Below are 57,671 nucleotides of genomic sequence, written 5' to 3'. Positions count from 1 at the left end.
CTGCCGACGGTCCTCCGATTCCTGTCGATGTCACACTGACTTTCTCACCATCCAGCATTCCCGTATAAGTCGTAAACTCCCGGTTACTTGCAACCAGAACCGGATTTTCCAAATATTCCGCTATCTTTTCACATCTTCCCGGGTCTCCCGGCATGATCACATAGCGTCCGACTTCACCTTTGGCAACCTGAATATGATACTGTCTGCTTATATCTTCTGAATAATTTTTCATACCGATCCTTCCTTTCGAGCCAGTGGGGACGGGGTTTCCCAGCCTTTTTTCTGTCCCCTCTGGTCTTTAATCTTACCTTTATTTTATCACAATTCAGGCCAAAATAATTTTATTTTCTGACTTTTTCAAAATAGCTTCCAAATAACACCACAAAAAAAGCCAGCGGGGACGGGGAAAAAAACATTTTCCCCGTTCCCATTGGCTTCCGGCATATTGCCGATATTATCTGTTCTTCACATTAAATGCTGCTTTTCCAGGATATACAGCACTTGCTCCGAGCTCTTCCTCGATTCTCAGTAACTGATTGTATTTTGCAACTCGTTCTGATCTTGAAGGTGCTCCTGTCTTGATCTGGCAGGTGTTCAGTGCTACTGCAAGGTCTGCAATTGTTGTATCTTCTGTCTCTCCGGAACGGTGAGATGAGATAGCTGTGTAGCCGGCTTTATGAGCCATCTTGATTGCTTCCAGTGTCTCTGATACAGACCCGATCTGGTTTAACTTGATAAGGATTGAGTTACCGCATCCAAGTTTGATACCTTTGGAAAGTCTTTCTGTATTCGTTACGAACAGATCGTCTCCGACTAACTGTACTTTGTCTCCAAGTTCAGCTGTCAGTTTCTGCCATCCTTCCCAGTCTTCTTCGTCTAATGCATCTTCAATAGAGATGATCGGATACTTGTCTACCAGTTTCTTCCAGTGCTCGATGAGTTCTTCGGAAGTAAATTTTGTACCTGCCTTTGGAAGTACATATTCACCCTTCCTCTCACCTTTCCACTCAGAAGATGCTGCATCCATAGCAATCATAAAGTCTTTTCCAGGCTCATATCCAGCATCTTTTACTGCGTCTAAGATGTACTGAATTGCTTCTTCATCGGATGCAAGGTCGGGTGCGAATCCACCTTCATCACCTACGGATGTTGCAAGACCTTTTGATTTTAATAATGCTGCCAGTGCGTGGAATACTTCTGCACACCAGCGGAGTGCTTCTTTAAAGCTTGGTGCTCCTACAGGCATGATCATGAATTCCTGTACATCTACGGTGTTGGCTGCATGTGCACCGCCATTTAATATATTCATCATAGGTACCGGAAGTCTGTTACCATTTACGCCGCCGAGGAAACGGTAAAGTGGAATCTCCAGTGCATTTGCTGCTGCACGTGCACTCGCAATCGATACTGCAAGGATTGCATTTGCACCTAAGTTTGATTTATCTTTTGTTCCGTCTGCTGCGATCATTGCTGCATCTACTGCATAAATGTCTGATGCATCTACACCTTTCAGTGCATCGTTAATCACTGTATTAATATTCTCTACGGCTTTGGTTACACCTTTTCCGCCGAAACGAGATTTATCTCCGTCACGCAGTTCCAGTGCTTCGAATTCCCCTGTGGATGCGCCGCTTGGTGCCGCACCTCTTCCTACCGTTCCATCCAGAAGATATACTTCTGCCTCTACCGTCGGATTACCTCTCGAATCAATAATCTCTCTTCCAATAACCTTCTCAATTGCTAAAAAATTCTCCATGTCAAGATCCTTTCCCATGGAACCACTTCTGTCTCTCTTGCTCAGGGACGAGACAGAAGGAGTCTGCCATGATTTATTCACACACTAGTTAGGTATTCCTAACTGATATTAGCATATCATAACATTTTTGGGTAAATCAAGGAATTTTTTTAATTAAAAATGAGAAAATTAACCGATAGAACATTGACCGAAGACATTTTCTGCTTTCGAATGCATGGAAAAAAGCGGCAACCAGAACCTCTTCTGATTACCGCCCAAAGGATATATCTGTATGTCGGATGTTTCATTTCTGAAACCAAGCCACCTGTGACAGACAAAAAGCCACTTTTCACGTCCCCCCCTGGCTAGCAAAGTGCCTTTCCAAGTGCCTGACAAGCTGCCACCGCATCATCATCCGGTGCTTCGTTTGCAAGTACACTCTCACACGCAAGAACAGCTCCGTCACCTTTGCATGTCTCTTCCCATGTACGCATCCATTCTCCGTCTCCCCATCCGTAAGATCCGAAGAGTGCGATCTTCTTTCCACCAAGCTTTCCTTCGCAGTCCGAGAACATCGGCTCGAATTCGCTATCTTCCAGTTCTTCTGCTCCCATAGCCGGGCATCCGAATGCTACCGCATCGTAAGCATCCATCTTATCTGCACCGAATTCGGAAGCTGTTAATACATCTACTTCTGCTCCGGCAGCCTTTGCTCCTTCTGCTACTTCGTTTGCCATAGCCTCTGTGTTACCTGTTCCGCTCCAATATACTACTGCAATTTTACTCATTGTTTTCTACCTCTTTCATTGATAATTTTATATGTCAGGCAGCTACTGTGAGCTGCAAAACACTTCTTCCCTGCTGCCAGAGGCGTACATAGACATCTCTGCATTTTTTATATTTTGCAAATGTTTTCCGACATGCGCACTCATCACAATATACCTTCCAGCATCCCACGCACTTGAAGTTGCGCCCTTCATTTAAAATAAAGCCGATCACATCTCCCAGTGGATAATCGAGAAAAATTCCGATTTCATGTGGAAATTCATTGTTTTCGCCGATTCTTGATTTCAACCTGTCCAGTGCATATTCCACATCCGTGCTTCCATATCCGTATTGTTTTAGGAACTTCGCCACTCCCGGCCGGTTCAGACTGACCTCGAGCTGTTTTTTACGATAGACATAAACCAATACGCGGTTCTCCTGTCTCCGTAATATATAGAGACGGATACCTTTTTCTTTCATGCACTGATTCCAAAACTCAATCTGTTCTTCTATATCCGTATCATCAACAAATGTCATATTGAATAAATTTGCTGATTTCATTGATGCAAGTGTTGCCGAGCAATGCTCCACCAGACATTTTTCGATCAGATATCTGTTCGCCATCTTAGTTCCTCCTAACGAATGTTAGTGCTATCTAACAATCTATATTTGAATACTATATCATTCTTTCCAGACTGTCAAGAATTATGTGTAAAAAAGAAGCTTGATGAAAATTTATTTCATCAAGCTTCTTTTTATTTTCTTATCTGTTATTTTATTTTTATTTATAAAGATATTTTTTTACTCATCTAAAAGATTCTGCATACTCTTAAGTCCGATCAGCAGCGTCGATGTATTATGTAACAATGCTGAAGTCGTCGGCATGATCACACCACATACACCAAGTGCGATCAGTCCCGCATTGAATCCAACAATCGTGTGATAATTATGGCTGATCCGCTTGATCAGGCCATTACTGATCTTCTTTAAAGTTACCAGTTCTCTTAAATTATCTGCACCAACGGTAATATCTGCGATCTCTCTTGCAAGTTCTGCACCATCACTGATCGCGATTCCTACATTTGCTGCGGAAAGAGCCGGTGAATCATTGATACCGTCACCGATCATAATAACCTTACGCCCTGCTGCTTTTTCTTTATCACAAAAACTTGCCTTATCTTCCGGCAGTACTTCCGCATAGTATTCATCCACGCCTACGCGTTTTGCAATTGCTTTTGCGGTACGTTCACTGTCACCGGTCATCATAACAATCTTACTTAATCCCGCTTCACGAAGTTCCTTTATTACTTCTGCTGCTTCTTCACGTAACGGATCTTCGATGCAGATCACTGCTGCAAGTTTTCCTTCAATCGCCATATACAAATGCGAATATTCTTCCGGCAGATTATCAAACTGTTCTTTCTTACCATCTGGAATGATTACCTTTTCATCTTCGAATACAAAATGATAGCTTCCGATAACAGCTTTCTTTCCTTCGATCTGTGTGGAAATTCCATGGGCTACGATGTATTCCACTTTTGAATGCATCTCCTCATGATCCAGATGTTTTGCCTTTGCTGCGCTGACAACTGCTTTTGCCATAGAATGCGGGAAATGTTCCTCCAGGCATGCAGCAATACGGAGCAGTTCATCTTCATTCATTTCATTGAATGATACCACTTTTGCCACTGTCGGTTTTGCTTTTGTCAGTGTTCCCGTCTTATCAAATACGATGGTATCTGCTTCGGCAACTGCTTCCAGATATTTTCCACCTTTTACTGTAATCTTATACATACCTGCTTCGCGGATCGCAGAGAGTACGGAGATTGGCATCGCAAGTTTTAAAGCACAGGAGAAATCTACCATCAGAATAGACAATGCTTTTGTCGTATTTCTTGTAAGCAGCCAGGTAAGTGCTGTTCCTCCAAGAGAATACGGAACCAGTTTGTCTGCCAGATGTTCTGCCCTGCTTTCCAGACCTGATTTCAATTTTTCAGAATCTTCTATCATAGCCGCAATCTTTTCGTAACGACTGGATCCACCGACAGCCTTTACATTAATTGTGACCTCTCCTTCTTCCACAACAGTTCCTGCATATACATAATTTCCAATTGTTCTTCTTACCGGCACAGATTCTCCTGTCAGAGAAGCCTGATTGATCATTGCTTCTCCGTCCACAACTTCACCGTCAAATGGAATTACATTTCCCATATGGACTACTACCTGATCACCTGCTTTAATCTTACTTGACGGAACAAGGACGGCCTGGTCTTCTGTCTTCAGCCATACTTTTCCGACGTTCAGTGACATGGTTCTTGCCAGATCATCAACTGATTTCTTATGTGTCCACTCTTCCAGAAGTTCTCCGATTCCAAGTAAGAACATCACAGATCCCGCAGTATCAAAGTCACTTCTTAAGATAGAGACACCGATTGCCGTAGCGTCCAGTACAGGGACTTCCAGTTTTCTTTCCATCAGTGTCTTAATACCTTTCCAGATATATTTTGCAGACATAATGGTTGTATATGCTGCTGAGATCGGATATGGCAGTAAGAATTTTCTTCCATAATGGAACAGAATCTTATCCACCAGTTTCTCCTGATACTCTGCATTCATTGCTCTTCCGGATGTCTCTAACAGGCCATTCGGCACTTCTACTTCCTCATAACGGAATCTGCGAAGTCCTTCGATGATTGTTTCTCTGTTTCCCTTATAATGAATCGTTGCGTCCGCCGTTCTGTCATAGACATCTGCGCGGAATACGCCGTCTATATTCTGCAGATAAAAGAGAAGAATGTCCGCCTGTTCATGAGTCATGCGTTTCTGCTCCATGTGGATACGGATTCTTCCTCTTATCTCATGCTTAACCTTAAATTTCACTCTTGTCACCTCTTGCTAGTCTTACAAAAGCACCTGCAGATGTTCCGCAGGTGCCTGTGTCTATGTATTTCCGGCAACTTTTCTTTATCTTCTGTGCCAGATTTTTATTCTTCTGTTGCTTCAGCAGTATCTTCTGTTGCTTCAGCAGTATCTTCTGCTGTCTCTTCTGTCTCGCAAAAATCATCTACAACTTCTGCTTCTGCCTCTGCTGCTCTGTCTTCATTGATCTGCTTTGCTTCTGCTAAAATATCTCCTGCATTCTCCTGAACGCTTGTTGCAGTCTTCATCACACAAGATTTTGCTCTTAATACGGCTGCTGTACAGTTTGTATATAATTTCTTTGCATCATCACTTGTCAGGATCTTGATTCCTGCTGTTCCGAAAGCTACTCCTGCTGCAAAAAGTCCTGGTTTTTTCCAATTAATGTCTTTTAAATTTAACATATGTATTCCCTCCATTGTATATTTATTAATTAAACACTATAACAAAAAGGACATCCCTTCATTTGTGTCCGGCAGTCATTTTTGTTTCTGCAAATTATAACACCAAAGAATGTCCTTTTCAAATATTTTCAAGCTATTGATAAATTTTTTCAACAACATATTTATGACTGCACTGTTATGTTCCGTACTTTCTGATCTTCTACATAACCACATGCTTTCAGTCCTGCCTGTATCACAGCATTCCAGTTCTTTGCAGACAGATGCTTGATCGTATCATCGTCCAGTTCAACCGTACATGCATTCTGCAGGTCACAGTCCGGATCACATGCTACTTTATACATATTTCTTCGATTGATTGCTCCGATTTCCTCCAGCTTGTTGATCATCCGGTATACGGTTGCTGTTCCGATGCTTGGATCGATCCGAGATGCGCGGTAATAGATTTCTTTGCAACAGGAACAGTTTTCTTCCAGTATAATATCCAGAAGCATCAGTCTCTGCTTGGTGATCCTGCATCCACTGGCTTTTAGTTTCTGTACAATCGCTTCTTTTGCCTTATCCACCTGTCATCCTCCTATCGTATCTACTCTGTTATAGAAACAACCTGAAATCCTGCTTTTTCAACTGTTTTTTTCAAAACATCATTTTCAATCTCACGGTCATAAGACACCACTGCTTCTTTCTTCTGTAAGTCCACTCTTGCCGAAACACCTTCTATCTCATTTAACGCTTTCTTTACTGACTGTACGCAGTGCTCACAGGTCATACCTTCGATATGAACTGTCTTCTTTCCGATCACCGGATTCTTCAGTTCTTTATCGTCAGTTTTGATGATACCGGTTCCGCCGCCACAGCAGGGACTGTCACCTTTAAAATGCCTGATTGCTCCTCTTAATGCAAATCCAAGAAGAACGATCACGATTAATACAACTATAATATCTGCCATATCTCTATCCCTCTATTCTTTGTTCTCCTCATTATCCATGCTGAACTTTTCGTCTCTTTTTTTCTCCTGCCATTTCCTGAACCAGAGAAATGCCTGATAGATAGAAGCACCGACAATGTAAAGGACGATCACGATCACGAACAGGTAGAACATAGAGCCTGTCGAATTGCCCATGACTGCCAACTCCTTTATTTACCATACATATTTTCGATCATTTTTTTCACTTCATCAGGATCTGAACTGCAGCATCCACCACCGCATCCACTGCATCCGGCACAGCTGCCGCCGCATCCCTGGATGACTCCATTTTTAAATCTCTTCACAATTCCGTATACCAGGTATGCGCAATACCCTAATATTAATGCTAAAATAATGATATCTGCTAAAATGGCTACCATGAAAACTGCCTCCTTCAAAGGGAAATCCGGACGTAAATGAGTTACGTCCGGTCCGCTCTACTTATGCATTTACAGAACGTTTGGAATAAACTTTCTGATCTTTATACGGATCAGGTCTGAACAACAGGAACAGCATGACAGCTACTACCACAAATGCCACTGCTGTACCAACTCCAAATCCGCCGCCGGTTACTAATGTACCGATCTGGTATACACAAAGTGTTACAAGATAAGCAAATACATTCTGGAACAGGATTGCAAACCAGAACCATTTTCTAGACTGCATCTGCTGTGCCATCGTTGCGATAGCTGCCAGACAAGGTGAATCTAACAGGTTGAATAACAGGAATGAAAATGCTGCTACTGCACTCGGGAACCATGACTGGATTGCCTGAGCTACTGTTACCGTATCTTCTGATTTACTCTCTGCTACATTAGCAAGTACACCCATTGTTGAAACGATCGCTTCTTTTGCTGTGAATCCGGAAAGAGAAGCTGCTACCGGCTGCCACTCTCCAAATCCAAGTGGTGCAAAGATTGGTGCAATAAATCCGCCGATTACTGCAAGTAAACTGTCTGCACTGTCATCTACAAGTCCGAATCCACCGTTCGTAAATCCGAATCCGCCAAGGAACCACATAACTACACATGCAAGGAACAGGATCGTTCCGGCTTTGATGATAAAGCCTTTCAGTCTTTCCCATACATGAAGAAGAACTGTCTTAGCCTGTGGAACATGATACTGTGGAAGCTCCATAACGAATGGTGCCGGTTTTCCTGAGAATGGTTTTGTCTTCTTCAGGATGATTGCTGCTACTAATACTGCTACGATACCTACAAAATACATGATTGGCGCCATAAGTCCGCCTGCTGTATAGCTTCCGGTTGCGTAACTTGCCATAACTCCACCCATTAATGCGATAACCGGTAACTTCGCTCCGCATGGGATGAATGTTGCTGTCATGATTGTCAGACGTCTGTCATTGTCCTGCTCAATGGTCTTAGAAGCCATAATTCCAGGAATACCACAACCGGATGAAATCAGAAGTGGAATGAAGCTCTTACCAGACAGTCCGAAGTGTCTGAATACACGGTCCATAACGAATGCGATACGTACCATATATCCACAGTCTTCCAGGATAGAAAGGAAGAGGAACAGAATTGCCATCTGTGGTACGAATCCGAGTACGGCTCCGATACCGCCGATGATGCCATCAACTACCAATCCTTCGATTACGCTGCTTACGCCGGCTGCTTCAAGTCCTTTTGAAGCGATATCCTGAATTGCACCTACGAATGTATCATTCGTCCAGTCTGTAACAATTGTACCGATTGTTGTTACGGAAATGTAGTAAACAATAAACATAACTGCGATAAAGATCGGAATACCAAGAATACGGTTTGTAACGATCCGGTCGATCTTATCGGATGTTGTTAATTTGTCTTTTCCTTTTTTAACTGTTGTCTCAACGATCTTCTGGATGAATTTGTAACGTTCATCTGTTACGATACTTTCCATATCATCGTCATGTTTTGTCTCAAGTTCTTTTCTGTCTTTATCAACTGCTGCTTTTGCTGCTGCAGAAAGATTCATGCTTTCTACAACCTTGCTGTCGTTCTCAAGGAATTTCACTGCATACCATCTCTTCTTGTCTTCTGAGATTGTATCCGGGAGAACCCCTTTTACGTCTGCAACTGCTGCTTCCATTTCTTTAGAGAAGATTTCTCTTGGAAGATCAACTTCTTTTTTATTAGCCACTTTGATTGCTGTCTCAACCAGCGCATCCAGTCCTGTCTGTTTCAGGGCAGAAGTCTCAACGATCGGGCAATCTAACAACATAGAAAGTCTCTTTGTATCGATCTTGATTCCTCTCTTCTCCAGAAGGTCTGTCATGTTCAGTGCAATAACCACCGGAACACCTGTCTCGATCAGCTGTGTAGTAAGATACAGGTTACGTTCAATATTCGTTGCATCTACAAGATCAATAATAACATCCGGATTATCGTTTAAGATATAATCACGGCTGACTACTTCTTCCAATGTGTACGGCGAAAGAGAATAGATACCCGGAAGGTCTGTTACGATGATGTCATCGTTCTTTCTCTTTCCTTTTAATTTTCCTTCTTTTTTCTCTACTGTAACACCTGGCCAGTTACCAACATACTGGTTGGCACCCGTTAAAGCGTTAAACATTGTGGTTTTACCACAGTTTGGGTTTCCCGCAAGTGCGATCTTGATTCCCATTCCTATTTACCTCCTTGAACGTGTAAATTCTAATGCGACAATATGTATCTGTCAGTTCCTTCGGTAAGTCTTATTTTACCTGAACACACTGGGCATCGTCTTTTCTTACTGAAAGCTCATAGCCTCTTACTGTAATCTCTACAGGATCTCCAAGTGGAGCTACCTTTCTGATATACAGCTCGCTTCCTTTTGTAATGCCCATGTCCATAATACGGCGCTTGTATGCGCTGTCCCCTTCAATCTTCGTTACAACAACTGTACTTCCAACTTTTGCATCACCTAAAGTCATTGCTGTTTCTCCTTTCCTTAGATTGTTAGTATCTATAATACAGCAGACACCCCGGTACTAAACCATGATGTGCCGCGCCATATCCTCATTTACTGCCACTCTGGAGTCTTTGACATTTACGATCACATTGCCTCCGATCTTCGACAGTACAACAACTTCTGTTCCTGCGACAAATCCAAGATTCGCCAGGAAACGTCTTGTCTCTTCATTTCCGCCTATACGCGAGATTGTGTTTGTTTCACCGATACCGGCCATTGTAAGCGGCATAATAACACCTCATTTTCTTTATGTAGTATTTTTTACATCTTTCCATGTAATTTCCCAAGGATTTTGATAATGATAAATGTTTTCATTATCCCTTGTAATAGTTAGTATATGCTAACGTTTGTTAGCTGTCAACCACTTTTTTTTATTTTATTGATTATTTTTTCTCAATAAGTTTTTTCTTCCGTTTGCCAGTCGTAACTAACTATGTTATACTAAACTCAATGTTAACGTATAAAGGAAGGAATGACTTATTATGAGCAATGTATTAAATGAATCTGCCGAGAACTATCTTGAAACAATTCTGATTTTAAGCCAGAAACTGCCCGTAGTGCGTTCCGTAGACATTGCCAATGAGCTTGGTTTTAAGAAATCCAGTGTCAGTGTTGCTATGAAGAATCTTCGCGAAAAGGAACATATTAAAGTAGATGAACAGGGATTTATCCATTTGACACCATCCGGTCTGGAGATTGCAAATATGATTTACGAACGCCATACCCTTTTATCATCCTGGCTGATACATCTCGGCGTACCTGCGGATGTTGCTGCTGCCGATGCATGTAAGATGGAGCATGTGATCAGTAAAGAAAGTTTCGAAGCGATCAAGAGACATGTATACGAGAACAAAGAAGTGTAAATCATCCGTTTCGTTTTATTTTCTTTTTATATTATGAGATTTTATTTTTTCACTGTATTCTAAAGGAGTCTTGATTTATGAACGAAAGTATTAAAAACATGATCGAACGCCGCAGTGTACGCGGCTACAAACCGGACATGATCCCGAAAGAAGATCTGGATCTGATTCTTGAAGCAGGCACTTATGCCGCAACCGGCATGGGAATGCAATCACCGATTATTGTTGCTGTTACCGACAAGGCAACCCGTGATCAGCTTTCCAAAATGAATGCGGATGTCATGGGAACTGATACAGATCCGTTCTACGGAGCACCGGTTGTCCTGGTTGTATTAGCTGATAAGAACAGACCGACATATATCTATGACGGAAGCCTTGTTATGGGGAATCTGATGAACGCCGCTGCTTCTCTTGGAATCGGAAGCTGCTGGATCCACCGTGCGAAAGAAGTCTTCGCATCGGAAGAGGGAAAAGTACTTCTTAAGAAATGGGGCGTGGAAGGTGACTATGAAGGTATCGGGCATTGTGTGCTCGGATATCCTGCTGCGGATATTCCTAAAGCGAAGCCTCGCAAAGAGAATTATGTGTATTATGTAGATTAAATTAATAATGAGAACAAAAAAGAGGAATCCCGGATCAATATAATCTTCGGAATTCCTCTTTTTTATGCCGGTTTCCTATTATATAAAAAATACAGTACCCATATCAGATACTGTATCATTCAATCGGAGTGACGTGATTCGAACACGCGACCTCTACGTCCCGAACGTAGCGCTCTACCAAGCTGAGCCACACTCCGATATATACAATTTTTAAAAGTAACCGGACACCTTCTAAAAAGTATCCGGCGCCCCTGCCAAGGAACTACGGATAGAGGACTCGAACCTCTACTAACAGAGTCAGAGTCTGCTGTGCTGCCATTACACCAATCCGCATCAGTGTGATGTTCTGCATTGTTCAGCGAACAAATATTATTATACCAATTTTTTCAAAAAAGTCAATAGGTATTTTTGATTTTTTTCTATAACAAAAAACCGGATACTTCTTAATGAAGTACCCGGCATCATAACTACGGATAGAGGACTCGAACCTCTACTAACAGAGTCAGAGTCTGCTGTGCTGCCATTACACCAATCCGCATCAATAAGACTTTTCTCTGCTGTCCTTAAGTTGTCCAGCGAATATTAATTATACTCGTTTACAGAGAAAAGTCAATAGATATTTTTAAAAAAATTATTTTTTTCTGTACCACTGATATAACCCGGCTGATAACACCAGACAGCAGCTCTCCGCGATCAGCGGTGCCCACCAGATAGCTTCTCCTCCAAACACAGCTGTCAGAAATACCAGACTGATCACCAGTGCGATCAGACTTCTGGTAAGTGAGATCATCGTTGCGAATCCAGCCTTTTCCACAGAGGTAAAATATCCTCCCAGAACCACATTGAGTCCCGCAAGCAGAAATGACAGGATAAAGATACGGAGCACCCGCACCGAATATACACTCAGAGATGCTTCACTCTCTTTTAAGAACAATCCCACAATACTTTCTGCTCCAACATAACATATGAGCACAGCCGCCACGGAACCTGCCGCAGCTGCCACCATTCCATACTTCAGAAGCTTCTTATTTTTTTCCGATTCGTTTTTTCCATAGTAGTAACTGATCAGTGGCTGGGTTCCCTGCGCAATGCCTGCCATGGACATGACAACGATCGTATTCACATATGAGATGATCGTATAACTTACCAATGCATATTCTCCTATATATTTCAGGATTGCCTGGTTAAAAAAGAAGATGATAATCCCACTTGAGAATTCTGTTATCCCGGAAGACATGCCGTTACGGATCTGCCTCCCGATTTCCGATGGCATCAGATGGAACTTCGAGAATCTTATTGTTCCTTTCGGTCCCAGAAAATGCCACAGATACAAGAGGATCACTGCTGCCTGCGAAATCCCGGTAGCAAATGCCGCACCCCAGACGCCTTTATGCAGCACCATGACCAGAATATAATCCAGGATACAGTTCAGCACGGCCCCGGATGTCACATAGATTGTCGCAAGCTTTGGATAGCCATCTGTCTTGATCAGCGTCTCAAATGAATAAGATAGGATATATACTACAGAAAATGGTGCGATCGTTCCAATATATGTTCTCGCATATGGAAGAATATGATCCGTTGCTCCAAGGAATCTTGCAAATGGATCCAGAAATATCATAACCAGTATTGTAATCAACACCGACAGGATACATAATAAGACCACATTCTGCGTAAAGACTTCGTTCGCCTTCTGTTTTTCCCCCTGTCCTAGAAAGATTGCCACAATCGTCGAATTTCCGACTGCAAACAGGATGGAGACAGAAAACAGTCCTGTTGTAAACGGCATGGAGATATTCACCGCTGTCAGTGCCACTTCCGATACCCCTCTTGCCACAAAGATACCATCTACCATGGTATAAAGCGAGAATACCCACTGGGCGATAATTGACGGGATGATAAAACGCAAAAAATCACTCTTCAAAGACTTTCCTTCGAGTCTCATATTAAAACCTCATTTCTTTTACCTGTTTTTCTTTCATTCATAGTCTAAACCCTGGTATAATACTAAGGTCAAGTATTATGTATCAACAGAATTTTGTTTTCAACAGGTGAATATATGAAACAGTTTTTTAAGATCAACGAAATATCCAAACTATACAACATCGGACCGGATTCTCTCCGCTATTATGAGAAGCTGGGACTTCTGGCTCCAAAACGCGGAAAAAATAATTACCGGCTCTATACGCTTGATGATCTGTGGCGTCTGAATATCATACGTGATCTGAGACGTCTGGGATTTCCTATGGAAAAAATCCGGGAATACATGGACAATCGAAGCGTTGAGAACACGCGTAAGCTGCTCACAGAAGAACTGGATGTCATCCATCAGCAGATTCAGGAATTAAACCGTCTTCAGAAAAATGTAGAAGAACGGCTTCTGACATTATCCGGTGCAGAAGACCAGGCACTGCTTAAAATCCGTCTGCAGACGTTTCCCGACCGTTATTGCCATACCTTGCATATTCCCTACCACACAGACGAAGAAATGGATCTTCTGGTAAAACAGTTGTTGAATAAAAATACAGAAAATCTTTATATTATCAGCAACCATAACATCGGATCTTTTCTTCCGTTAGAAGAAATAAAGAAAGGACAGTATGAAAATTATTCTGGAGTGTTTATCATTGATAATTCGGGAGAGTATTGTCTCCGCGGCGGTACTTATCTTACCTTCACCTATGCAGGTGATTACCGTCAGAACACCACTTATATTCCAGAACTTCTCAACTATGCAAATGGTCATGGTCTTGTTCCTGATGGACCTATTCTGGAACTGATCTGGGTAGACAATCATCAATCAGCAGATATCCGCGAACATATTACAGAACTTCAGCTAAGAATATATTCGAAATTCTGATCCGCCTCTCTCTGCATTTGTTGTGGCGCCATCTGCGGAACACATAACGTTAAAAAAACCGGTATCCCGTACTTTTTTCAGCATAGGAATACCGGCCGTTTTTTTATTACATCTTCTTAATTCTCTCAATCGCTGCAACTGTACTCTCATAGGTTCCAAATGCAGTCAGGCGGAAATATCCTTCTCCACTTGGTCCGAATCCTGATCCAGGAGTACCTACTACATTAGCCTTATCAAGCAGATAATCGAAGAAATCCCATGATGTCATTCCCTTTGGTGTCTCAAGCCAGATATATGGTGCATTGACACCGCCTGATACATTGTATCCGGCATCTTTGAGTCCTTCTTTGATTACTTTGGCATTGTTCATGTAATAAGCAACCTGTGCACTCAACTGTTCTTTTCCCGCATCAGAGTATACAGCCTCTCCTGCTTTCTGAATGATATAAGAAGTTCCATTGAACTTTGTTCCGTGACGTCTTGCCCACAGAGAATGTAACATAACATCTCCTGACTTGATATCTTTTGGAATTACTGTTGCACTCAGACGTACTCCTGTAAATCCAGCATTCTTAGAAAAACTTCTGATCTCGATCGCACATGTTCTTGCGCCCTCGCACTCATAGATAGAATGCGGCACTTCTTTTTCTGAAATATATGCTTCGTAAGCAGCATCATAGATGATCACTGCGCCTGTTTTATTTGCATAATCAACCCATGTCTGAAGCTGTTCTTTTGTTACCGTAGATCCTGTTGGGTTGTTCGGGAAACACAGATAAATGATGTCCGGTGTCTCTTTTGGAAGCTCCGGTGCAAAGTTCGTCTCTTTTGTACAAGGCATATAGATGACATTGCTCCATGTTCCTGCTGCAGCATCATATGTACCTGTACGTCCTGCCATAACGTTTGTATCTACATAAACCGGATATACTGGGTCGCACACAGCGATCTTGCTGTCTTTCGAGAAAATCTCCTGAATATTACCGCAGTCTTCTTTTGCCCCGTCGGAAATGAAGATCTCATCCGCTTTGATGTCGCATCCTTTTGCCTGATAATCATTCTTCGCCATTGCGCTTCTTAAGAACTCATATCCAAGATCCGGTGCATATCCATGAAATGTCTCTGCATGTGCCATCTCATCAACTGCCCCGTGAAGAGCCTCAACAATTGCAGGTGCCAGAGGCTGTGTTACATCGCCGATACTCAGCTTAATGATCTCGGCTTCCGGATGTGCTGCCTGATATTCACGCTGTTTTCTTGCTACTGTTGAGAACAGATAACTTCCTGGTAACTTCAAATAATCCTGGTTTACTTTAAACATCTTCTTACTCCTTTATCTCTGTAATGTCTATCACGCCGTCGAATACAACTGTTGCAGGTCCTGTCATAAATACACGATCCTCTTCTCTGTCCCATTCGATCTGCAAGTCTCCACCTAATAATTTTACCGTAACTTGTGTATCTGTCAAGTTATTTAATATACTGGAGACAGCTACGGCACATGCTCCGGTTCCACATGCAAGGGTTTCACCCGAGCCGCGTTCCCACACACGCATCTCTACCGTCTGTCTGTCGATACAGTGCACAAACTCTGTATTGATACGCTTCGGAAATCTTTCATGATTCTCGAACTTTGGTCCGATTTTTTCCAGATCCAGTCCCTTTACATCATCCACATAGATAACTGCATGCGGATTTCCCATAGATACTCCTGTCATATGGTACTCTTTCCCATCCACCTCAATTGGTTCGTCGATCACCTGTTCCCGCTCTGATATGATTGGAATCAGATCAGCCTCAAGTTCCGGTTTTCCCATGTCTACTTTTACCAGTGACACTTTCCCGTCTTCTACGGTAAGATCCAGATATTTTATTCCTCCAAGTGTTTCCACGGAAATCTGTGTCTTATCGGTCAGCCCGTAATCATAGACATATTTCGCCACACAACGGATTCCGTTGCCGCACATCTCGCCTCGTGAACCATCTGCATTGTACATCTCCATCTCGAAATCAGCTGTTTTTGACGGATTGATCATAATCAGTCCGTCAGAACCAATACCGAAATGTCTGTCACTGACGAATCTTGCCACCGCCGGCGGATTGTCAATCTTTTCTTCAAAACAGTTGACGTAGACATAATCATTGCCAAGTCCATGCATCTTTGTAAATTTCATCTGTTCTTTCTTCCTGCCTTTCCTGCATCCGTTTTCTCTATAATATGTTTACTCTTTCATCTCTTACTCTGCCATAATGCTCAGTACCATCTCTGCTGTCTCTACCATATTCGTTCCACTGTCCATACTGCTCTTCTGAAGATAGCGGTGTGCTTCTCCTTCAGACATATTATTACGTTCCATCAGGAGTTCCTTTGCCCTGCGGATCGTCTCTTGCTGCTTTGGATCACGATTCTTTGATTCTTTCTTCCGTTTTTTTCGTTTTCTGTCCATGGACTGAAGCATCATGTTCATGGTATTCATAAGGTCGTATACCTTGATTGGGGTAGAAAGCCCTACAATTCCTTCTACATCCCCGCTGCTCCATTTATCCTGCGATGCGATCAGGAGCATTTCAAACGAATCCGGTAAATATTCCCGCAGCTGTGTATACATCATATCTTTCATGCGGTAACCGCAGACCACGATCCCGTTATCCACGGTATCTGCATAGTGCATAGCCTGTGCACCGGTGGAACACACGCCAATTACATCCATACCGCCCCTGGCAAGCAGATTTCTGATATTTGTTGCATTATCTTTATTCGGGAATACAACAATAATCCCTGTCACTCTGCCACCTCCTGTCAGATACTCTTTTGCGCGTTTCTGTTAAGTGCAAAATCGTATTACAGTAAGTGCAGATATTTTTCAAGCTCCCAGTCTGTAATCTGAATTCTATACTCATAATACTCTCTGGTCTTTGCTTCGATGTATTTTTTGGAAAGATCTTCCCCTAATATCTCCTGGATAAAGGTATCCTTCTGGAATTCTATTGCTGCCTCTCTCAGACTTCCCGGCAGTTTCTCAATTCCAAAGATCTTACGTTCTTCATCCGTCATCTCATATACATTGCGGTTGACTGCTTTCGGAGGCATCAAGCCCTGTTTGATCCCGTCAAGACCCGCCGCAAGACATACCGCCAACGCCAAATAAGGATTCGCTGAAGGATCCGGATTACGAAGTTCTACTCTTGTATACTCTCCGCGGCTTCCCGGAATCCGGATCAATGGTGTACGGTTCTTTGCAGACCATGCGATGTATACCGGTGCCTCATATCCCGGAATCAGACGTTTGTAGGAATTGATACTTGGATTCGTGATAAATGTCAGCGCTTTCATATGTTTCATGATTCCGCCGATAAAGCAATATGCTTCTTTACTGAGTCCATACTCATCCTTCGCATCCTGGAATACATTGATTCCATCCCTGCTGATCGACATATTCAGATGCATGCCAGAACCATTGATACCGAACTTCGGCTTTGGCATAAATGTCGCATGTAATCCATGACGCTTGGCAATCGTCTTTACAACCAGCTTGAATGTCATAATATTATCTGCAGTTGTCAGCGCCTCATCATAACGGAAATCTATTTCGTGCTGTGCCGGTGCCGCCTCGTGATGTGAAGATTCGATCTCGAATCCCATATCCTCCAGCGTCAGAACCATATCACGTCTTGCATTCTCGCCCAGATCTAAAGGCCCAAGGTCAAAGTATCCGGCACTTTCATGAGAAAGCGTAGTCGGAAGTCCGTCGTCATCTGTATGGAATAAAAAGAACTCCAGCTCCGGTCCCACATTGAATTCATACCCCATCTCTTTTGCTTCGGCCATGACCTTTTTCAGAATATATCTCGGATCACTTTCATATGGCGTTCCATCCGGTTTATAGACATCACAGATCAGTCTTGCAACCTTTCCCTGCTGCGGTCTCCACGGAAATATCTCAAATGTATTCAGATTCGGATACAGATACATATCGGACTCTTCCACTCTTGCAAATCCTTCAATAGACGAACCGTCAAACATAATTTCATTATTCAGGGCTTTGTCTAACTGACTTGTGGTAATTGCAATGTTTTTCATGGTTCCGAAAATGTCGGTAAACTGCAGACGGATAAATCCTACATCCTCTTCTTCTACCATTCTTAATATATCTTCTCTTGTATAATTATTCATTCTACTGACCTCCACTCGATATACATCTTTTATGTGTCATGACTTCTTACATTGCATCAATAATCTGCTGTGCAAATGCATCCAGGTTTTCTTCCTGATCTGCTTTTAATGTCGATTTAACAGATAACTTCTGATCGAGTACTGTCATATTTTTCATCTCTTCTAACTGTTTTACGATCTGCTTCCCTGCTGTGGCAGCCCAGGTTCCGTTATCCATAACCGCAACTGTTCTGTTCTGCACCGCCAGTGCTTTCATATGTGCAAGCAGATTTTCAATCGGTGGGTAGATACCTCCATTGTATGTCGGGCATGCAATTACCAGATGGCTTACCCGGAAGATTTCTGCGATCAGTTCCGACACATCTGTTTTTGATGCATCGTAAACTGCAATATTTTTCACGCCTTTTGCACCAAGCTTTGCTGCCAGCGCATCAGCTGCCTGCTCTGTATTGCCGTAAATCGAGCCATAGATAATGGCAACTGCCTGCTCTTCCGGCTCATACTTACTCCACTTGTCATGTTTCTCGATAAAATAATTCAGATTGCTTCTCCATACCGGTCCATGAAGCGAACAAATCATCTGGATATCCAGCCCAGCTGCTTTCTTCAGAAGTGTCTGTACCTGCATACCGTATTTTCCGACGATATTGGTAAAATATCTTCTTGCATCATCGATCCAGTCTTTTTCAAAGTCCACGTCATCATTGAACAGGTTACCGTTCAGAGCCCCGAATGTTCCGAATGCATCCGCAGAAAACAGTATCTTCTCCGAAGCTTCGTAAGAGACCATAACCTCCGGCCAGTGTACCATCGGTGCCATTACAAAATGAAGCGTATGGCTTCCAAGTTCCAGTGTATCTCCTTCTTTTACTACAATCTTCCTGTCTTCCAGATCTACATCGAAAAACTGTCCGATCATCTGCATGGTCTTCGCATTTCCGACTACTTTTGCTTCCGGATATAATTCCAGGATTTTCTGGATATTGGCACAGTGATCTGGTTCCATGTGCTGTACAACCAGATAATCTAAGCTTTCTCCGTTTAATGCATAAGCCACATTTTCGATAAACTGCCTGGATGCAGATGCATCTACAGTATCCATCAGAGTATTCTTCTCATCTTTAATTAGATAAGCATTATAAGATACCCCTCTCGGAATCGGAAATAAATTCTCGAATAAATTTAATCTTCTGTCATTTGCTCCTACCCAGATGATATGATTTGTTACATTTCTTGTACATTGCATGATTGATTCCTCCTGTCAGTTTCCTGTTTTTATTTTTTTAATGATTCAGGTTTTCTTTTTCCTGATGATAGATTACATAGGTATTCCGTCCCTGTCTCTTAGCCTCATATAACGCCTCATCCGCATAATGATACAATTCATCAAAATTCATTCCATGATCCGGATAATATGCGGCTCCTATACTACAATGGATTGCTCCACACGGAATACTTTCTATTTTAAGATTTTCAAATTTGCGGCATAATTCCAGCATCTGACGTTCTATGACTTTATCCCATCTGACATTTTTCATCAGAACCATAAATTCATCCCCGCCTGCACGGCCTACAATGTCACTGGATCTGAATGTATCCTTCAGTACTTTTGCCGCAGCCTTAATAACTTCATCCCCCAGTGCATGACCATATGTATCATTAATATTTTTAAATTGATCCAGATCCAGCATGAGGAGTGCCTGGATACCTTCTTTTTCTCCATGTTGCAGCCAGTCATTGATCTGATACTGGATACTGCTTTTGTTCAGTATATTGGTCATCGAGTCCATCTGTGCACGATTTATCAGATCTGTTTGTTTCTTCTGATTCAGCTTCCACAAAACCAGCAGCATGATCAGCACACCAACGATCACAGCACCGAGCAGTCTATACTCATAAACCGTGATAAAAGAATACTCCTCCGACGCAACAGACACAGGCACCGTATAACACAACATCCACTGATTATACCCTAATGATTCATATGCGATATAATAAGCCTGCTTCTTATATTTTACTTTTATACAGTTTTTTCTGTGAAATTTGAAATCTTGTCTTGCCGATTCCAGTCTTTCTCTGTTTCTGCCGAATTTTCCCTGATATATCTCAAATAAATTCTCATCCTGCAAATCTTTGATTTCATCGGATTCTACTGCTATTATTTTGCCCTCCCAGGTTGTGATCATCGGATAGCCTTTTCCCTGGTATACATCTTCAAACAATATCTGGCTTAACTTTACCATATCAAAAGAACCTGCCACAGCACCAATAATCTCACCATTCTTTTTGATTGGGACTGATAACACGACTCTTCGTTTTCCATCCAGCGAACTGTATAAGGGATCACTTAACACTTCTTCACCTTTCATGGTTCTTTTAAAGTAATCTCTATCTGCAACTTTCTGTTCTTTTCCATCATTCGTAACTCCATTTCCATCTGTGTCAATAATAGAAATAGCATGGAATAATGTATCCTGCGTCATGCAGGACAGAAGTTCCTGATTTTTCTCACACATCAGACTGTCTTCTTTTGCCACATAATCTGCTATATTACCCAAATATATAAACTGCGTGTTCAGCATGAATTTCAACTGGCTTTGTTGATGATCTATATTGTAGTCCAGCAATTCTTCCACATTCTGTTCGGTTCTCACCTGCACATTATAAGAAAACACCAACAAACTCACAGCAAGCCCTGCAATGAATACGAGCAGCACACGCATATACTCCCAAAAAGAATACTGCTTTAACCTCTTCATCCGTTTACTCCTTTTATCTATACGCTTCCCGTCACATAATATCATATTTTTCAGCACATTAACGCACAAACTTTTAAAGTTTACGCATTAAATTTCATACAATATTATAATACATTCATTTCTGATTACAATTTCAGTATAGCATAGTTCTAATAACGTTTTCCACTTATTATATTCTTTCTGATGTCTCCGTTTTGTATTTTTATGGTACAATGAACATATTATATCTTATATTTTATATCGCAGACATTTGCAGAAAGGAGTTCTTTTGAAACATACCGCACCGCCAACTACACTTGAGTCCAGGACATTATGGCACAATATCGTATCTACCATAATCATACTAGCCATTGCAACCATACTGGCATTTTCTTTTTTTCATATCACGCAAAGTGACCCTGCCAATATCGCATTGATCTATATTCTTGCACTGATCATAATCGCAAGGATCACTACCGGCTATTTTTTCGGAATTATTTCTGCTTTTTTTTGCGTGATATTTATCAACTGGTGTTTTACCTACCCATATTTTAAAGTAAGTTTTGCAATCAGCGGATACCCTGTAACATTTGTATTTCTTCTTACCATCTCCATGATCGTCTCTACCCTGACTACACGATTAAAAAAGCAGGATAAAATGATCCTTGACCGGGAGCGTGCGATCAATGAAGCCGACAAAGAACGTATCCGTGCCAATCTTCTGCGGGCTATTTCACATGATCTGCGCACACCCCTTACATCCATCATCGGATCTTCTGATTCTTTTACTGAGAATTATGCAGCCCTTTCCGATCAGGAAAAGTTAGATCTCGTCTCCTCCATTAACGAGGATTCACACTGGCTTTTGAACATGGTAGAAAATCTGTTGTCCATTACCCGGATCCAGGGAGATACCGGAAGAGTCCGAAAAGAAGATGAACTGGTAGAAGAAGTAGTAGCTGAAGCGATCACCCGTATAAAAAAGCGGATTCCGGATATTGAGATTCACGTAACTGCGCCCGATAACATACTGATCATTCCAATGGATCCTCTGCTGATTGAGCAGGTGCTTATGAACCTTATGGAAAATGCTTTTGTCCATTCCGAAACTAACCGGCCGGTTGAGTTGCAAATATCAGAAGAATCTGATACCATTACATTCCATGTCATCGATTACGGAAAGGGAATTGATGAACAGACCATTCCTCTTATATTAAAGGGGGAATACCATGTTCCAAAAACATCGGATACACATCGTGGTATGGGAATCGGTCTCTCCATCTGTAATACGATCGTCCAGGCTCATGGCGGACAGATTTCCGCTCATAACCATGCACATGGTGCGGAATTTTTATTCACACTACCGAAAGGGGATATTTAATTATGACTGACAGTTATTCCATTCTGATTATAGAAGATGAAAAAAACATACTGGATTTTATGGCAAGAACTTTAAGATCCAATGGTTACAAAACCATCACCTCCGAAACCGGACAATCCGGACTTTCTATCATCAACTCCCACTGCCCGGATCTTATCCTTCTGGATCTCGGTCTCCCGGATATGGATGGCAATGACATCATTTCATCCGTCCGGAAATGGACAAGCTGTCCGATCATCGTAATCTCTGCAAGAGCCGGAGAACAGGATAAAGTTGCCGCTTTGGATCTCGGTGCCGATGATTACATTACAAAACCTTTCGGTACGTCCGAACTACTGGCACGTATCCGTACTTCTCTGCGTCACAGTAACCGTATGGCTTCCAATTCTCCTCTTTTTATCCGGCCATACAAATGTCAGGGACTGATGCTGGATTTTGAAAAACGTATGGTTACTCTGGATGGGAAAGAAATACATCTGACTCCGGTCGAATACAAGATTGTAGCCTATCTTTCAAAGAACTCCGGAAAGGTTATGACCTATGCTTCTGTCATGGAAAATGTATGGGGACCGTTCACGGATAGCAACAATCGTATCCTGCGCGTAAACATGGCGAATATCCGGCGGAAGATTGAACGCAATCCATCCCAGCCACAGTTCTTATTCACCGAGGTCGGTGTCGGCTACCGGATGTGTGAAGATGAAAATGAGATGTAAGCTGCGGACTCTGCACCGTTAAGAAGGTGTTAAAGAATCTTCACATATCTGTACATTCAGATCAGATATGTTATTATAGAAGTGAAGTGGCATATCGTAAAAGAAAAGCCTCATTCATTATTCTCTCAAAAAAAGGATGCACGTGCATGCATCCTTTTTTGTTACTTTTTTCTTCTGTTTTAATTTGAATGAAGCTTCTGAAAGAATCTTACATTTTACACATGCCAGATATCTCTGTTGTACTCTGCGATCGTACGGTCTGATGAGAAGAATCCTGCTTTGGCAATGTTCACGATCATCTTCTTCGCCCATGACATACGGTCTTCGTAATCTGCAAATACTCTTTCTTTTGTCTGAACATAATCCTTTACATCCAAAAGTGTCATAAACCAGTCTTTCTGAATCAGTTCTGCATGAATCTCAAGAAGTGTACGTACATCACCGATCTTCATCATCTCAGGGCTGATGATGAAATCTACCCACTTGCGGATATCTGCATCATTGATATAGTAATCTGCTGCCACATAGTCTGATTTTGCATAGTGCTCAATTACCTGATCACTGCTCTCACCAAAGATATAGATATTCTCATCTCCGACAAGCTGATGGATCTCTACGTTTGCACCGTCTTCTGTTCCGAGTGTTACTGCACCGTTCAACATAAACTTCATGTTACCTGTTCCACTTGCTTCCTTTGATGCCAGTGAAATCTGTTCAGATACTTCACATGCAGGAATCAATTTTTCTGCCATTGTTACGTTGTAGTTCTCTACCATTACAACCTGCAGATATGGTGCCACTTCCGGATCATTCTTGATCAGTTCCTGCAGACACAGGATTACATGAATGATGTCTTTTGCAATAATGTATGCAGGCGCTGCCTTGGCACCGAAGATCATTGTGATCGGTCTCTTTGGTTTATTTCCGGCTTTAATATCCAGATATTTGTAAATAATATACAGGACGTTCATCTGCTGTCTCTTGTACTCGTGAAGACGTTTGATCTGAATATCAAAGATTGCATTGTCATTTAATACCACTCCGGATTCTTTTTCCAGATATTCTTTTAATGCAGTCTTATTCTGCTGTTTAACATCCAGAAGTGCGTTCAGAGCTTCTTCATTGTCAATCTGTGCAAGAAGTCCTTCCAGCTTTGAAGCATCTTTACGGAATTCCCCGACTCCATATTTATCCATCCATTCTACCAATTTCTTATCACAGTGCATCAGCCATCTTCTAAATGTGATACCATTTGTCTTATTATTGAATTTCTCCGGATAAATATCATAGAACGGCTTTAATTCTACGTCTTTCAATATTTCTGTATGCAGTGCCGCAACACCGTTAACACTGAATCCATAATGCATATCCATTCTCGCCATATGCACGCGGTTCCACTCGTCGATGATCTGTACATCTTTGTTATTATATTTTGCCGCTACTCTTGCCGCCAGTTCACGGATGATCGGCATTAAGTGTGGAACAACTGCCTCCAGATAATCAACCGGCCATTTCTCCAGTGCTTCTGCAAGGATGGTATGGTTGGTATATGCACAGGTGTTTGTCACAATCTCAATTGCCTTATCCATAGAGATTCCTCTTGCTGTCAGAAGACGGATCAACTCCGGAATTACCATAGAAGGATGTGTATCATTAATTTGGATCACTACATGTTTGTCGAGTTCTTCCAGTGCATATCCTTTTTCTTCACATTCCTTCAATATGAACTGTGCTCCATTACTAACCATGAAGTACTGCTGATAGATTCTGAGCAGTTCTCCCTGTTTGTCACTGTCATCCGGATAGAGGAACAGTGTCAGATTCTCACGGATATCATTTTTGTCAAATGCGATTCCATCTCCTACGATATTCTCATTTACAGATTCAATGTCGAATAAATGGAGCTTATTTGTTCCATTTTCATATCCGGTTACATCAATGTCATATAATTTAGAATGCAGGCTGAAATCTTTGAACGGTACATCGAATCCGATTTCTGTATCAGTAAGCCAGCTTGTATTCTGGATCCATGGGTTTGGAGTCTCTTTCTGTTTGTGATTTTCAAATACCTGTTTGAACAGTCCCAGATGATAGTTAAGCCCGATTCCGTCTCCTTCCAGACCAAGTGTTGCAATGGAATCCAGGAAGCAGGCTGCCAGTCTTCCAAGTCCTCCGTTACCCAGTGACGGTTCCGGCTCTACTTCTTCAATCTCACAGATATCCTTTCCATTTGCTGCGAGAAGTTCTCTTACTTCATCGTATACCCCAAGGTTGATCAGGTTATTGGATAACAGTTTTCCGATCAGGAATTCTGCTGATATATAATATACTTTCCTTCCGATTGCCGAAATATTTCTTCCTTTATCTGCCGCAGCTTCTTTTACTGTTGAAAGAAGTGCTGCGTAGATCTCTTCATTTGCCGCATCTTTGATTGATTTACCAAGTGTCTGCTGTAATTTTTCTGAGAAATTCATAATTAACCTCCTGAATCTGCGCTGCCGCATCATTATCCCGAATCTGTGTCTGATTCATTTCTATAAATTCTTTGTTTATCAGTTTCCGTTTGCTTTACACTGATATTATAATCAGATTATAACCATAATCTCTTGCATCATAGTAGTAAAAAGTAATACAATACTATCAAATAAACAACTTTTTGACAGTAGAAAGGACTCCAGTATCTGATTATGAACACACTCACCTACGAAAACCTCCACGAAGTAAAAAAACACGTCAGCACCCAGTTTCCATACAACACCTATCTATGCTCCATTCCATTGGACTTCACACAGGTTCCGCTTCACTGGCATAATGACGTGGAGATCATTGTAATAAAAAAAGGCTGTGGTATCATTTCCGTTGATACCGAGCCCAGAGCTGTGAAAGCCGGCGACATCATCCTGGTCCGCCCGGGGCAGCTTCACTCCATTTCCCAGCATGAAAAAGACAGTATGGAATATGAAAATATCCTGTTTCAGAGCAGTCTTTTATATTCTGCTGATTCCGATCCCCGGACAGTCGGATATTTCCAGCCGTATTTTACACTGGAATATAAACTTCCATGGCTCTTTGACGATACCTGTTCCTCTCATGAAGAACTTTCTTCCTGTATTGATGCAATCGATGACCTCTGCGCTAAGCGTCCGGACTATTATGAATTATCAGTAAAAGGACATCTCTTTCACTTCTTTTACCTGTTATTCTCCTCCCAGGGATCACCTGTCACTTTCAACCGCAGCAAATCTCTGGATAAGGTAAAACAGATTGTTTCCTACATTGAATCACATTATACAGAACCGATTACCGTTCAAAGCGCAGCAGACTATATGGGATTCTCCGAATCACATTTTATGAAATTCTTTAAGCAGCACCTGCACACAACGTTCACCAGTTATCTGAATAGCTACCGTCTTACCATTGCCGCCAGACTTCTGCTCACGGAAGATGACAGTATTCTGTCCATCTCGGAACGCACAGGATTCAATAACCTGTCTTATTTTAACCGTTTATTCAAAAAAGAATATCAGATGTCACCGAGAGAATACCGGAACCGTTAGTAAACAAAAAAAGAACAGCGTCTGAGATATTTCCCTCTCAGGTTCTGTTCTTTTTTTATTTTTATAAGATAAACTTACCTCTATCTTACTTATATGCTCTTATGCAAATCCTACTCAACCTCTTCCGGTTCCATACTTCTCATATGTTCCCCGTCTTTTTTGATCTCATATTTCTGATTATATTCATTCAGATAAGTTTTATATTCAGTGCTGTCGGAAGGATATACCTTCGAATCATGAATATGTGTATCCATATTTTCTTTATCGCTGTTCATAAGTGCAACCATCGCACTTGCACAGTGTGCCGCAATACGGTTAAAGCTGTTCAGGATATCTGTAAATACTGTTCCTTCTTCCAGACCGCATCCACCACTGCTCATACGCTCCACATGACGCATCTTCAGTTCATCACACAGTGTTGTAATGACCATACCAAGCGGTGCTACTCTCTGTGCCATCTCTTTATCATTCTCAAGGAACGCTTTGCATGTAAGATTGATCTCCTCACGTACCGCTTCCATGACAACATTCAGTTCATCCCAGGCATCTTCTGAGAACTGTGTCTTATTCTCATGCATATCACTGGACATATATGCAATATAAGAAGCATGATCTCCGATACGTTCAAAGTCATTGATCGTATGCAGATAAAGTGAAACCTGCCTTGTCTGTGCTGTGTTCATCTCATGCTTTGTAAGCTTGATCAGATAATCGCCCAGACGGCTTTCATACTTATCGATCAGATCTTCCTTTTTCTGAACCTTGTCGAACTTACTCTGCTGGTACTCATTCAGAAGATTCATTGCACGGTTAACATTCTTACGAAGCTTCTTCGCCATACCGCTCATTGCTCTGTGGCACTGACCGATCGCAAGTGCCGGATACGCAAGAAGACGCTCTTCCAGAAGATCAAAGTCTGCTTCATCTTCCAGTTCTTCTGCGCTGTCTTTTACCAGCCAGCATACCAGCTTCTCAAGTTTATTAATAAACGGAAACAGAATACATACCGTTACCAGACGGAACACGGTGTTCAACAGGGCAATCGATACTGGCGACATAATATTGTCCAGAAAATCAAAATGGACAAATGCATTGATCGTATAGAATCCGATCGACCAGATCAACATTCCGAAGGTATCATTTAATAAATACACAAGTGCGGTTCTCTTACCATTCTTATTTGCTCCGATCGCTGAGACCAGTACCGGACAGGATGCTCCTACACCGATACCAAGAATAATCGGAAATGCACTGGAAAATGTAAGGATTCCTGTTACCGATAAAGCCTGCAATACACCAACGGTAGCAGATGCGCTCTGCAGGACGGCCGTAAATGCAATACCTACCAGGATACCTGCGATTGGATTCGAGAACATCGTCAGCATATCAATAAATACTTTACTCTCTCTTAATGGTGTAACCGCACCACTCATTGTCTGCATGCCTGTCATCAGAATTGCAAAACCAAGCATGATATTACCGATGTTCTTGTGTGTCGTTCTTTTACAGATCATCCGCATGATCGTACCAATTACCGCCACGACAGCCGCTATCGTTGCAGAAGATAAAATCTTTGCAATACCATTCGATCCTTCAATATAGGAAAGACATAAGATCCATCCGGTGATACTGGTACCGATATTGGCTCCCATGATGATACCGATCGCCTGTTTCAGTTTCATCATACCGGAGTTAACAAAACCGATGACCATAACGGTTGTTGCGGAAGATGACTGAATGACACTGGTCACTCCTGTTCCAAGTGCTACTCCTTTGAGCGGTGTGTTTGTCATTTTGTAAAGGAATGCTTCCAGTTTATTACCGGCAACCTGTTTCAGCCCATCTCCCATAAGGGACATTCCGAACAGAAACAAAGCGACTCCACTTAACAATGACAATACCATAGAAAATATTTCCATAATTTTCTCCTTTGTTGTCAGCTTATTTTACGCTTACTTAACATTCTTTTAAAATATTCTTAACCTTTTCTTTTTTATTATGTCACGTTAAACGTTTGATTACAATCGTATATTTGTCAGAAATCACATTTTTTCACATCCCGTAGAAAAACGAATCCCGTCAATTCCTCTTTTTTCATCAATTTATCCAAAAATTACGTTCTGATTTTATAATTCTTACCTTGCACTCAGACTGAGAATAAGCTATCATTTTGTCTATATGGGTAAATGTTTATACGGAGGAATATATTTGTGAGAAAAAAGGAACAGGAACACCTGATACAGACCGTCTATCCGGGTTCTATTGCTGAAGAACTGGAAATCGAACCCGGCGATGTACTGTTAAAAATAAACGGACAGAAAATTGAGGATGTCTTTGATTATCGTTATCTGATGAAAGATGAATATGTCGAAGTCCTGATCCGCAAGCCTTCCGGGGAAGAATGGCTTTTGGAAATCGATAAAGAATACGACGATGAACTTGGAGTTGAATTCGAGAATGGACTGATGAGTGAATACCGCTCCTGCAGTAATAAATGTATGTTCTGCTTCATCGACCAGATGCCTCCGGGCATGCGTGAGACTCTGTATTTTAAGGATGATGACTCCCGTCTTTCATTTCTGCAGGGAAATTATATCACCATGACAAATATGAAGCAGGCAGATATTGACCGCATCATCCATATGCAGCTCGCACCGATCAATATCTCTGTACAGACAACCAATCCGGAGCTCCGCTGTAAGATGCTGCATAACCGGTTTGCCGGAGAAAAGCTAAAATTTCTGCAGGATCTGTATGAAGCACATATTGAGATGAACGGTCAGATTGTATTATGTAAAGGCGTAAATGACAAAGATGAATTAAAACGTTCTATTGAGGATCTTTCCAGCTATCTTCCTTTTATGAGAAGTGTATCCGTTGTACCTGCCGGACTTACAAAATACCGTGAAGGTCTCTATCCGCTGGAACTCTTTTCAAAAGAAGAAGCCGGTGAAGTCATTGATATGATTGAAAGCTATCAGCCAAAATTCTATGAAGAATATGGTCTGCACTTCATACAGGCAAGTGATGAATGGTATATTCTTGCCGAACGTGATTTTCCGGAAGAAGAACGCTATGATGGATATATCCAGCTGGAAAACGGAGTTGGCATGATGCGTCTTTTAAAGACAGAATTCCATGACGCTCTGGAAGCACTGAAGCAGAATGACAACTATGAGATCTGGAAAAATGAGACCTGCCGTACACTTACCATTGCAACAGGCAAGCTTGCCTACAGTACCCTTGCCGGATTCGCAGAGGAAATCATGAAAGCATTTCCATATATTAAGATCAATGTATTTGCGATCCGCAATGATTTCTTTGGCGAGACTGTTACCGTATCCGGTCTGATCACCGGTCAGGATCTCAAAGCCCAGCTTCTGGAAAAGAAAGCCTCCGGCACCGATCTTGGTGACACACTTCTTATCACATGCAATATGTTAAGAAGCGGAGAGCAGGTATTTCTGGATGATATGACGGTACAGGAACTGGAAGATGCATTAGATATGACTCTGGTCGCCGTAGAAAACCAGGGACAAGAACTTATCGAAGCCATGCTCAATCATCACTATACAATGCAGCGTGACAATGATACAGACAGCTTTGTATACGTAAAAGGTTATAACTCATAGCACAAACGCAACCGTACTTTCATTAGCAGGATTAAATTTTTCAGACAACACCAACAAAGAAAAAATACCACAGCTTTTTCAAAATTTGAAAGCTGCGGTATTTTTTCCATTATGCCGGATTTACATGAATCATAATATGCTTTGTATTCGGAAACTTCTTTTCTACATTGTCGTGCACATCCTCTGCAATTGCATGCGCATCTTTCAACGAAAGTGTTCCATCTACTGCAATCTCTGCATCGATATACACCTTGTTGCCGAACATTCTCGTTCTTAACAGATCCAGTCTTTCTACTCCCCGGCTCTTTCTGATATAGTCTGCCAGTTTCTCTTCATATTCTTCACTGCATGAAGTATCCAGCATCTTATCCAGTGCATCTTTGAAAATATCAAATGCTACTTTCAGGATAAAAATACAGATAACTACACTTGCCAGCGGATCCAGCACAGGAAATCCAAGCATTGCACCACCTATACCAATCAGTGAACCAACAGAAGAAAATGCATCTGATCTGTGATGCCATGCATCTGCCATGAATGCTGCGGAATCCAGAATCTTCGCATAATGTCTGGTATACCAGAACATCCCCTCTTTTGTAAGAATCGACACGATAGCTGCCACAAGTGCGATCGTTCCCGGTGCCTGCAAATGACTGTAATCACCGGCTATGATCGTCTTCACACCACTCATTCCAATACCAATACCAGTTGCAAGAAGAATGGCTGCAAGCACCATCGATGCTACACATTCCAGTCTGTCATGACCGTATGGATGTTCGCTGTCCGCCGATTTCTTAGATAATTTTACCCCGAGAAATGCAATGAATGTGGCAAACACATCCGATAATGAATGAACCGCATCGGATATCATGGCTCCCGAATGTCCGATAATTCCTGCCAGCAGTTTGAACGCTGTCAGAATGACATTTCCAAGAATTCCCACGGTTGATAAATGATTGATCATTTTCTGTTCATTTAATTGTTGTTTTTGACTTGTCATAAGATAACCTCCATTTTTAATAATGTCATGTCTCCTATGGCACCTAAGGTGAGACTACTGTTCCTCCGTATTCTATTTACAAGACTGCTTTTTTGCAAAAAAATACACCTGTGGAACTTTCTACTTACTGTCCCACAGATGTATGATATATCGTCTCATCTGCTGCCGGTAATCGACCGGCCCGGCATGCACATCATTTTCTTAACATCATCTTTTTGAAAATGAATGTAGCCTGATCAGTTTGTACTGTTATCCCTTATCCGTATTGGATATATTCAGTGCAAAGAGATTCTATATATAATATTCGATTTTCACGAAAAAGTCAACTGCTTTTTCTGGTTTTCATTCTCTTTATAACCTCTTAAGTTCTTCTTAAGATTTTTCCGATTTCTTTAAGGAATTTAACATACTTTAGACATATTTGTTTTTTATAATAAATTTAGATAGTTGAGAGAGACAAATTCAACTATCTCCCCCTCATAAAGTAGCACACCGGGAATCCGGTGCAACACTTTACTCTCATTCCTTTAGATAACTATAACGACAACGAACGCCACAGACTGGAAGGTTTGTGGCGTTTGTCGTTTCTTTTTTCTTTTGCAAAATATAATGCTTAAATCTATAACAAATCATCCTGAATATCTTCCTCCAGCATCCGTATCCCCGCAACACTGGTCACCGGCAGCGAGAACACGATCGTACGTTCTTTGCTGTCGAGACCGGCCTGCTCCATGATTGCTTTCATGATCTGATTCTTCTCTCTGCTCTTCGTTACGATCAGAATGACTTCTTTTTCTTCCACCAGTGACACCCCGAGATACTTTTTTGCAAGTTCCATCCCGGTTCCTTTTGCATGGATCACAGTTCCGCCTCCGGCCTTTGCTGACCTTGCCGCATCCATGACCGTGTCGATATATCCCTGATTTGCGATTGCTACCAGAAGTTCATAATCTGTATCTTTCATCGCTGTCTCCTCCTCTTTTTCAAATTCCTGTTCATTTACAAGAAACTGCAGTGTCTTTCTTCCGCCCACGCTGCTAAGCGGCACAATGAACGATACCCCTGTCCCCGGTACATCGATCAGCATCTTCGTGATCAGTCCCCGGCGCAGCTTTTTCCACGTCTCTCCTGTAACGATTGCAAGAAATAACAACTTTTCCGATTCTTCCAGGCCGAAATAATCCAGTACTTCACTCTGTGCCGTCCCTCTTCCGGTCGTTTCCAGAAATACGGGAAGTCCGTACTCTTTAAAAAATGTCCGGAAATCTTTTCTTTTGTTTCTGTTCGTGATGGTCACCATCATATATACCTTACTCATAAATTCTCCCTTACAGCTCTATAATATCCGCATCCCCATATGCCTCCAGCGGTAATACCTTAACAGGCTGCGCGAGCATCTCTTCTTTATCCTTCTTACGCTCCTGATACTGATACACTACGCCCAGTATCTGTATCGTAATAAGTGGTGTCATTGCTACCATTGCTACCACTCCAAATGCATCCGTTACCACATTCCCGCCAACCGCTTCACATGCTCCCTGTGCAAACGGAAGTAAGAAGGTTGCCGTCATCGGTCCGGATGCAACACCGCCGGAGTCAAATGCAATCGCCGTAAATATCTTCGGCACAAATAACGCCAAGATTAGTGCCAGTGCATACCCCGGTACCAGAAACCACAGGATCGAGATACCTGTCAGCACACGTATCATCGCCAATCCAAGGGAAAATGCAACGCCAAGCGACAGGCTATATTCCATTGCTTTTCCCGGTATTGCTCCGGAGGTCAGCTCTTCTACCTGCTCCATCAGCACATATACTGCCGGCTCTGCCTTTACGATAAAGTAACCGATCAGCATACCGATCGGGATGATCACCCAGCGGTAAGGAAGCCCTGCGATCACCTGTCCCAGATAATTACCTACCGGCATAAATCCTACATTTACCCCTGTCAGGAATAATACCAGTCCAATATATGTATACAGGATACCGACCAAAATTTTAATCAGCGTTTTCTTTTTTAATTTCAGGGATACCACCTGAAAGAATGTGAAGAACAGAATGATCGGAAGCAGTGAGCCACCGATTTCCTTCATATAATGTGGGATTCCGGACTCGAATAATTTCCATAATGCTACAGATGTCTCTGCATCCGGTATTACAGTCTCGGAATAGCTGCCACCTTGTGGATGATAGATAATACCAAGAAGCAGTACCGCCAGCACCGGGCCGATCGAACACAACGATACCAGACCGAAGCTGTCCGTCTCTGCGTATTTATCACTACGTACCGCAGAGAATCCGATTCCCAGTGCCATGATAAACGGTACCGTCATCGGTCCGGTTGTCACACCACCCGAATCAAATGCAATCGCCAGAAAATCCTTCGATACAAAAAAAGTCAGGATGAACACCACCGGATAAAAGATCAACAGCATATAGGACAGCGGTTTTGAAAATAACATACGCAATACAGCGGCCACCAGAAAAATTCCGACTCCCACGGCAACCGCCAGAATCAGTGTCATATTTGATACCGAAGGTACCTGCCCAGCCAGCACCTGCAGATCCGGTTCCGATATTGTGATGATAAATCCAAGTACAAAACACAACCCGATGATCACCGGCAACCTTTTTGACTGTGCGATCCGGGTTCCGATCCTCTCTCCCATCGGTGTCATCGACATCTCTGCCCCCAGTGTAAAGAACATCATTCCTACTATCAGAAGGATTGCTCCAATAATAAAAGCCATCAGAATGCCCGGCGGCACCGGTGCGATCGTAAAGCTTAAAATCAATACGATCACAATGATCGGCACCACCGCTTCCAATGACTCTTTTAATTTCTCCATTAATTTTGTCCAATATAATTTCAATAAATATTCATGCCTTTCTGTGTTAATTTTTCTACAGTTTTCTGACTATTCAATATATTCATTATATTATCACAAAATTTAAATCCTATCTATTTTTCTTTCGCTAAGATCTTGTTAAGATTCTTTATTCTATAACCATATCCTTTGCAAACAATGCTGCTCCCAGTGCTCCACAAAGCTGTGCCTTATCACTGATTACCAATGTTGTACCAAGCTTCTCTTCCAGTGTCTTCACCAGTCCCTGGTTCTTTGACACTCCTCCGGTCATCATATAGCGTTCCTCGCCGCCGACACGTTTTGCCAGTGCTGCTGTCTTGGATGCAACGGCTTTATTCAGTCCGTGTACGATATCATCAGTAGCCTTATTCTGTGCAATCAGTGATACGACTTCGGATTCTGCAAATACGGTACACATACTGGAGATCGTAATGTCTTCCTTATATGACAGACCTGCCTTTCCCATATCATCCAGGCTCATTTCCATCGTTCTTGCCATCATTTCCAGGAATCTTCCCGTTCCTGCAGCACATTTATCATTCATAACGAAATTGGCTACAGCCCCGTTCTCATCCAGGCGGATGACCTTGCTGTCCTGACCTCCGATATCAATAACAGTACGGACTTCCGGGTTCAGGAAATGTGCCCCTCTTGCATGACAGGTAATCTCTGTAATACTCTTATCTCCATCAGAAATGGCCGTTCTTCCGTATCCAGTTGTAACCATTGCATCGATGTCTTCTCTCTGAAGTCCCGCATCCTTCAGCGCTTCTTCCAGTGCACGCTCTGCTCCGATTGCTGCTCCCGCACCTGTCGGCAGGATGATACCTGTCACGATATTTTGGTCTTTATCAAGAATTACTACATCTGTACTTGTTGATCCGCTGTCTATTCCGGCAAAATATCCTTTTCCCATCTTCAGTTCCTTCCCTTCCAGTTGTTCCATATTCATGCTCTCTGCAAATGCTTCTAATCTTGTCAGAAGCTGCCCGCTGCTCTGCACCGTATAATCCGATTCGATCTTCAGAAGCGGCACGGTCACATTCTGCTTAATCTGTGCGTATTCAAAACTGTAAAAATCGCAGAATTTCACAGTATGATAAATGATGCCTTTTAATCCGGGATCGTTATATAATCTCTTTCTTCCGCTGTGATCCATCATTCGCATACATGGAATCTGTCCGAGAAGTTCTTTCGCATACCATGCCATCAGCTCATCGAATTCCAGATCTTTTGGCGGCTCTGCCTCGCCCACCGAACGGTTATTGACACAGGTATCATTTTCCACCGGATATGGCATACTTTTCTGTACCATATCAAAAAGTTCATTTCCCATACGTGCACCCAGCACACTGATATGCGGCTTTACGATGCGTTCCGGCTTCTTGAATGCCTGCCGGAACTTCTCTTCATCAAATCTAGTACCTTTATATTCTCCATATGCTTTCGCAAGACCTTTTAACTGCACTGCTGTACGTTCCCTGCTGCATTCTGCATCACAGTGAAGTACATCAATCATATATAAGAAATCCAGTTTCCCGCTGTCTTCCAGAATATCATACACACTCCGAATCGTGTCACAGCAGTTGACCAACACCAGTTCCTTTACTTTTCCACTCATAACAGCTTCCAGAAGGGCCTTGCCGAATCCACAGATATTCGGATGCGCTATCTGATCCGCATGGTCAAAGCCCTGCGGCATCTCATTCAGGTTCTGACATTCCCCGCCGAACGCTTCTAAGAGTTCGATTGGGGTATATTTACAGACATAATATGTTTTATTCATCGTGCGATTCCTCCTGTCTGTCCGTATTTTCATCCGTTTCTGTATTCAGCATCTCTAAGAATGCCCCGAGTCTAGTAGATGTCTGCCCTTCTCCGCCATGACTTCTGTCGCATCCATCGCCGTCCAGGATCAGAAGCGGGATTCCCTGTTCTTCGAATTTGCGCTTGGCAAGCTGTGCTGCTCCAAGGGTATGCTTACATCCCCAGTGTCCGAACCAAACAGCACCGTCTGCTCCTGTCTCCTTTGCATGACGGATTCCTGCTTCGATTCTTCTGATCGCGCTTCCATTTAATGCATGATATACCATACGTCTCGCCATTGCCTCATAAGGCTTCTCCGGATCAAAATCCGGCTCACAGACGTGACTCAGTTCACAGCCGACAATCTGTGCTTTTTCCTGAAAGCATAGCTCGTTCTTCACCGCATCAGACCAGAATGGGATCGTATGCATCCAGTAGATTTTCTTTCCTTTTTTTGCAGGAGCATTCTTTACATCTTTCAAAAGGCGGTCCACATAATCTTCTTCTTCTTTTGTGCCAAGCAAAAGATTGTTGGTCATTCCCACATAAAGAGGCGTAACCAAATCTGCCGGAACATATTTATCTGCACTTTCTTTCTCATACTGTGCAAACTTCTCCAGTGTCCGTTTGCTTCTTCTAAGCCGTTCTGTTAATGCCTCATCTGTAATCTTTTTACCCGTACATTCTTCTATAAACTCTTTCAGCTTCCGAAGCTGGTCTGACACATACTGTACATTGTCCTCATTCTGCTGCATCGGGACATCAATTGCAAAGATTGGCACTTCATACATTTTCGCCAACTTTTTAAACGTCAGAAGGTTTGCATCACAAGTCAGGTTCGTGTACACAATACATTTTGGTTTCGGAAGCACTTTCTTCTGCGCCGCTCCGATAAATGTCTTGTGATAACTGCAAAGTGTCTCGGATATGCCCGTATTCTCCGCCTGCTGTAAAAATGCTCTTTCTGACTTAGATGCAGAAAGATAGCAGGAAAATCCTTCCACATTATACGGATGGATTCCTGCCTCCTGCAACAGTTCGCAAGGAGTAAAGATACTGACTATTGCACTTTCCTGTGGTTTTTCCAAAGGCATAAGCATCGTATCCATCATAAGTCTTGCCAGATACCGGTCTGCCGGCATCAGTCTTTTGTCCGGGGCAAACCGGAACTTCAGATTCTGTGCCTTCCATCCGGTCTTTAAAAGCCATCTGGCTCTGTCCGGATTCTCATTACTCCATTTTTCTATATAATTTCCATATGTTTCTATGATCTTCATGTTCTCATCCTCGTCTTACCCTGTTGTCTGTTTCCCTTTTTCTTCCTTATTCAAGTATAAAAAACATTTAACATCATACTCTTCTTTTTTATAAAATGCAAATATACAGCAGCAATTTTCCGCAAATCTGCTGCTGTATATAGATATCAACGTATACTACCTTGTATTTTTTTGTTTTCTTTTTTCCTGTACAAGCACTAACACGAATCCGGCTATTCCAATCAGTGACAATACTTTTCCTGTTGTTGTTCCCGGTGCATGATAGATGATCTTCAATTCATGGTTACCACTTTCAATCTTACACCCCAGAAATGCCGTATTTACTTTTTGTATCTCTGTTTCTTTTCCGTCAATATAAATCTTAAAATGTTTATCATAAGGGATGGACGTAATAAACCATCCATCTTTCTTTACATGAATTGTCCCCTGGATCACGTTATCTTCTGTCTGCTTTTTGTCCACCTGGATTTCTGACTGATACAACAATTCTGACCGTTCCGGCAGACTGCCAAGATATGCCTGTACATGCCTTAATCGATATTTCCCTTTGCCAAATGTCACAGAAATATTATCTTCTCCGTCCTTTAACGGCACTGCATAGGTAAATATCTTATTTTCATTATAATATACATGATCTTTCGCGCTTAGTTTGTTACGGATTCCGTTGATCCAGACTGCCACGTCCTTATTCGGATGTGCGTTGTCCACCCGGACTCTTAAAAAAAGAATCTGTTTCTGCCCCTCTTGCTGCATCGTTTTCTGCTCCGCTCCACCTGTAGTTCTATTATTAGCCATTTTCAGACTAACCGGCGCATAGGCTGTCATTATGTTCTGATCTGAAGATTCCGTATGTTCTCCAACAACCGCATATTCCAAAAATGCCGTCTGATTATATGGAAATGCAAGTTTCTTATATTCCTCTTCCGTCATCACACGATCTGTTGCATACATGACCGGTGCTGCGTCTTTATTCTGATATATACCGGTTGTGCCGCATTTCTTAACCAGAGTATATCCTGGCACATCCGAATCTGATACGATATACCGCACTCCCATCATCCGTTGAAATACCGGATTTTTCGAGACAGACTGCATCATCCCATTGCGGAACGGTTCTTCCAGTCCGAATATCTTCTGACGGAATGTCTGATAGTCCGGATTGTATGCCGATGAATAGATGGAAGTAATATTCTGCTCCACATCCCAGATCCGGTTTAAATCTGCTGCATTTTCGTCATCACTTCCCATCTGTTCTGTACGGTAATATCCATCATCATCTTTCAATGCTTCTTTTACGGCCTGTCTGTTCTGTTCTCCTATAACATCCCGATACAGTTTGCGGCTGACATACCTGTCCGGCTTCATCTGATAAAAAGTGTTCATCGTGACCGCCAGACATATCACCGACGGCAGAGCCAGCATCAGAATCTCTTTCATTTCTTTGTAGTGTCTCTTTATCGCACAATACAGCACATAACAGATCAGAAACAGAATACTTTCTGCAAGCAGGACTTTCCATATACTTTCCCCTATGCCTTTTGAAACAAACTGATTTCTTGCCATATAAACGAATATCGTTGTGATGATATATGGAATCATTCCTGCAATAAAAGACAGTTCTCTTTTTCTGCACTTTTCCAGATAAATGGAAATCAGATAACAAAGCAATGGCAGAAACGGAATAAAGACTTTATCCCTGATATATAGTCCGCCATTCAATAAGTAAGCAAATACCGGAATCACAAGTACGATCACACATCCATATGTGAGTACCTTTTCATATACTTTCCGATACAACAATCCCGTGAGCAGAACTGTGATCACCAGTGTCGTAAGTCCGATTCCATAGATACTATAAGCAAATCGTTCTACTGTGATCTGCGGAATAAAAAAGGAAACAAACGATGTGTTCTGCTCTTTACTTCTCCCACCCGTCAATGCGAGTGCCGTCGGTACCAGAAAGAAACCACTCATGAGTACTGCCAGAATCATCGAACGCACGAAACACAATCCATCCCGCAAAAAGCTGCGAACTGTGACCCTGTTTCCTTCTCTCTGTTCAAAATAGCGGTGCAGTCCATAAAGAACCAATGACAGCATTCCGCCAATACTGAAATAAAAACTGGTCATGATCATCAGAAATACACTAACTGTAAAAAGACCACTTTTTTCTTGCTCAAAATACCGGTCTACACCTATGAGTGCCAGACATAAGAACGGCATATAATCCACAAACATGATCTGCCCGCTGTACTGACCGATCATCGGTCCTGCCAGCAGGAACATCAGTGACAGGATAAAAGCAGTGCCTGTATCCGTCTTTCTGCTTTTCAGCCAGTAATAAAACAGCAGTACCGAAGCAGTCAGACCTGTTATGCTGACCGCCATGATGTAATCCGACATTTTCACAAACGGAAGCAGATATGACGGCAGAATCAACGGACTATATAGTCCGTAATAAGCAAAATGATAAATATTCTGGCCGCCGCCCAGATTCGCCGCAAATTCGGGAAAGAACTTTCCGGTTGCATAAAACTGCTGCCGGAAATAATCCGGCAGCACACTATGCTGACTGAGCCAGTCTACCTTTGCTCCAAAGATTCCATATCTGCCCACAAACATCCGGCAAAAAAAGAGTGTTAAGCCTGTAAGCAACAGGTAAGGAATGTATCTCTTAACCTTGTCCATAACTCTTCCTCCGCAGATTTTGTGATAATGGCATCATCATGATCCGCTGTTCTTCTTTACTGGAATCCTTTAACAGGTATACAGGCCGGTTCTTTACTTCCAGATATGTCTTGGCAAGATACTGTCCCAGAATTCCGGTACACAGAAGCTGTACACCACCCACGCCAAACAAGATACAAACCATCGATGGCCATCCGGCCACCGGATCTCCCCAGATTAATGTACGGACTACGATCGCAACAATCATCAGGAATGATAATCCGCAGAACAAAACTCCCATATACGCTGCAATCGACAGCGGAACTACAGAAAATCCCGTGATTCCCTCCAACGAGTAAATGAATAATTTCTTTACATTCCATTTTGTTTCTCCGGCAGATCTTTCGATATTCTCATATTCCAGCCATTTGGTGCGGAATCCGACCCACCCGAAGATTCCTTTGGAAAAGCGGTTATATTCACTCATTTCCAGCACTGCATCTATCATCTTACGGTTCATCAGGCGGTAATCTCTGGCACCACTTACAATCTCTGTCTTGGAAATCTTATTGATTACGTTGTAAAACTCTTTAGATAAGAATGAACGGATCTTTGGTTCACCCATTCTTGTTGAACGTCTGGTTGCCACGCTGTCATATGATTCTTCTTTTAAAATTCTGTACATATCAGGCAGCAACGACGGCGGATCCTGCATATCTACATCCATGATTGCTGCATAATCACCGCTTGCGTTTTGAAGTCCTGCATAGATCGCAGCTTCTTTCCCAAAGTTTCTGGAAAAGGAAAGATACTGACATCTTCCGTCCTTTCTGTGTAAGTCTTTCATAATCTCATATGTTCTATCGGATGACCCGTCATCTACAAATAGCAGTTCAAAACTGGTCTGTTTTTTCATGCTGTCCATGACTTTTTTCATTTCTGCATAATAAATTGGCAATGCTTCTTCTTCATTGAAGCACGGGATGATAATACTGATCTTGTCCATAACAATAAGCCTCCTCATCTTTTTCTTGATGCTATTGTAGGCTTCGTTTCTTAAAGACATACGCAAATAATTCTTAAGATTTCTTAAAAACTTCTGTTATTTTTTAAAATATAAGTTCTATCTTCGTACCTTCACCCAGTTTACTGTCCACATGGATCTTCGCCCCATGAAGCATTGCTCCATGCTTTACGATAGACAGTCCAAGACCTGTTCCACCTGTTTCTTTAGAATGGCTTTTGTCTACACGATAAAAACGTTCAAAGATACGGTCCGTCTCATTCTCCGGGATTCCGATTCCGGTATCCGTAACGCAGACCTTCTTTCCTTGCAGGGTATTACCTACCCAAACGGTTAATTTTCCGCCTTCTTTGTTATACTTGATTGCATTTTCACAGATATTGTAAATCATCTCATCCAGGATCTGACGGATACCCACATACTCTACCGGTTCTCCCGTCACCTCTACATGCACTTTCCGCTTCGCTGCCTGTGGTGAAAGTCTGGTCAGAATCTCCCTCGTCAGCTTATAGAGATCTACTTCTTCTTTTTCCAGCTGCACATTGCCCTCATCCAGTTTTGATAACTTGATGATATCTTCTACCAAAGTGATCAGACGTCTTGCTTCATTATAGATTCTTTCCGCAAAACCTTTCATATCTTCCGGCTTTACCAGTCCGCTTTTCATGATTTCTGCGTAACCTGAAATTGACGTAAGCGGTGTCTTCAGTTCGTGAGATACATTTGCCGAGAATTCTTTTCTCATATTGGCAACTGCATCTTTTTCTTTATTCTGCTTGTCGATACTCTGTAAAAGAGGTGTTAATTCTTCGTACACGTCATTCTCCAATGGATTCTCAAGATCCAGTCTGTTGATCGGGCGGATCAGTCTCGTTATCTGCCATTTTACAAGGATTCCCGCAAATGCCAGCATGATCAATGCGATCAGCCCCATCGCCGGGAATACCTTCATTGCTGTCCGGAATGCAGTATCTACCGTCTTTGATACTCGCAAGATATCTCCATTTTCCAATTTCACTGCATAATAGAACATCTCTTTATTCAATGTATTCGATTCACGGATATCCTGACCACTTCCGTTTTTCAGCGCAGCTTTTACTTCCGGCCGGTTCTTGTGATTCTGAAGGGTTACATCATCTTCTTTTGAGTCATATTTCACCTTACCATCCGGATCGATCAGGGTAATTCTTGTGTCCACATGCACGTTATCCATCGTCTTCAGATAAGACTCCCCGGAAGTGTCGAGTGCTACGTTAATATAGTCCGCTTCCTGTCTTACCTCTCCTTCCATGATATGGATCGTCTGGCGGTATACAACCAGCGTGGTGATCGCATAAGCTATGAGCATCGTCAGGGTAATGACAAGAATCATGCTGCTTTGGATCTTTTTTCTCATACTTTGTTTCATATTATTACCTGCTCATACGGTATCCGACTCCGCGGACCGTCTCAATCTGTTCGCCTGCATCTCCAAGCTTCTGTCTTAAAGTTCTGACATGCACATCCACGGTTCTCGTCTCCCCGTCGAAATCATATCCCCAGATATCTTCCAGAAGCTGGTCTCTGGTAAGGACAATATTCGAATTCTTCATCAGGCGTTTCAATAATTCATACTCTTTCAGTGTCAGGTTCACCACTTCTCCGTGAACGGTCACTTCATGCTTCTTCGGATCCAGCCGGATCTCTCCGATCTCAAATGCATCCTCTCCGGATATGCTTCCATTTGCGCTGCGTCTTAATACAGCCTTGATACGTGAGATCAACTCCATCATGCCAAATGGTTTTGTAACATAATCATCCGCACCGGAATCCAATCCTTTTACCTTATCGTATTCTGCTCCCTTGGCTGTAACCATGATGACCGGAATCTCTCTCGTTTTCTTAGATGCTTTTAACTTACTCAAAAGCTCCATTCCGTCTTCTCCCGGCAGCATAATATCAAGCAAAACAAGCTCTGGCGTCTCTAATGCCAGAGCTTCAAGGAATGAACTTCCATCTTCGAATCCGCGCGCCTGAAACCCTGTGCTCTCCAGGGTATACACCACCAGTTCCCGTATGTTACTGTCATCTTCTACACAAAAAATCATTCCTCTTTCTCCTTCTTTATACTACAGAAGCCTTGTGGATTCCTGTGATAGAGAATTCCACCCACTCTGCGATATTTGTTGCATGGTCTGCGATACGTTCCAGATATTTTGCAACCATGATCAGATCAATCGCCTCTCCCCCCTGCTCTCCTTTATTTTCCGCAATAAAGTCGATCAGTGTTGTCTTCACTTCTTCAAAAAGTTCATCCACGATATCATCATCTTTTATAACTTTTCTGGAAAGTTCAAGGTCTTTTTCCACATATGCATTGACGCTGTCACGCACCATCTTTCCGGCCGCTTCTGACATTTTGATGATCTTTGGAATGTCCTGTGCTTCCGACTTCTCCTCTGTAATGATGATCTCTGCAATATCCGAAGCCTGATCGCCGATACGTTCCATATCTGTGATCATTTTCAATGCCGCTGAAATCTGTCTCAAATCTTTTGCCACAGGCTGCTGCTGGAGAAGCAGTTTCAAACAAAGTCTTTCAATATCTGTCTCTGCCTGATCGATCTCTTCATCTGCCTCGATCACCTTCTGTGCCTGTTCCATACTTCCTTCTTTTAATGCTGTTGTTGCTTTTCCGATTGCAACTTCACATAATTCACCCATACGTGTAAGCTGCTCATTAAGTAACTCCAGCTGCTGATCAAACCGATTACGCATATCCTAGCCAAACCTCCCTGTGATATAATCTTCCGTTCTCTTATCTGCCGGAATCGAAAATAATTTTTCTGTTTCATTATATTCAATGACTTCTCCCAACAGGAAGAATGCCGTATTATCAGACACACGTACCGCCTGCTGCATATTATGTGTTACCATAACGATAGTATAATCTTTTTTCAATTCCATCGCAAGGTCTTCTATCTTAGATGTCGAGATAGGATCCAGTGCCGATGTCGGTTCATCCATAAGGAGCACTTCCGGCTGCACCGCCAGTGCTCTTGCAATACAAAGTCTCTGCTGCTGGCCGCCTGACATTCCAAGTGCGCTGGTCTTTAATCTGTCCTTGCATTCATTCCAAATTGCCGCATCTCTTAAGGATTTTTCTACCAGGTCATCCAATTTTGCTTTTGAACGTATTCCGTGGGTTCTTGGTCCATAAGCAATATTATCATAGATACTCATTGGAAACGGATTCGGTTTCTGGAACACCATTCCAACTCTCTTTCTTAATAAATTCACATCGATATCACGGAAAATATCCTTGCCATCCAGAAGAATCTCTCCGTCAATCTTACATCCCTCTACCAGATCATTCATACGGTTGATTGATTTTAATAATGTAGACTTTCCACATCCGGATGGACCGATGAATGCTGTGATCTTATTCGCTTCTATCTCAAGATTCACATTTTTCAGAGCATGGAAATCACCGTAATGAAGTTCCATGTTCTTGATACTTATTTTACTCATGTATGATTCCTTCCTGTTTTTTTCTGATTTATCTCTGTACAGCTGCTATGCTTTTGTAATCCGTTTGGCGATCATGCCCGACAGGGTATTGATCACAACTACCAGAACCAGCAGTACTACAGCCGTCGCATAAGCCTGATTCATATAAAGGCCTTCACTTGACAGATTATACATGTGCACTGCCAGGGTTCTTCCTGAACTCAATACATTCTTCGGCACCTTTGCAACAGTACCTGCTGTATAGATCAGTGCCGCTGTCTCTCCGACGATTCGTCCGATCGCCAGGATCACACCTGCAAGGATTCCCGGTATCGCCGATGGAAGTACGATCCGAAATACTGTACGTAATTTTCCTGCTCCCAGCCCGAAACTTCCTTCTCTGTAAGAATCCGGTACGGATTTCAATGCTTCTTCTGTACTTCTCATGATCAGCGGTAATACCATGATCGCAAGAGTAAACGCTCCTGCCAGAATCGAAAATCCCCATTTACAGGTATTTACAAAGAACAGCATACCAAACAGTCCATATACGATAGATGGAATTCCCTGAAGCGTCTCTGTTGTAAGTCTGATTACTTCTACAAATTTATTCCCACGTTTTGCATATTCCACAAGGAAGATCGCTGCGAAGATCCCAAATGGAACTGCGATCAGAAGTGATAACAGGGTCATGATCACTGTGTTGATCAATGCCGGCATCAGCGAGGCATTTTCCGATGTATAATGAAGTGAGAAAATGGATGGTTTCAAATACGGAACACCATGCGCCAGCACATATACGATCAGAAATATAAGTACTGCAAATGTCATAATTGCAGAAAGCATGACAAGAAGCATTACGATCAGTGATCCAGGAGTTCTGGTATATGCTTTTAACTTATCTTTCCATGTTACTTCATTACTACTCATAATTCTTCCCCCTCTTCAAAAGTGCTACACAGAAGTTCAGAAGAAGGATAAATACGAAGAGAACTACGCCGGTTGCAATCAGTGCTTCTCTGTGAAGTCCGGATGCATATCCCATCTCAATTACGATATTTGCTGTCAGTGTTCTGACTCCTCTGAAGATTCCTTCCGGCATTCTCGGCTGATTACCAGCCACCATGATCACTGCCATCGTCTCTCCGATCGCACGCCCGATTCCAAGAACAATAGCTGCCACTACTCCGGATTTGGCTGCCGGTAAAACAACAGTAAAGATTGCTCTTTCATGTGTTCCGCCAAGTGCTACCGCACCTTCATAGTACTGTGTAGGAACTGCTCTAAGCGCAGATTCCGTAAGTCCGATGATCGTTGGTAAGATCATCATTCCCAGAAGAATGGATGCTGTGATCATACTGCTTCCGTTCCCCCCCTGATGAAGTGTTCTTCCGATTTCTCTTACCCACGGTACGAGAACTACAAGACCGAAAAATCCATAGACAACGGATGGGATTCCTGCCAGAAGTTCTGTTGCCATCTTCAGTGGTTTATAGATTACTTTCGGACAGTAGAATGCCATGAATACTGCTGTCAGGATTCCAATCGGTACACCGATGATAATTGCGCCGGCCGTTACATACAGACTTCCAATGATCATCGGAAAGATTCCGTATATGTCATTCTTTGGTTTCCATAATTCACCGGTCAGGAATTCCCCGAATCCGATTTTACTCATTGCAGGAATTCCATTTGCAAACAAGAAAATACAAATGAGTGCAACCGCCAGTACTGAAGCACAGGCGGCAACTGCAAACACTCCCTGCATGAATTTCTCTGTCCATGCTTTTGATTTCATATTATTTCACTACCTCATCCCATGTGGTTGCATCACCAGTGTAAATTGTCTTTACCTGATCACTGCTGAGTTCATCTGTTGTATTGTTTTTATTTACAATAACTGCAATACCGTCTGTAGCAATTACCTGGCTGTCCAGTTTATCTTTTTCTTCATCCTGTAATTCACGTGATGCCATTCCGATATCATAACTTCCATCGATTGCTGATGTCATACCTGTTGTAGAGTCTGTAGTCTGAAGCTCAATCTCTGCTCCTGTATTGACTTTCTTATATGCCTCGATCAGTTTTTCCATAACCGGTGATACGGAAGAGGATCCGCCGACAACTGCTTTTCCGGATGGCTTGCTTCCCGCATAAGCTTCTGCTGAATCGTCTCCGATATATCCGTTGTCTGAAATTACCTGCTGTCCTTCTTTACTCATGATATAAGCAATGAAGTCTTTTACCACTTCGTTATCTGCACCTTTCTTTGTTGCAATGTTAAATGGTCTGCAGATTTTATATTTTCCATCTTTGATGTTCTGCTCTGTAGCTTCTTCTCCGTCAATCTTTAAAGCTTTTACTGTATCATTTAATGATCCGAGTGATACATAACCGATTGCATAATCATCTCCGGCTACTGTTGTAAGCATTACGGATGTGCTGTTTGTGATCTGTGCATCATCTGTTGTCATATCAACTTTTTCGCCGTCTTTCTTTTCCTCAATCCCGAAAAGTTCGATGAATGCTCCTCTTGTTCCTGAACCATCTTCTCTTGAAACAATTGTGATATCATTTGAAGAATCCCAGTCGCTTTCACTCTTGCTGCTCTTGTCATCTGAGGAAGCACTGTCGGAGCTTCCACATCCGACTGCAAGTCCTGCTGTCATTGTTGCTACTGATAAAATTGCAATAAACTTTTTCAACTTCATAATCATACTCTCCTTAGATTCTCATCTTTTTTCATTCTGATTTTTTTCCTTGTCGTTTTCGACAATAGTTATCTTAAGGGACCTATGTTAAATCCAAAATCCGTGGATTGTTAAATATATGTAAAGTGTATGCAGAAATTTTATAGAAATGTAAAATCACTTTTTTCACAGCCGGATTTTATGACTGTGCGCTTTCAAATTGAATTTCTTAATTTTTCATGCTATAATTCCTCTACAGGACTGTCTGAAAATGCTTTTTCTGATATGTTCTTATTACTTATTTACAAAAACAAACAGAAAATTTACATTATAAAAAAGAAAGAGGATTATAATTCTATGTGGATTGCAGATCAATGGAAAGATTATGAAGTAATCGATTGTAGTAATGGTGAAAAATTAGAACGCTGGGGACAATACACTCTGGTCCGTCCGGATCCGCAGGTAATCTGGGATACTCCGAAGACAGAACGCGGCTGGAAACATATGAACGGTCACTATCACCGCAGTAAGAAAGGCGGTGGGGAATGGGAATTCTTCAGTCTCCCGGAACAATGGCAGATTCATTATAAAGACCTTACATTCAACCTGAAGCCTTTTAGTTTCAAACATACCGGTCTTTTTCCGGAACAGGCAACAAACTGGGACTGGTTCTCTGAGAAGATCAGAAATGCAGGAAGACCGATCAAAGTACTGAATCTCTTTGCTTACACAGGTGGTGCTACTCTCGCAGCCGCTGCTGCCGGAGCAAGTGTTACACATGTAGATGCTTCTAAAGGAATGGTTGCATGGGCAAAGGAAAATGCAGCCTCTTCCGGATTATCTGACAGACCGATCCGCTGGCTGGTCGATGACTGTGTAAAATTCGTAGAGCGTGAGATCCGCCGTGGCAATCAGTATGATGCCATCATCATGGACCCTCCGTCATACGGACGTGGACCTAAAGGTGAGATCTGGAAGATCGAGGATGCAATTCATCCGCTGATCAAGTTATGTACACAGATTCTGTCGGATGACCCATTATTCTTTCTGGTCAACTCCTATACAACAGGACTTGCACCGGCCGTTCTGACTTATATGCTTGGAACGGAGCTCAAGAAATGGAACGGACATGTGGATTCACAGGAGATCGGACTTCCTGTTACGCATTCCGGACTGGTGCTGCCTTGCGGGGCTTCTGGAAGATGGGAAGCGGTTTAATGCAATAGGAACTGAATTTCCTGGTCCCGAATAAAATATAGAAGCGCTTTCTGTGCTTAAAAGTTTCTAACCATGATCTCATATACACAGAAAACGCTTCTATATTTTTTTCAGTTCCGTTTTCGCTTGCTCTAATTGTTTCATTTTTATCTAGTTTGAAAGCCGCCAGGGACAGGAAAAAATCCACTTTTCCCGTCCTCTATTACATCTGCCAACGAATCGCAGACCCGGTATGTAAGTTTCCGTATCTCCTCCGTCGGCTGTACAAGATCCGGCACCATGATCACCTTCATTCCTGCCTGATGTGCTGACAGGATTCCTCCCGGAGCATCCTCAAACGCCATGCAATATTCCGGCGGTATTCCAAGACTTTCACTTGCTTTCTGATATATCTCCGGATCCGGCTTCGCTTTCTTAACCATATCTCCACAGACCACACTGTCAAAATACGAATCTATTCCGGCCCGGATCAGATTCCCCATGGCATACTCTCTGCTGGAAGATGTCGCTACCGCCATCTTATATCCTTGTACTTTTCCGTATGCCAGCAGTTCTTTTACACCTTTTTTCAGTGGAAGACCTTCTTTATCCACAATTTTCCAGAAGTTATCCCGTGTCAGTCTTCCAAATTCTTCAAATGGAAAGTCTTCCCGGATATATTTTCTGAAATATTCATTCCGGCCTGCGCGGTTCATTCCGAGTGTGTGATAGATGACGTCCCCCATATGCGGGATTCCCAATTCATCACCTGCGATCTCCCATGAGCGCTGTACAATACGCTCAGAATCGAACAACAGACCATCCATATCAAATATAAATGCTTTTATATCCATTTTAGAACTCAATGCCTCTTCCAAGTGCATCCTTCAGATAATCCGCAACTTCTTCTAATTTATGTATGGCTTCCATCTTCTCTTCAAACTCGTCCCCGACAGATTCTTTATTAATAAGTGCCTGTTGGATTTTCTTTACATCTTTGATCAAATTCTCTGTCATATCAAAAGCCCCCTTTTTATTATCTTGCAGGAAATTTACTTTCCGATAATCGATTTATCCTAATGTATATATTATGATTATAGCATAATTTTTTTACTATTCTCTGAAATTATGTTACATTTTAATTAATTTTTGCATATTATCATTTTTTTCAGATTTGTTCATGCATCATTCTGATAAATTCCTCCATCACACGTGTTTTGTACTTGTGTGTTTTGTAGTAAAAGAAGACTTTTCTCTTCGCTTCTTCTCCGTCTAATTTGTAATACACCAGGTTTTCAAATGTCGGGAGCTGGCTTACCAGGATATCACTGATGAATGTTGCTCCAAGCTGCGTAGACGAGGCCATATATGCTGTCGACTGCTGATTGAATTCCAGCACGATATTGGGCTTAAATCCGACGTTTCGGCACAGCCTGTCTCCTCTGGTTCTGGTATCATTTCCCTGAGTCAGCATAATAAACGGAAGATCCGCAAATCTCCCTAACGGAACTGCCGGATATTTCTGGCTCAGGTAATTTTTATTTTTGATATTCTTATAAGAAAGCTGATACATTCCCAGTTCTTCATTTACGGCAAAATGTTTTGGAACCGCAAGTAATATATTTTCTTCGCAATATAATTCTTTATTATATAGAATACTGTCATAGTGATAATTATCAATGACAAAATCCAGCGCATTACTGCCCAGCATTTCTTCCAGTTCGGCTGTATTCCCCTCTATCAGCTGAATATGTACATCCGGAAATTTCTGATTAAATTGGGTGATCAGAGACGGTACCACATATGCGGCAAACAGCGTACTTGCTCCTACTGCAAGATTCCCCGTCTTCAGACCCGCCAGGTCATTGATGTAATTCTCTACCCGCTGTTCGATCTGGGTGATCTCCTCCGCTGCCTCAATATATACTTTTCCGACCTCTGTAAGCTGAAGCGGTGTTGTACTTCTGTCAAATAACGGTTCCCCGATAATCTCTTCAATCTTTTTGATCCTTGCACTCAAAGACGGCTGACTGATGTACAGATTCTGTGCCGCTTTGGTAAAACTTCTTTCTTTATACACTTCATAAACATATTTTTTCCATACAAACATACACGTAACCTCCCATATCCTGCTATCATCTGTTTCCTCTTTTCACATGACAGCTATAGTCAGACTCTTATAATTGTTATAACACTATAAGTATTGGATTCTCTGTCCACACGAACGTATCATTATATTAATGAAACAATTATTCCAATATGAATTTGGGGTTTATTGGAATAAAGATAAAATAATAAAAAGCGGGGAATAAAATTATGAAGCCAATCGTACGCGCCGGGCGCATGAAACCAGTACACTCTGATATCCGTGGTCCATTATTTGTAGAAGCCATGAATCGCCAGAAACAGGGAATCGATATCTTAAAATTAAATACCGGGAATCCTGCAACCTTTGGCTTTGGTCTGCCTGACAGCATCAAAAACGCTCTGCTGGAACACATGCAGGACGGTGTCGGCTACTGTGACTTCAAAGGAATGCCTCAGGCAAGACAGGCAATCTGTGATTATGAGACCAGTAAAGGTATCAAAGGTATCACATCAGATGATGTATTCATCGGTAACGGTGTCAGCGAAGTGGTATCTTTCGCCTTAACACCTTTGTTAAATGATGGAGATGAGGTCTTAGTTCCTTCTCCAAGCTACTCCCTCTGGGGAAATTCCATATATCTTGAAGGTGGGAAACCGGTCTTCTATACCTGTGATGAAAAAGCCAACTGGTATCCTGATATCAAGGATATCCGGTCTAAGATCACAGATAAAACTAAAGCAATCGTTATCATCAATCCAAATAACCCGACCGGTGTACTCTATCCAAAGGAACTCCTTCTTGAGATCATCCAGATTGCAAGAGAATCCGGACTTCTGATCTTTGCAGATGAAATCTATGACCGTCTCGTTATGGATGGCAAACAGCACATCTCTCTTGCTTCACTGACAGAGGATGTTCCGGTCATTACATTAAACGGTCTGTCCAAATCACACTGTCTGTGCGGATACCGCTGCGGATGGATGGTCATCAGCGGTCCAAGAGAACTGACCGAGGATTACAGACAGGGCATCATCCAGTTAACATCTCTGCGTCTGTGCGCCAATACCATGGCACAGATCGTCATCCCTGCAGCTCTTGATGATATGGAGACACCTGCTTCTATGGTTCGGCCGGGCGGCAGAATCTATGAGCAGCGTGAAGCAACCGTTCGTGAACTTGAGAAGATCGACGGTCTGTCATTTATAAAAAATGACGCTGCATTCTATGTCTTCCCGAAACTGGACGTGAAGAAATTCAACATCACCAATGACAAGCAATTTGCTCATGATCTGCTGGATGCCACCAATATCCTGCTCGTTCCGGGCAGTGGATTCGACTGGAAAGATCCGGATCACTTCCGTATTGTCATGCTTCCGCAGGCAGATATCTTAAGTGATGCGATTCGCCGGATGGGAACATTCCTTGACGGATATAAGCAGAAATAATATGAGCAGCAGCCATCCTTAAATAGTACATAGATAAAATACATTCCCGGTAAAAATCCAATCTCTCTTTTTTCGTCGATGTTTCAGTTATCCGGGAATGTATTTTTATCTGCTTTTCACTGTATTCCAGGCTCCGACTACTTCATTTACGGTACTGACGGTCACAAATGCATGTTCATCTGTTTCGTGGATGAAAGATAATAATTTTCCATATTCATTCTTTTCTAATATCGTTACAACTTCTACATGCTCTGCATGATCCAGGCCTCCATATGCCGGATAAATCGTCGCACCTCTGCGTAATTCCCTTACAATATAACTCTGAATTTTTTCATGCTCCTTTGAAAGAATGGATACTTTCTTACGCACATGGAATCCATCACAGAACCGGTCTAATACCTGACCGTAGATCAACGTACCAACAAGACTTATTACCATTGTCTCTCGATCATATACAAAGATTGCTGCCATCGATATGAGCACACCTATGATCGTAATACTCTGTCCTATTTTAAATCCAAGATACTTATTGATCAACTTCGCAACAATATCAATTCCCCCGCTGGATGCATTCATGTTAAATAAGACGGCCTGTCCTGCACCAACCACGATCATGAAGCATACCAGATCGATCACGATATTCCCGGACAAGGATTCCACATGCGGAGTCAGTATCTCAAAAATCCTCAGATACATCGGAAGCATAAGTGATGCAAGAACGGTCTTCACACCGAATTCCCTGCCGATAAAAATATACCCTATGACCAACAGTACCATATTTAAGACAAATGTAATTGTCGATACCGGTAACGGAATGATCTTTACCAGAACAAGAACCAGTCCTGACAGACTTCCAAGCACCAGATTATTTGGCATCATTTCATAATATACAGCTGCCGACATTAAGAACATGCCGCCTAGCATCATAATAAATTCTTTTTTTGTTATCTTCATTTCATTCTTCCTTAATTCAATATTTCTGCACAAAGATGTACTCCTCTTTTTTTGTGCAAAGAGGAGTACATCTTTCCTTCCTATGACTGCTTCAGATGATATATTTTTCTACTCTTCTCCCTCAACCAGACTATTCAGCTTCTGGTTTGCAGCAAATAACAACACGGTAAATATCAGCATGATCGCACAAATTCCGATGAATACCGGCCAGAGTACACTTGCTTTTACCGAAGCATCTGCTCCGACTCCACGGGTAATTTCACATAATGCCATCACACCAAATGCCAGTCCGACAAACAGAAATCCAAGTCCTACTTTTTTGAACATATTCATATCTCCCTGTGGACGTTCTGCAAGCTTTAATATCTTTTGTCGACAATCGTCAATGATTGAATGTAATATATCATATTTTTGTATGTTTTTCAACATATTATTTGTATTTTATATCTCTTTTTGTATTTTATGCACAACATCTGTCATTTCAAAACCTGCTGCATACTAAAAAGATCGTTACAGGCATCTCCTTACAACACATGACAAAAAAAGAAATGCCTGTGTCATTACACCAACATTTCTCTTTTTCATCCATCATTCATTTTCCCGGAATCATGCTCTCCAAGATCCCTCTACGACTTCTTTATGAAATCAGAAAGTCCAGTGAAAACTTCGTGTCTGCTTCCGTCATTCCCTGTTCTTTTAAAAGTCTGTGGATCGTACTCATATAATGATCCGACAATACCCTGCAGATTTCTTCTTTCTTCCTGCTCTTGCATGCTTCCAGCAGTTCTTTATGTATCGGATATTGTCGTGTGATTACTGCTTTTTTGTCCGATGCCAGATTATACCCCGTTACGATATTCCCATAATTCAGACTTTTCCATGCCTTATACAAACTTTTCATTCCGGTCATTCTGATCAGACAGCTGTGGAACTTATTATCATATGAAAACAGCTGATCATATTCGTCCACATCCAGATTCTTCATGCGTTCCAGGATTTTTTCCATCTCCTGCAGCGTTTCTTCCGGTATCTTTCCTCCCAGAAGACGCACTGCCATAATCTCATAATTCGCACGCATCAGATAGATTTCAAATGATTCTTCGAATGTGATCTCTTTCACAGAACATCCGGCATTTCTTACATATTCTACCAAGCCTTCGTTCTCCAGTTCGCGCAGTGCCTCTCTGATCGGCGCACGACTGGTCTGGAATTCCTTTGCGAGTTCCTGTTCGACAATCTTCTGCCCCGGCTGCAATTCCCTGTTAATGATCCGTTTTCTTATAATATCTACAATACTTTCACGTAATGTCTTATATCCTAATTCTGTCATAACTTCTGTTATCCTGTCTTATTTTTCTAACTACTGGTTAATCTGATAATTTCCATCCGAATCAGCCTGTATATGCGATGCATAAAATGTCTCTACCGCTTTCACCATATACTCCGTGTCCTTTACACCGGCCGTCTCATAGGCCGAGTGCATGGCAAGCTGCGGTAATCCAATATCCACTGTATTCATGGACACCTGCGTCATCGCAATATTCCCCAATGTACTTCCCCCGGCTTCATCCGAACGATTAGCAAAATACTGTAATGGTACGCCTGCTTTTTCGCAGATCATCCTGAATACTGCCACACTGACCGCATCACTCGTATATTTCTGTCCGGCATGTGATTTGATCACAATGCCGTCATTCATATAGACGCAATTTGTCGCATCCGTCTTCTGCCTGTAATTCGGGTGTACCGCATGGGCATTGTCACAGCTCAGCATAAAGCTTCCTGCTACTGCACGGTAGAATTCCTCTTCGTTCTTTCCAAGTGCTTTGTTCATCCGCCACAATACATCATAAAGAAATGTAGATGCAGCTCCCTGTTTTGTTCCCGAACCCACTTCTTCGTTATCAAAACAGGCATAGACATTGATATTCTGTTCATTTTCCGCTGCCAGGAATCCTTTCATGGATGTAAATGCACACTGCAGATCATCCAGTCTCGGACACCCGATAAATTCACGGTTGCTTCCCCATCTGACCGCTCCCATACGGTTATACAAGAACAGATCCATGCCATAGATATCAGTATCTTTTAATCCCAATTCTTCTGCAACTAAGGATCTTACCTCTCCTTGTTCTTTCACGCTTCCCGATAATACCGGTAACATATCAATCTGTTTATTAACAGCTCTTCCTTCATTCACTTTCCGGTCCATATGAATTGCAAGACTCGGAATCATCAGAAGATCTCTGTCCACCTTCACGAGTCTGGTTTCGATTCCTTCCCCATTCTTAACCATAACTCTTCCGGCCAGTGACAATGGTCTGTCGAACCATGTCTGGCAGATCATACCGCCGTAACCTTCGGTATTCAGTACCGTATATTTCTTTGCGACCTCAATCTCCGCATTTTCTTTCAGTTTAAATGCCGGCGAATCACTGTGTGATGCTGTCACATGGAAACTGTAGTTGTCCAGTTCTTTTCCGGCTTTTACTGCAATGATACTGGAATTATTTCTTGTTACATAGTATCTTTTCCCAGGTTTGATCTTCCACTTTTCTGACTCTTTTAATTCTTCGAATCCTTCCTGCTTCAGGATCTCTTTTAACTCTGCAACCGCATGAAATGCTGTCGGTGCATGTTCTATAAATGTTGTCAGTTCTGATATGATATTTGTTTCCATTATATTCCTCTTCATCTTCCGTTTTGTTCCGTTCCTGTCTGACAAATGTAAACGGTTCTTTACTGTACTTCCCCATAATACATCAGATCGTCATTGCAAACAAGCACCAACCGCCAAAGAAATCCCTGTTTATTTTGCAAACATACCAACGATATCTTTTACCATCACAACAGCTTTATCCATTCCTTCTACTGTAATGTGCTCATATACCCCGTGGAATGCATATCCGCCTGTTCCAAGATTCGGACAAGGAAGTCCTTTGAAGCTTAATCTTGCACCATCCGTTCCCCCGCGTATTGGCGCAACATCCGGAACGATATCTGCATTCTCGGCCGCTTTCTTCGCATATTCAATGAGCTGCATACATGGTTTGATCTTTTCACGCATATTGTAATAAGATTCTACTATCTCAATTTCAACCGTTCCTGCTCCATACTTTTCATTCAGACTGCCTGCAATCTCCTGCATTTTTGCTGCTCTTGCATGGAATCCTTCTGTATCAAAGTCACGGATAAAGTACTTCATCTTTGTCTCTGTAACATTTCCATGAAAGCTTACCAGGTGATAGAATCCTTCGTACCCTTCCGTTGTCTCCGGTCTTTCTGATACCGGCAGCATCTGGTGGAATTCTGTTCCGATCGTCTGCGAATTCACCAGTACATCTTTTGCAGTTCCTGTATGTACACTGACACCATGGATCGTGATAAATGCTGTAGATGCATTGAAGTTCTCATACTGGATCTCACCTTCGGCGCTTCCATCTAAAGTATATCCGTAATCTGCTCCGAATCCTTCTACATCGAAATGCTTCGCTCCCCTTGCGATCTCTTCATCCGGTGTGAATCCGATACAAATTTTTCCATGTGGAGTTCCGTCTGTCAGGATCTCTTCTACAACAGTCAGTACTTCTGCAATTCCTGCTTTGTCATCTGCCCCAAGAAGTGTCGTTCCGTCCGTTGTGATCAAAGTCCGTCCTTTTAAATCTGCCAGATACGGGAATTCTTCTACTTTAATCATCTTTCCGCTTGTTCCAAGTACCACATCTTTCCCATCATAGTTCTCAATGATCTGCGGATGAATATTGTCTCCGGATGCATCCGGTGCTGTATCCATATGTGCGATCAGTCCCAATGCCGGTGCCTTCTCACATCCCGGTGTTGCCGGAACAGAACCATATACATATCCTTTCTTGTCCACTCTCGCATCCACGATTCCCAGTTCTTTCATCTCTTCTACCAGTAACTTTGCAAGTACCAGTTCTCTGTCTGCTGATGGAACAGTCTCACTGTTCTCATCGCTTGTTGTCCACACGGACACATACTTTAAAAATCTTTCGTAAGCTTTCATCTTACTTCCTCGCTTTCTGCATTTCATATTCTTATTGTAAATCATCCTTTGTTAAATGTATATTGGCGAATGTCGACAATATAATGTTCTTAATTTTGTTATATTTTTCTTTGAATTTATGTTAAAATTCTTCTAGATGTTATAATAACAACTAATTTATATCATATCAAAGTGAGGTACATACATATGAAATTAATGATTGCATCCGATATCCACGGCTCCGCTTACTACTGCCGTAAAATGCTCGAAGCTTACAAACGTGAAGATGCTGACCGTCTTCTCCTTCTCGGAGACATCCTTTATCACGGTCCACGCAATGACCTGCCAAAAGATTACAATCCAAAGGAAGTCATTGCCATGTTAAATCCTATGAAACAGGAGCTGCTCTGTGTCCGCGGTAACTGCGATACGGAAGTAGACCAGATGGTACTGGAATTCCCGATTCTTGCCGACTACTGCTTCCTTGAAATTGACGGGCGCACCATCTTCGCTTCTCACGGACATCATCACAATCCAAAGAATCCTCCGATGTTGAAAGAAGGAGATATTCTTCTGAATGGTCATACACACATTCCTGCAAATGAAGATATGGGGGATTTTATCTATATGAATCCAGGTTCTGTATCAATTCCTAAGGAAGGTTCTGCTCATGGATATATGATCTGCGAGGGCGGCGAATTCACCTGGAAGGATCTGGAAGGAAATATCGTTGGGATTTAATTTAGAAGGCATGACTACCCAGACCTGCATAAAAAGTAGGCATCAAATGCCTTAAGAACGGCAAGTGCGTAACGGTTGTGACAGCGGAAGGTTACAGTAATCAGCTGTCATTAGCGGATTTTCAAGGCTTTTGACAAGATTGTGTACCGTAGTGGAC

54 protein-coding genes, 3 tRNA genes and 1 riboswitch (1 of these 58 running past the window's edge) are annotated in these 57,671 nt (G+C 42.2%); of the genes, 10 read left to right on the top strand and 47 right to left on the bottom strand.

Going from position 1 to position 57,671, the window contains the following annotated elements; all coding sequences use genetic code 11:
- The 13 genes from udp to OCV72_RS13970 all read right to left on the bottom strand — a co-directional run.
- On the bottom strand, nucleotides 1–232 hold the 5' end (the start) of the coding sequence (gene udp, locus OCV72_RS14030) for a uridine phosphorylase (protein WP_055284441.1). Its footprint begins 551 nt before the window's first position; only the first 232 of its 783 coding nucleotides appear in the window; its start codon is at nucleotides 230–232; its stop codon lies beyond the left edge, outside the window.
- Nucleotides 233–454: 222 nt separating this feature from the next.
- Nucleotides 455–1,756 carry a phosphopyruvate hydratase gene (gene eno / locus OCV72_RS14025; protein ID WP_330376619.1) on the bottom strand — a complete coding sequence of 434 codons (1,302 nt, stop codon included), beginning with the start codon at nucleotides 1,754–1,756 and terminating at the stop codon, nucleotides 455–457.
- A 344-nt stretch (nucleotides 1,757–2,100) separates the two neighbouring features.
- A complete protein-coding gene (locus OCV72_RS14020) occupies nucleotides 2,101–2,523 on the bottom strand; it encodes a flavodoxin (protein ID WP_055284437.1) in 423 nt (140 codons plus the stop codon).
- A 34-nt stretch (nucleotides 2,524–2,557) separates the two neighbouring features.
- The gene (locus OCV72_RS14015) at nucleotides 2,558–3,124 is read right to left on the bottom strand and encodes a DUF3793 family protein (protein ID WP_055284435.1); all 567 of its coding nucleotides are present in this window, start codon (nucleotides 3,122–3,124) and stop codon (nucleotides 2,558–2,560) included.
- A gap of 177 nt (nucleotides 3,125–3,301) precedes the next feature.
- Nucleotides 3,302–5,380 (bottom strand): heavy metal translocating P-type ATPase, encoded by a 2,079-nt coding sequence (locus OCV72_RS14010; protein ID WP_055284432.1) that lies wholly within the window; start codon nucleotides 5,378–5,380, stop codon nucleotides 3,302–3,304.
- Nucleotides 5,381–5,484: 104 nt separating this feature from the next.
- Complete coding sequence (locus tag OCV72_RS14005; protein WP_055284429.1) at nucleotides 5,485–5,823, bottom strand: DUF6110 family protein; 339 nt, start codon at nucleotides 5,821–5,823, stop codon at nucleotides 5,485–5,487.
- A gap of 161 nt (nucleotides 5,824–5,984) precedes the next feature.
- Nucleotides 5,985–6,386 carry a transcriptional repressor gene (locus OCV72_RS14000; protein WP_022415938.1) on the bottom strand — a complete coding sequence of 134 codons (402 nt, stop codon included), beginning with the start codon at nucleotides 6,384–6,386 and terminating at the stop codon, nucleotides 5,985–5,987.
- A gap of 20 nt (nucleotides 6,387–6,406) precedes the next feature.
- On the bottom strand, nucleotides 6,407–6,769 hold the full coding sequence (locus OCV72_RS13995) for a heavy-metal-associated domain-containing protein (RefSeq protein WP_055284427.1): 363 nt from the start codon (nucleotides 6,767–6,769) through the stop codon (nucleotides 6,407–6,409).
- Nucleotides 6,770–6,781: 12 nt separating this feature from the next.
- The gene (locus OCV72_RS13990; protein WP_138376016.1) at nucleotides 6,782–6,943 is read right to left on the bottom strand and encodes an ACS family MFS transporter; all 162 of its coding nucleotides are present in this window, start codon (nucleotides 6,941–6,943) and stop codon (nucleotides 6,782–6,784) included.
- Between the two features lie 14 nt (nucleotides 6,944–6,957).
- A complete protein-coding gene (locus OCV72_RS13985; RefSeq protein WP_022415935.1) occupies nucleotides 6,958–7,167 on the bottom strand; it encodes a FeoB-associated Cys-rich membrane protein in 210 nt (69 codons plus the stop codon).
- A 61-nt stretch (nucleotides 7,168–7,228) separates the two neighbouring features.
- On the bottom strand, nucleotides 7,229–9,412 hold the full coding sequence (gene feoB / locus OCV72_RS13980; protein ID WP_055284425.1) for a ferrous iron transport protein B: 2,184 nt from the start codon (nucleotides 9,410–9,412) through the stop codon (nucleotides 7,229–7,231).
- Between the two features lie 70 nt (nucleotides 9,413–9,482).
- Complete coding sequence (locus OCV72_RS13975) at nucleotides 9,483–9,701, bottom strand: FeoA family protein (RefSeq protein ID WP_006428445.1); 219 nt, start codon at nucleotides 9,699–9,701, stop codon at nucleotides 9,483–9,485.
- Between the two features lie 57 nt (nucleotides 9,702–9,758).
- Nucleotides 9,759–9,968, bottom strand: a complete 210-nt coding sequence (locus tag OCV72_RS13970) for a FeoA family protein (protein WP_055284423.1) — start codon at nucleotides 9,966–9,968, stop codon at nucleotides 9,759–9,761.
- Between the two features lie 253 nt (nucleotides 9,969–10,221).
- Between OCV72_RS13970 and OCV72_RS13965 the strand changes: the two genes are divergently transcribed.
- On the top strand, nucleotides 10,222–10,602 hold the full coding sequence (locus tag OCV72_RS13965; RefSeq protein WP_006428443.1) for a metal-dependent transcriptional regulator: 381 nt from the start codon (nucleotides 10,222–10,224) through the stop codon (nucleotides 10,600–10,602).
- A gap of 77 nt (nucleotides 10,603–10,679) precedes the next feature.
- The gene (locus tag OCV72_RS13960; RefSeq protein ID WP_055284421.1) at nucleotides 10,680–11,201 is read left to right on the top strand and encodes a nitroreductase; all 522 of its coding nucleotides are present in this window, start codon (nucleotides 10,680–10,682) and stop codon (nucleotides 11,199–11,201) included.
- A 123-nt stretch (nucleotides 11,202–11,324) separates the two neighbouring features.
- On the opposite strand, the gene OCV72_RS13955 is transcribed toward OCV72_RS13960, so the two are convergent.
- The 4 genes from OCV72_RS13955 to OCV72_RS13940 form a co-directional block, all read right to left on the bottom strand.
- Nucleotides 11,325–11,398, bottom strand: a tRNA-Pro gene (locus OCV72_RS13955).
- Between the two features lie 65 nt (nucleotides 11,399–11,463).
- A tRNA-Gln gene (locus tag OCV72_RS13950) sits at nucleotides 11,464–11,534 on the bottom strand.
- 134 nt (nucleotides 11,535–11,668) lie between these two features.
- A tRNA-Gln gene (locus tag OCV72_RS13945) sits at nucleotides 11,669–11,739 on the bottom strand.
- 93 nt (nucleotides 11,740–11,832) lie between these two features.
- Complete coding sequence (locus tag OCV72_RS13940) at nucleotides 11,833–13,146, bottom strand: MATE family efflux transporter (protein ID WP_055284419.1); 1,314 nt, start codon at nucleotides 13,144–13,146, stop codon at nucleotides 11,833–11,835.
- Between the two features lie 114 nt (nucleotides 13,147–13,260).
- Between OCV72_RS13940 and OCV72_RS13935 the strand changes: the two genes are divergently transcribed.
- Entirely contained in the window at nucleotides 13,261–14,061 is an 801-nt protein-coding gene (locus OCV72_RS13935; RefSeq protein ID WP_055284417.1) for a MerR family transcriptional regulator, read from the top strand.
- A gap of 106 nt (nucleotides 14,062–14,167) precedes the next feature.
- Here OCV72_RS13935 and OCV72_RS13930 read toward each other — a convergent pair whose 3' ends face one another.
- The 6 genes from OCV72_RS13930 to OCV72_RS13905 form a co-directional block, all read right to left on the bottom strand.
- Entirely contained in the window at nucleotides 14,168–15,382 is a 1,215-nt protein-coding gene (locus OCV72_RS13930) for an LL-diaminopimelate aminotransferase (protein ID WP_055284415.1), read from the bottom strand.
- 4 nt (nucleotides 15,383–15,386) lie between these two features.
- Entirely contained in the window at nucleotides 15,387–16,235 is an 849-nt protein-coding gene (gene dapF / locus OCV72_RS13925) for a diaminopimelate epimerase (protein WP_055284412.1), read from the bottom strand.
- Nucleotides 16,236–16,298: 63 nt separating this feature from the next.
- Complete coding sequence (locus tag OCV72_RS13920; RefSeq protein WP_055284410.1) at nucleotides 16,299–16,847, bottom strand: ANTAR domain-containing response regulator; 549 nt, start codon at nucleotides 16,845–16,847, stop codon at nucleotides 16,299–16,301.
- A gap of 56 nt (nucleotides 16,848–16,903) precedes the next feature.
- Nucleotides 16,904–18,235, bottom strand: coding sequence for a type I glutamate--ammonia ligase (glnA, locus tag OCV72_RS13915; protein ID WP_055284408.1), 1,332 nt, complete (start codon nucleotides 18,233–18,235; stop codon nucleotides 16,904–16,906).
- A gap of 46 nt (nucleotides 18,236–18,281) precedes the next feature.
- On the bottom strand, nucleotides 18,282–19,481 hold the full coding sequence (locus tag OCV72_RS13910; RefSeq protein ID WP_055284405.1) for an FprA family A-type flavoprotein: 1,200 nt from the start codon (nucleotides 19,479–19,481) through the stop codon (nucleotides 18,282–18,284).
- Nucleotides 19,482–19,518: 37 nt separating this feature from the next.
- Complete coding sequence (locus tag OCV72_RS13905) at nucleotides 19,519–20,994, bottom strand: sensor domain-containing diguanylate cyclase (RefSeq protein WP_055284403.1); 1,476 nt, start codon at nucleotides 20,992–20,994, stop codon at nucleotides 19,519–19,521.
- A 268-nt stretch (nucleotides 20,995–21,262) separates the two neighbouring features.
- Here OCV72_RS13905 and OCV72_RS13900 point away from each other — a divergent pair, with 268 nt between their 5' ends.
- Nucleotides 21,263–22,354: a sensor histidine kinase gene (locus tag OCV72_RS13900; RefSeq protein ID WP_055284401.1), complete on the top strand. Its 1,092-nt coding sequence runs from the start codon at nucleotides 21,263–21,265 to the stop codon at nucleotides 22,352–22,354.
- 2 nt (nucleotides 22,355–22,356) lie between these two features.
- Complete coding sequence (locus OCV72_RS13895; RefSeq protein WP_055284399.1) at nucleotides 22,357–23,070, top strand: response regulator; 714 nt, start codon at nucleotides 22,357–22,359, stop codon at nucleotides 23,068–23,070.
- A 215-nt stretch (nucleotides 23,071–23,285) separates the two neighbouring features.
- On the opposite strand, the gene OCV72_RS13890 is transcribed toward OCV72_RS13895, so the two are convergent.
- Entirely contained in the window at nucleotides 23,286–25,544 is a 2,259-nt protein-coding gene (locus OCV72_RS13890) for a glycogen/starch/alpha-glucan phosphorylase (RefSeq protein WP_055284397.1), read from the bottom strand.
- 213 nt (nucleotides 25,545–25,757) lie between these two features.
- On the opposite strand from OCV72_RS13890, the gene OCV72_RS13885 reads away from it, so the two are divergent.
- On the top strand, nucleotides 25,758–26,627 hold the full coding sequence (locus OCV72_RS13885; protein WP_055284394.1) for an AraC family transcriptional regulator: 870 nt from the start codon (nucleotides 25,758–25,760) through the stop codon (nucleotides 26,625–26,627).
- A gap of 110 nt (nucleotides 26,628–26,737) precedes the next feature.
- Here OCV72_RS13885 and OCV72_RS13880 read toward each other — a convergent pair whose 3' ends face one another.
- Nucleotides 26,738–28,546 (bottom strand): Na/Pi cotransporter family protein, encoded by a 1,809-nt coding sequence (locus tag OCV72_RS13880; RefSeq protein WP_055284392.1) that lies wholly within the window; start codon nucleotides 28,544–28,546, stop codon nucleotides 26,738–26,740.
- A 291-nt stretch (nucleotides 28,547–28,837) separates the two neighbouring features.
- Between OCV72_RS13880 and OCV72_RS13875 the strand changes: the two genes are divergently transcribed.
- Nucleotides 28,838–30,259 carry a DUF512 domain-containing protein gene (locus tag OCV72_RS13875; RefSeq protein ID WP_330376618.1) on the top strand — a complete coding sequence of 474 codons (1,422 nt, stop codon included), beginning with the start codon at nucleotides 28,838–28,840 and terminating at the stop codon, nucleotides 30,257–30,259.
- A gap of 109 nt (nucleotides 30,260–30,368) precedes the next feature.
- On the opposite strand, the gene OCV72_RS13870 is transcribed toward OCV72_RS13875, so the two are convergent.
- The 14 genes from OCV72_RS13870 to OCV72_RS13805 form a co-directional block, all read right to left on the bottom strand.
- Nucleotides 30,369–31,259, bottom strand: a complete 891-nt coding sequence (locus OCV72_RS13870; RefSeq protein WP_055284388.1) for a cation diffusion facilitator family transporter — start codon at nucleotides 31,257–31,259, stop codon at nucleotides 30,369–30,371.
- Nucleotides 31,260–31,384: 125 nt separating this feature from the next.
- A riboswitch (NiCo riboswitch) is annotated at nucleotides 31,385–31,509 on the bottom strand.
- 369 nt (nucleotides 31,510–31,878) lie between these two features.
- Complete coding sequence (locus OCV72_RS13865; protein WP_055284386.1) at nucleotides 31,879–32,577, bottom strand: P-II family nitrogen regulator; 699 nt, start codon at nucleotides 32,575–32,577, stop codon at nucleotides 31,879–31,881.
- 10 nt (nucleotides 32,578–32,587) lie between these two features.
- Nucleotides 32,588–34,108, bottom strand: coding sequence for a DUF1538 domain-containing protein (locus OCV72_RS13860; protein WP_055284384.1), 1,521 nt, complete (start codon nucleotides 34,106–34,108; stop codon nucleotides 32,588–32,590).
- Between the two features lie 148 nt (nucleotides 34,109–34,256).
- Nucleotides 34,257–35,915, bottom strand: coding sequence for an acyl-CoA dehydratase activase (locus OCV72_RS13855; protein ID WP_055284382.1), 1,659 nt, complete (start codon nucleotides 35,913–35,915; stop codon nucleotides 34,257–34,259).
- Nucleotides 35,908–37,212 (bottom strand): 2-hydroxyacyl-CoA dehydratase subunit D, encoded by a 1,305-nt coding sequence (locus OCV72_RS13850; protein WP_055284380.1) that lies wholly within the window; start codon nucleotides 37,210–37,212, stop codon nucleotides 35,908–35,910. The genes OCV72_RS13855 and OCV72_RS13850 overlap by 8 nt, the downstream gene beginning before the upstream one ends.
- 156 nt (nucleotides 37,213–37,368) lie before the next feature.
- Nucleotides 37,369–39,900, bottom strand: a complete 2,532-nt coding sequence (locus tag OCV72_RS13845) for a YfhO family protein (protein ID WP_055284378.1) — start codon at nucleotides 39,898–39,900, stop codon at nucleotides 37,369–37,371.
- Nucleotides 39,887–40,885, bottom strand: a complete 999-nt coding sequence (locus OCV72_RS13840) for a glycosyltransferase family 2 protein (RefSeq protein WP_055284377.1) — start codon at nucleotides 40,883–40,885, stop codon at nucleotides 39,887–39,889. Before OCV72_RS13840 ends, OCV72_RS13845 begins: the two co-directional genes overlap by 14 nt.
- Before the next feature lie 103 nt (nucleotides 40,886–40,988).
- Entirely contained in the window at nucleotides 40,989–42,299 is a 1,311-nt protein-coding gene (locus OCV72_RS13835) for a sensor histidine kinase (RefSeq protein ID WP_055284455.1), read from the bottom strand.
- 16 nt (nucleotides 42,300–42,315) lie between these two features.
- On the bottom strand, nucleotides 42,316–42,990 hold the full coding sequence (locus OCV72_RS13830) for a winged helix-turn-helix domain-containing protein (RefSeq protein WP_055284376.1): 675 nt from the start codon (nucleotides 42,988–42,990) through the stop codon (nucleotides 42,316–42,318).
- 16 nt (nucleotides 42,991–43,006) lie between these two features.
- Entirely contained in the window at nucleotides 43,007–43,660 is a 654-nt protein-coding gene (phoU, locus tag OCV72_RS13825; RefSeq protein ID WP_055284375.1) for a phosphate signaling complex protein PhoU, read from the bottom strand.
- A gap of 3 nt (nucleotides 43,661–43,663) precedes the next feature.
- Nucleotides 43,664–44,413 (bottom strand): phosphate ABC transporter ATP-binding protein PstB, encoded by a 750-nt coding sequence (gene pstB, locus OCV72_RS13820; protein WP_055284374.1) that lies wholly within the window; start codon nucleotides 44,411–44,413, stop codon nucleotides 43,664–43,666.
- A 45-nt stretch (nucleotides 44,414–44,458) separates the two neighbouring features.
- Complete coding sequence (gene pstA / locus OCV72_RS13815) at nucleotides 44,459–45,322, bottom strand: phosphate ABC transporter permease PstA (protein WP_055284373.1); 864 nt, start codon at nucleotides 45,320–45,322, stop codon at nucleotides 44,459–44,461.
- A complete protein-coding gene (gene pstC / locus OCV72_RS13810; protein ID WP_055284372.1) occupies nucleotides 45,315–46,190 on the bottom strand; it encodes a phosphate ABC transporter permease subunit PstC in 876 nt (291 codons plus the stop codon). The genes pstA and pstC overlap by 8 nt, the downstream gene beginning before the upstream one ends.
- Nucleotide 46,191: 1 nt before the next feature.
- The gene (locus OCV72_RS13805) at nucleotides 46,192–47,103 is read right to left on the bottom strand and encodes a substrate-binding domain-containing protein (protein ID WP_055284371.1); all 912 of its coding nucleotides are present in this window, start codon (nucleotides 47,101–47,103) and stop codon (nucleotides 46,192–46,194) included.
- A 336-nt stretch (nucleotides 47,104–47,439) separates the two neighbouring features.
- Between OCV72_RS13805 and OCV72_RS13800 the strand changes: the two genes are divergently transcribed.
- Nucleotides 47,440–48,300 carry a class I SAM-dependent methyltransferase gene (locus OCV72_RS13800; RefSeq protein WP_055284453.1) on the top strand — a complete coding sequence of 287 codons (861 nt, stop codon included), beginning with the start codon at nucleotides 47,440–47,442 and terminating at the stop codon, nucleotides 48,298–48,300.
- A 146-nt stretch (nucleotides 48,301–48,446) separates the two neighbouring features.
- On the opposite strand, the gene OCV72_RS13795 is transcribed toward OCV72_RS13800, so the two are convergent.
- The 3 genes from OCV72_RS13795 to OCV72_RS13785 form a co-directional block, all read right to left on the bottom strand.
- Nucleotides 48,447–49,133, bottom strand: coding sequence for an HAD family hydrolase (locus OCV72_RS13795; RefSeq protein ID WP_081021080.1), 687 nt, complete (start codon nucleotides 49,131–49,133; stop codon nucleotides 48,447–48,449).
- A gap of 1 nt (nucleotide 49,134) precedes the next feature.
- Nucleotides 49,135–49,296, bottom strand: coding sequence for a hypothetical protein (locus tag OCV72_RS13790; protein WP_171029252.1), 162 nt, complete (start codon nucleotides 49,294–49,296; stop codon nucleotides 49,135–49,137).
- Between the two features lie 151 nt (nucleotides 49,297–49,447).
- Complete coding sequence (locus OCV72_RS13785) at nucleotides 49,448–50,389, bottom strand: LysR family transcriptional regulator (protein ID WP_055284369.1); 942 nt, start codon at nucleotides 50,387–50,389, stop codon at nucleotides 49,448–49,450.
- Nucleotides 50,390–50,595: 206 nt separating this feature from the next.
- Between OCV72_RS13785 and OCV72_RS13780 the strand changes: the two genes are divergently transcribed.
- On the top strand, nucleotides 50,596–51,813 hold the full coding sequence (locus OCV72_RS13780) for an aminotransferase class I/II-fold pyridoxal phosphate-dependent enzyme (protein ID WP_055284368.1): 1,218 nt from the start codon (nucleotides 50,596–50,598) through the stop codon (nucleotides 51,811–51,813).
- Between the two features lie 105 nt (nucleotides 51,814–51,918).
- Here the strand turns inward: OCV72_RS13780 and OCV72_RS13775 are convergent, their stop codons facing one another.
- From OCV72_RS13775 to pepT, 5 genes are all read right to left on the bottom strand, one after another.
- Nucleotides 51,919–52,767 carry a YitT family protein gene (locus tag OCV72_RS13775; RefSeq protein ID WP_055284451.1) on the bottom strand — a complete coding sequence of 283 codons (849 nt, stop codon included), beginning with the start codon at nucleotides 52,765–52,767 and terminating at the stop codon, nucleotides 51,919–51,921.
- A 108-nt stretch (nucleotides 52,768–52,875) separates the two neighbouring features.
- Nucleotides 52,876–53,094, bottom strand: coding sequence for a hypothetical protein (locus tag OCV72_RS13770; RefSeq protein ID WP_055284367.1), 219 nt, complete (start codon nucleotides 53,092–53,094; stop codon nucleotides 52,876–52,878).
- Nucleotides 53,095–53,404: 310 nt separating this feature from the next.
- On the bottom strand, nucleotides 53,405–54,097 hold the full coding sequence (locus tag OCV72_RS13765) for a GntR family transcriptional regulator (protein ID WP_022416019.1): 693 nt from the start codon (nucleotides 54,095–54,097) through the stop codon (nucleotides 53,405–53,407).
- A 30-nt stretch (nucleotides 54,098–54,127) separates the two neighbouring features.
- Complete coding sequence (locus tag OCV72_RS13760) at nucleotides 54,128–55,447, bottom strand: M18 family aminopeptidase (RefSeq protein ID WP_055284366.1); 1,320 nt, start codon at nucleotides 55,445–55,447, stop codon at nucleotides 54,128–54,130.
- 129 nt (nucleotides 55,448–55,576) lie between these two features.
- Entirely contained in the window at nucleotides 55,577–56,794 is a 1,218-nt protein-coding gene (gene pepT / locus OCV72_RS13755) for a peptidase T (protein ID WP_055284365.1), read from the bottom strand.
- A 186-nt stretch (nucleotides 56,795–56,980) separates the two neighbouring features.
- Here pepT and yfcE point away from each other — a divergent pair, with 186 nt between their 5' ends.
- Nucleotides 56,981–57,514: a phosphodiesterase gene (yfcE, locus tag OCV72_RS13750; RefSeq protein WP_055284364.1), complete on the top strand. Its 534-nt coding sequence runs from the start codon at nucleotides 56,981–56,983 to the stop codon at nucleotides 57,512–57,514.
- Nucleotides 57,515–57,671 lie beyond the last annotated feature (157 nt).

It is taken from the genome of Dorea amylophila (assembly GCF_025567265.1).
Taxonomy (GTDB): domain Bacteria; phylum Bacillota; class Clostridia; order Lachnospirales; family Lachnospiraceae; genus Dorea_A; species Dorea_A amylophila.
Note: the sequence above shows the minus strand (reverse complement) of the source record. Positions and strands in the feature narration are given on the sequence as shown.

What these genes read in the sequence shown, in the direction of transcription:
- OCV72_RS13970 (WP_055284423.1), bottom strand. Translation starts at nt 9,968, where the DNA reads ATGCCGCTTACAATGGCCGGTATCGGTGAAACAAACACAATCTCGCGT.
- OCV72_RS13860 (WP_055284384.1), bottom strand. Translation starts at nt 34,108, where the DNA reads ATGGAGAAATTAAAAGAGTCATTGGAAGCGGTGGTGCCGATCATTGTG.
- yfcE (WP_055284364.1), top strand. Translation starts at nt 56,981, where the DNA reads ATGAAATTAATGATTGCATCCGATATCCACGGCTCCGCTTACTACTGC.
- OCV72_RS14015 (WP_055284435.1), bottom strand. Translation starts at nt 3,124, where the DNA reads ATGGCGAACAGATATCTGATCGAAAAATGTCTGGTGGAGCATTGCTCG.
- OCV72_RS13890 (WP_055284397.1), bottom strand. Translation starts at nt 25,544, where the DNA reads ATGAATTTCTCAGAAAAATTACAGCAGACACTTGGTAAATCAATCAAA.
- OCV72_RS13940 (WP_055284419.1), bottom strand. Translation starts at nt 13,146, where the DNA reads ATGAGACTCGAAGGAAAGTCTTTGAAGAGTGATTTTTTGCGTTTTATC.
- OCV72_RS13975 (WP_006428445.1), bottom strand. Translation starts at nt 9,701, where the DNA reads ATGACTTTAGGTGATGCAAAAGTTGGAAGTACAGTTGTTGTAACGAAG.
- OCV72_RS13995 (WP_055284427.1), bottom strand. Translation starts at nt 6,769, where the DNA reads ATGGCAGATATTATAGTTGTATTAATCGTGATCGTTCTTCTTGGATTT.
- OCV72_RS13870 (WP_055284388.1), bottom strand. Translation starts at nt 31,259, where the DNA reads ATGACAAGTCAAAAACAACAATTAAATGAACAGAAAATGATCAATCAT.
- OCV72_RS13885 (WP_055284394.1), top strand. Translation starts at nt 25,758, where the DNA reads ATGAACACACTCACCTACGAAAACCTCCACGAAGTAAAAAAACACGTC.
- OCV72_RS13905 (WP_055284403.1), bottom strand. Translation starts at nt 20,994, where the DNA reads ATGAAGAGGTTAAAGCAGTATTCTTTTTGGGAGTATATGCGTGTGCTG.
- OCV72_RS13930 (WP_055284415.1), bottom strand. Translation starts at nt 15,382, where the DNA reads ATGTTTAAAGTAAACCAGGATTATTTGAAGTTACCAGGAAGTTATCTG.
- OCV72_RS13805 (WP_055284371.1), bottom strand. Translation starts at nt 47,103, where the DNA reads ATGAAGTTGAAAAAGTTTATTGCAATTTTATCAGTAGCAACAATGACA.
- OCV72_RS13965 (WP_006428443.1), top strand. Translation starts at nt 10,222, where the DNA reads ATGAGCAATGTATTAAATGAATCTGCCGAGAACTATCTTGAAACAATT.
- OCV72_RS13895 (WP_055284399.1), top strand. Translation starts at nt 22,357, where the DNA reads ATGACTGACAGTTATTCCATTCTGATTATAGAAGATGAAAAAAACATA.
- OCV72_RS13790 (WP_171029252.1), bottom strand. Translation starts at nt 49,296, where the DNA reads ATGACAGAGAATTTGATCAAAGATGTAAAGAAAATCCAACAGGCACTT.
- OCV72_RS13850 (WP_055284380.1), bottom strand. Translation starts at nt 37,212, where the DNA reads ATGAAGATCATAGAAACATATGGAAATTATATAGAAAAATGGAGTAAT.
- OCV72_RS13830 (WP_055284376.1), bottom strand. Translation starts at nt 42,990, where the DNA reads ATGATTTTTTGTGTAGAAGATGACAGTAACATACGGGAACTGGTGGTG.
- OCV72_RS13800 (WP_055284453.1), top strand. Translation starts at nt 47,440, where the DNA reads ATGTGGATTGCAGATCAATGGAAAGATTATGAAGTAATCGATTGTAGT.
- OCV72_RS13760 (WP_055284366.1), bottom strand. Translation starts at nt 55,447, where the DNA reads ATGGAAACAAATATCATATCAGAACTGACAACATTTATAGAACATGCA.
- OCV72_RS13985 (WP_022415935.1), bottom strand. Translation starts at nt 7,167, where the DNA reads ATGGTAGCCATTTTAGCAGATATCATTATTTTAGCATTAATATTAGGG.
- OCV72_RS13880 (WP_055284392.1), bottom strand. Translation starts at nt 28,546, where the DNA reads ATGGAAATATTTTCTATGGTATTGTCATTGTTAAGTGGAGTCGCTTTG.
- OCV72_RS13935 (WP_055284417.1), top strand. Translation starts at nt 13,261, where the DNA reads ATGAAACAGTTTTTTAAGATCAACGAAATATCCAAACTATACAACATC.
- OCV72_RS13855 (WP_055284382.1), bottom strand. Translation starts at nt 35,915, where the DNA reads ATGAATAAAACATATTATGTCTGTAAATATACCCCAATCGAACTCTTA.
- OCV72_RS13795 (WP_081021080.1), bottom strand. Translation starts at nt 49,133, where the DNA reads ATGGATATAAAAGCATTTATATTTGATATGGATGGTCTGTTGTTCGAT.
- pepT (WP_055284365.1), bottom strand. Translation starts at nt 56,794, where the DNA reads ATGAAAGCTTACGAAAGATTTTTAAAGTATGTGTCCGTGTGGACAACA.
- OCV72_RS13865 (WP_055284386.1), bottom strand. Translation starts at nt 32,577, where the DNA reads ATGAGTAAGGTATATATGATGGTGACCATCACGAACAGAAACAAAAGA.
- eno (WP_330376619.1), bottom strand. Translation starts at nt 1,756, where the DNA reads ATGGAGAATTTTTTAGCAATTGAGAAGGTTATTGGAAGAGAGATTATT.
- OCV72_RS13960 (WP_055284421.1), top strand. Translation starts at nt 10,680, where the DNA reads ATGAACGAAAGTATTAAAAACATGATCGAACGCCGCAGTGTACGCGGC.
- OCV72_RS13910 (WP_055284405.1), bottom strand. Translation starts at nt 19,481, where the DNA reads ATGCAATGTACAAGAAATGTAACAAATCATATCATCTGGGTAGGAGCA.
- phoU (WP_055284375.1), bottom strand. Translation starts at nt 43,660, where the DNA reads ATGCGTAATCGGTTTGATCAGCAGCTGGAGTTACTTAATGAGCAGCTT.
- OCV72_RS13770 (WP_055284367.1), bottom strand. Translation starts at nt 53,094, where the DNA reads ATGTTCAAAAAAGTAGGACTTGGATTTCTGTTTGTCGGACTGGCATTT.
- OCV72_RS13785 (WP_055284369.1), bottom strand. Translation starts at nt 50,389, where the DNA reads ATGTTTGTATGGAAAAAATATGTTTATGAAGTGTATAAAGAAAGAAGT.
- pstC (WP_055284372.1), bottom strand. Translation starts at nt 46,190, where the DNA reads ATGAAATCAAAAGCATGGACAGAGAAATTCATGCAGGGAGTGTTTGCA.
- OCV72_RS13840 (WP_055284377.1), bottom strand. Translation starts at nt 40,885, where the DNA reads ATGGACAAGATCAGTATTATCATCCCGTGCTTCAATGAAGAAGAAGCA.
- OCV72_RS13990 (WP_138376016.1), bottom strand. Translation starts at nt 6,943, where the DNA reads ATGGGCAATTCGACAGGCTCTATGTTCTACCTGTTCGTGATCGTGATC.
- OCV72_RS13780 (WP_055284368.1), top strand. Translation starts at nt 50,596, where the DNA reads ATGAAGCCAATCGTACGCGCCGGGCGCATGAAACCAGTACACTCTGAT.
- glnA (WP_055284408.1), bottom strand. Translation starts at nt 18,235, where the DNA reads ATGAATAATTATACAAGAGAAGATATATTAAGAATGGTAGAAGAAGAG.
- pstA (WP_055284373.1), bottom strand. Translation starts at nt 45,322, where the DNA reads ATGAGTAGTAATGAAGTAACATGGAAAGATAAGTTAAAAGCATATACC.
- OCV72_RS13775 (WP_055284451.1), bottom strand. Translation starts at nt 52,767, where the DNA reads ATGAAGATAACAAAAAAAGAATTTATTATGATGCTAGGCGGCATGTTC.
- OCV72_RS14005 (WP_055284429.1), bottom strand. Translation starts at nt 5,823, where the DNA reads ATGTTAAATTTAAAAGACATTAATTGGAAAAAACCAGGACTTTTTGCA.
- feoB (WP_055284425.1), bottom strand. Translation starts at nt 9,412, where the DNA reads ATGGGAATCAAGATCGCACTTGCGGGAAACCCAAACTGTGGTAAAACC.
- pstB (WP_055284374.1), bottom strand. Translation starts at nt 44,413, where the DNA reads ATGAGTAAAATAAGTATCAAGAACATGGAACTTCATTACGGTGATTTC.
- OCV72_RS13845 (WP_055284378.1), bottom strand. Translation starts at nt 39,900, where the DNA reads ATGGACAAGGTTAAGAGATACATTCCTTACCTGTTGCTTACAGGCTTA.
- OCV72_RS13835 (WP_055284455.1), bottom strand. Translation starts at nt 42,299, where the DNA reads ATGAGAAAAAAGATCCAAAGCAGCATGATTCTTGTCATTACCCTGACG.
- dapF (WP_055284412.1), bottom strand. Translation starts at nt 16,235, where the DNA reads ATGAAATTTACAAAGATGCATGGACTTGGCAATGATTATGTCTACGTC.
- OCV72_RS14020 (WP_055284437.1), bottom strand. Translation starts at nt 2,523, where the DNA reads ATGAGTAAAATTGCAGTAGTATATTGGAGCGGAACAGGTAACACAGAG.
- OCV72_RS13765 (WP_022416019.1), bottom strand. Translation starts at nt 54,097, where the DNA reads ATGACAGAATTAGGATATAAGACATTACGTGAAAGTATTGTAGATATT.